Source organism: Streptomyces sp. NPDC004065 (genome assembly GCF_044903565.1).
In the GTDB taxonomy this organism is placed as follows: Bacteria; Actinomycetota; Actinomycetes; order Streptomycetales; family Streptomycetaceae; genus Streptomyces.
This window is the reverse complement of the sequence record NZ_JBJDQT010000009.1, coordinates 57,672-115,342: the sequence shown is the minus strand read 5'-3', so window position 1 is coordinate 115,342 and position 57,671 is coordinate 57,672. Positions and strand designations below refer to the sequence as shown.

The window sequence follows — 57,671 nt, the reverse complement described above, 5'->3', positions numbered from 1 at the left end:
GCGCGCGTCGGCGCCGGCGGCGGCGAGGTGGCGGCGGACGTCCGCGGGGGGCCGGTGCAGCACCTCCGCCCAGGCGCTCGCCACCAGGCGCTCGGCGGCGTCCCGCGGCTGCACGGAGGCCACCGGCGGCGACGGCGCGGCGGACCGGTCCACGGCGGGAGTGTCCGTGCCGCCTTCCGGAGCGAGTGCCTCAGTACGGCCGTCCGCTGCGGGAGCGGGCGTGCCGCCGTCCGGGGCCGGAGCGTCCGTGCCGCCGTCCCGAGCGGGCGCCGGCGCGAGGGCCGCGCCGGGCGGAGTGCCGTGCGCCGCGCCCTCCAGGCCGAGTTCCGCGCGGATGCTGTCGCCGATCTCGCGCAGGGCCGCCCCGCGCAGCATGAGGTCCGCGGGCAGCTCCACCCCGAAGTCCTGGAGCACGGCGTTGCGCATGCGCACGGCCATCAGGGAGTCGAGCCCGAGCGCGGGGAGCGGAACCGTGTCGTCGAGGTCCGGCACGGGGAAGCCCATGATCGCGGCGGTCCGTCTCAGCAGCCTCCGGTACACCTCCTCCCCGGCGCGTTCGCCGAGGCTCTCCAGCGCCGCCGGCCCGGGCCAGTCGTCGCGGGACGCGTCCTCGGCCCGCAGGCTCTCGGTGAAGAAGGGGATGTCGGACAGGCCGGGGTACGCCTCGAGGACGCGCCGGCTGTCGATGTGCACCACGCCCGTGTGCGTGCGGTTGTGGGCGATCAGGGTCTGCAGGGCGTCCAGCCCCTCGCCCACGGTGAGGGGTTCCAGCGCCGCGGCCGTACGGGCGGGAGCCGCGCCGGCGTCCCGCCAGGGCCCCCAGGCGATGGAGGTGGCGGGCCTGCCCTCGGCTCGGCGGCGGTGCGCGATCGCGTCCAGCCAGGCGTTGGCGGCCGCGTAGGCGGTCTGGCCCGGCGAGCCGAGCAGGGCGGCCGCGGAACTGTAGAACACCCACCAGTCGATGTCGTGGCCCTCGACGGCCGCCTCCAAACGGAGCGCGCCGACGACCTTGGGCCGCAGCACCGTCTCGAGGTCGGCGGGGTCCAGGTCGGTGATCATCCGGTCGTGCAGGACGCCGGCGCAGTGGGCGATCCCGCGCAGCGCGTGCCCCTCGGCGACCGCGGCCTCCACCAGGCGCGGGGCCACGTCCGGCGCGGCGATGTCCCCGCGTACCACGGCGACGGACGAACCGAGCGCGCGCAGACGGTCGATGGCCGCTTCCGCCTCCGGACCGGCCGGCCGCCGCCCGTTGAGGACCAGCCGGCCGGCTCCCCGCTCGGCCAGGCGGTGGGCCGTCGCCAGACCCAGCCCGGTGAGGCCGCCGGTGACGACGTAGGAGCCGTCACGGCGTACGAACGGCGCCTCGTACTGCTGCTCCGCCAGATCGGCGGGGCACAGCCGGGCGACCCGGCGGGTGCCCGCTCTCCACACGACCTCGTCCTCGGCGCTGTTGCCGAGGATCTCCTGCACCAGGTCCTGGACCTCGTCGAACTGGTCGTCGATGTCCACCAGGCAGGCGCGCAGGGCGGGTTCCTCGACGGCGAGCACGCGCACCAGGCCGCGCAGGCTCGCCAGCGCCGGTCTGCCGGACTCGCCCGGTACGGCGGCGACGGCCCGCCGGGTGACCAGCCACAGCCGCGGGCGGTGCGAGGCGTGCGGGCCGGCGGCGAGCTGCCGCGCGATCCGTACGGCGCTGCTCAGCGCGTCGGTTCCGGCGCCGGTCCGTGCGTCGGCCTGTGCGTCGGTGCTCGTGTGGGTCGGTGCGTCGGTGCTCGTGTGGGTCCATGCGTCGGCCTGTGCGTCGGTGCTCGTGTGGGTCCGGGCGTCGGGGGTGCCGGTGAGGAGCAGGACGACGGCGCGGGGGGCCGTCGGGCTGGACCCCTGCGGCCAGTCGTCGAGCAGCGGGTGCGGGGGCGGGGTGAGCGGCCGGACCGTGGTCCGCACGTTCTTCGCCTCCAGTGCCGCGGCCAGCGCTCCGGCCAGGGCGCCGTCGCCGCCGGCCGCCGGGTCGTCGACGAGGACGAGGGCGCTGTCGAGCGGGGCGGGGAGCGGGACGGGCGACTTCTGCCACTGGATGTCGTAGGCGAGCGCCTCCAGGGAGCGGGGGACCTCTTCGTGCCCGGCGGGGCGCAGGCGCAGACCCGCGGCGACGACGCGCGTCCCGTCCGCGCGCGCCACGATGTCCCAGCGCTCCGCGTGGTCCTGCGGGGAGGACGCACCGGACGCACCGGACGCACGGGCCCGCGCGCCCGCGCCCGCCTCCGCGTCCGGTGACGGTGACGGCGACGGCGACGGCGACGGCGACGGCGACGGGAAAGCCTCGATGGTGAACGGCGCGCCGAGGGCGGCGGGGTCGGGGGTGCGCAGGTGCAGGCGCTCGAGGACCGCGGGCGCGGCCTCCGCCCCGGTGGTTGCGTCCGTTCCGTCCTCCGGGGCCGCCTCACCGCCCCGGGCGGCGGTGCGCGCGCCGGAGGCGCCCGCCCGGAGCGGCGCGGACAGCATGGCGGCGAACAGCTCCTCGTACGCGTCCGCGGCGCGTTCCGCACCGCCGTCGCCCGCCCACTGGGTGACCACGGCGGGAGCGGGAGCGGGGGCCGCGTCCGGGCCGGGTGCGGTGCCGCGGTGGACGTGCGCCGACGCGTAGCAGGTCCAGGTCCCCGCCGTGGTGCGCGCGTGGACCGTGACGGTGGCGTGGGTGAGGTCGGGTTGCCAGGCGACCGTCACCGGTGTGGTGCTGGCCAGCGGCAGCCACCGGTGCACGACCAGGTTCTCCAGGGTCAGTTCGCCGGGGCCGTCCTGTTCGTGGACCTCCCGGGCCGCCGCGATCATGAGTGACGCCGCCGCGGGCAGCGTGAGGACCGGACGCCCGTGGAGCAGGCGCAGGGCGGCCCGGGCGCCGTCCGTGCCCAGGTCGGTCTGCCACAGGACGGCGCCCGTGCGCGGGTCGTCGGTGCGGCGCCCGAGCGGTGAGCGGCCCGCCGCCAGGTCGCCGGCCGCCGGGCCGCGCCGGGCGAACCAGTAACGCTCGTGCCGCCAGGGCGGGCTGGGCAGGGCGACCCGGTCTCCCGCGGGCCACAGCCGCTCCTCGTCCACCTCCGCTCCGGCGAGGTGCAGCCGTACGAGCGCGCCGCGCAGGTCGGCCGCCTCGTCGCCCCGCCGGTACAGGGTGGGCACCACCGCCGCGCGGCCGGCTCCGGCCGCCTGGAGGGTCTCGGTCAGCGGGACCAGCGCCACGGGGTGGGGCGCGATCTCCAGGAAGAGGCCGTGGCCGTCCGCCGCGGCGGCGGCGACCGCCTGCCGCAGCCGGACGGGGCGGCGCAGGTTGGCGCACCAGTAGGCCGCGTCGGCGTGGACGGGAGCACGCGGATCGTCGAGAACGGTGCTGTACCAGGGTGTGTGCGCGGGGTCGGCGCGCAGGCCGGCGAGGGCCTCGCGCAGCGCGGGGACGACCGGGTCGACCGCCGCCGAGTGCCCCGCCCCGCCGACGTCGAGCAGCCGGGCCATACGGCCCCGACCGGTCAGCTCGTCGACCAGTCGGCGCACCTGCGGTGCCGGTCCGGTGACGGTGCACCGCCGCGGCGAGGAGTGCACGGCGACCTCGACACCGGGAAAGCGCGGCAGCACCGACTCGCGGTCGCCGTCGGCCAGTTCGACGGCGGCCATGGCTCCCGCGCCCTCGTCGTCGAGGGCGGCGAGCCGGGCCGACCGTTCGAGGACGACCCGCAGACCGGCGGCGGCGTCCAGGGCGCCGGCGACGACGGCGGCGGCGACCTCCCCCACCGAGTGTCCGACGACGGCGGCGGGCCGCACGCCGTGGGCGAGGAGGGTGCGCGCCAGGGCGATCTGCAGCCCGAACAGCATCGGCTGGAGGTCCCCGACACCGTGGTCGGGCTCGGCCCGGGCGAGCATGTCCCGCAGGGACAGCCCGGTCCGCTCCCGGTAGACCGGGTCGAGTTCGCGCACCGCTTGGTCGAACAGCGGCTCGTCCCTCAGGAGCCCCAGTCCCATGCCCGGCCACTGGGAGCCGTGGCCGGAGAAGACGAGGACGGGGCGGCGGTCGCCGCCCGGCTCCGTGCCGGTCCCGTCGGCGTCGGCGGGTACGCAGCCGTGGGCGTCCTCCTGGCGGGCCAGGGCGCCGAGCAGCCGGACCGCCTCCTCGTGGGTGCGCGCCACGACGGCGGCGGCGACGGGGCCTCTGCGGTGGCGGGCCAGGGTGTGGGCGACGTCCCGGAGCGCCGGCGTGTCGCCGGCCGACAGCGCCCGGGCGAGGCCGGCCGCGACGTCGCCGATCCTGGCCCGCGACCGGGCCGAGACGACGAGCGCGTGCACGGGCGCGGGCGCGGGCGCGGAGGTGGGGGTGGGTACGGGGGTGGGCGCGGAGGTGGGGGTGGGTACGGGCGCGGGCGCGGAGGTGGGGGCGGGTACGGGGGTGGGCGCGGCCTGGCCGTCCTGCTCCCCGGTACGCCGCTCAGTGGCCCGCTCCCCGGCACGCGACTCGCCGTCCCGCTCCCCGGCACGCGGCTCGACGTCCCCTGCCCCGGTACGCCGCTCGGCGGCCGGTGCCTCCTGGAGGACGACGTGTGCGTTGGTGCCGCCGAAGCCGAAGGCGGAGACCCCGGCCCGGGCCGGTCCGGCGCCCCGATCGGGCCAGGCGACGGGCTCGCCGACGACACGCAGGCCGAGGGCGCCGAAGTCGATGTGCGGATTGGGCCGCCGGAAGTGCAGGGTGGCCGGGATACGGCGGTGGTGCAGCGCCAGCACCGTCTTGATGAGGCCGGTGATCCCCGCCGCGCCCTCCAGATGCCCCAGGTTGCTCTTCACCGAGCCGATGAACAGGGGCCGTTGGGCGGGCCGGCCGCGACCGAGCACGGCGCCCAGGGCCCCCGCCTCGATGGGGTCGCCCAGCAGGGTGCCGGTGCCGTGCGCCTCGACGTAGTCGATGTCCGCGGCGTCGGCGCGGGCGTCCTCCAGGGCGCTGCGCAGCAGGCGTTCCTGCGCCGCGGGGCTGGGCGCCATGAGGCCCGCCGAGCGGCCGTCGCTGTTGACCGCGGTGCCCGCCACCACGGCCAGGACCCGGTCCCCGTCGCGCAGGGCGTCGTCCAGCCGCTTGAGGACGACGACCCCGCAGCCCTCACCCCGTGCGATGCCGTCGGCGGCGGCGTCGAACGGCTTGCACCGGCCGTCCGCCGCCAGGGCGCCGGCCTGCTGGAAGGAGGCCGTGACCGTGGGCGACAGAAGGACGTTGACGCCCGCCGCGAGCGCGGTGCCGCATTCCCCGGCGCGCAGGCTCCGGCACGCCTGGTGCACCGCCACCAGGGACGAGGAACAGGCCGTGTCGACGGTCAGGCTCGGACCGTGCAGGTCGAACAGGTAGGACAGCCGGTTGGCGGCGATGCTCGCGGCGGCTCCGGTGCTGGTCCACGGGGTCAGCCGGCCGGGGTCGGAGGTGGTCAGGTGGCCGTACTCCGTGGAGCTGAGGCCGACGAACACCCCGGTGTCGCTGCCCTGGAGCCCGTACGCGGTGAGTCCGGCGTGGTCCAGGGCCTCGCAGCAGACCTCCAGCAGCAGGCGCTGCTGCGGGTCCATGACCTCCGCCTCGCGGGGTGTGATGCCGAAGTGGTCGGCGTCGAACGCCTCGACGTCGTCGAGGAAGGCGCCGTGCCGGGTGGTCCGCTCCATCAGCGCGGCGGCGCCGGGCACCGCGGCGAAGTCGCGCCAGCGCCGGGCGGGAACGGTGCCGACCAGGTCGCTGCCCGCGAGCAGGTGCTTCCAGAAGGCGTCGGGGCCGTTGACGCTGCCCGGCAGACGGCAGCCCAGGCCGATCACGGCGACGGGCTGGTGCGCGGGCGCGGGCGCGGGTTCGGCGGCGGGGTGGTGCGCGGGCGCGGGTCCGGTGATCCGCGCGGTGGTGCCGTGGCCGTCCGCGCCGCGGCGCGCCCGTTCGTCCCGCCCGTCCTCGCCGGCCTCCGGCGCGGCACCGGTGGTCGTGGCCAGCCGCTCCACGAGCGATCCCACGGTGGGGTTCTCCCACAGCAGGGTGGCCGGCAACGGCGTGCCCAGGAAACGCTCCAGGCGGCCGGCGATCCCCACGGCGACCCGGGACGTCAGCCCGTACTCCACCAGGGGCCGTGCGTCGTCCAGTTCCGCCGCGGGAACGCCGCAGGACTCGCAGACGAGCCGGCGCAGGAACGCGCGGAGCTCTGCTGCCGGGGCCGGGTGCGGCCCCGGCCGGGCGGGCGATCGCCTTCCTGGTTCCATCTCTCCCTCTCGCCAAGCCGTCACGTGCTGGGGATCGTTGCTCGGGGTCGTCCGCTCGGGCGGGGCCGGATCAGGGAGCCGGATCGCGGCGGTGGGGGCCTTCCGCGCCGCCCGGCGGCCGGGCGGCGTCGCCGCGCGGGAGGGCGCCGCGACGGGGCCGCGACGGCCGGCGGCCGCGCGGCCGGGCGCCCCGCGCCGGGGGCCCGGGCGGAGCGGCGCCGGGCGGGGCCGCCCGGGGCCGGGCCGGTGAACCGCGGCCCGGTCCCGGTCCGGGCGGGCGGGCGGGCGGGCGGCCCTACGCGTTCCCGTCCGCGGCCCACGCCCCCGACAGGTACCGGTCACGGCAGGCGCCGCGGGCCACCTTGCCGCTGGTGGTGCGCGGCACGCTGCCGGGCGCCGCCAGGACGAAGTCGTGCACGGCGACACCGTGCCGGGCGGAGACCGCGGAGCGCACCGCCCGGGCCGCCTCCTCGGCCAGCGGACGGCTCCAGGCCAGCTCCCGGCCGTGCTCGGCCACGACGACCAGCCGCTCGCCGTCGGCGGTGGCGAGGGAGAACGCGGCGATGTGGTGCGGGCGGACGGCCGGGTGGGCCGTCCGCACGGTCTCCTCGATGTCGTGCGGGTAGTGGTTCGTCCCGTCGATGATCACCAGGTCCTTCAGCCGGCCGGTGACGTAGAGCTGCTTGTCGTGCCACACGCCCAGGTCGCCGGTGCGCAGCCAGGGCGTGGCCTCGTCGTCGCCGTCGAGCACGGCGCGGAAGACGGCCTCGCTGCGCTCGCCCTGGTTCCAGTAGCCGCGGCCGATGTTGGGGCCGCGCAGCCAGATCTCGCCGATCGTCCCGTCCTCCTGGCGGCGGCCCGTGGCGGGGTCGACCACCGCGGCCTCCTGGCCCGTGGGCCGGCCGCAGGCGACCAGTTCGGTCACCGCCCGTTCGTCGGAGCTCTCCAGGGGGCGGGCCGTGCCCTCGCCCAGGGCCCGCCGGTCGAACGAGGTGACGGTGGGCTCCTCCCCGGCGGGCGAGGCGGACACGAAGACCGTCGCCTCGGCCAGCCCGTAGGAGGGGCGCATGGCGGTGCGCTTCATGCCGGCCGGAGCGAAGGCGGCCTGGAAGCGCTCGAGGGTGCCGGGTGCGACGGGTTCGCTGCCGTTGACCATGGCCGCGACCCGGTCCAGGGACAGTTCGGCGCGTTCCTCCGCGTCCACCCGCTGCACGCAGTAGTCGTAGGCGAAGTTCGGCGCGGCAGTGACCGCCCCGGGGTGGCGTGTCAGCAGGCGCAGCCAGCGCACGGGCTGCTGGATGAACGCCAGGGGGTCCATGAGGACGGACGGCAGGTGGCCGACGATCGGCAGGACGACGGCCAGCACCAGTCCCATGTCGTGGTAGAGCGGCAGCCATCCCACGGTGCGGTTGCGGCCCCGCCGGATGTCGTACGCCTCGAGCGCCTGCCGGGCGTTGCCGCACGCGTTGGCGTGGGTGATCACGACCCCGGACGGGACGCGGGTGGAGCCCGAGGTGTACTGCAGATAGGCCACGTCGTCCGGGTCGGGCTCGCCGGTGTCGTCGCCGTCCCCCACCGGCGTCCGCGCCAGCTCCCGCTCGGTGACGATCCGTGGGCCGGCCGGGCCGCCGCACGCCGCGCGGAACCGGGTGAGCGGCTCGCGCTGTTCCTCGACGGTCAGCAGGAACGCGGGTGAGGAGTCCCGCAGCACGGCCGCGAGTTTTTCGTCGTGTCCCGGCAGGGAGGGCGGAAACAGGGGAACGGCGATGGCGCCGGAACACGCGGCGGCGAGGAATCCGACGACGTATTCCAGACTCTGCGGAGCGGCGACGGCGACCCTTTCCCCCGCCGCGCCCGCACTCCGCAGGGCCCGGGCGGTCCGCCGTACCCGGTCGTCGAGCTGCTTCCAGGTGAGCGAACCCGCCGCGCCCGTCAGGTCGGTGCCGTGGTCGACGAAGGTGAAGGCGGTTTCGTCGGGGGTGAGTGCCGCGACTTGGGCGAGGTGGTGGCTGAGGGTATCCGTCACCGAGAAAGACACTGACTCACCGAACCTTCACTGTGACGCGCGGGGCGCGATGGGGTCCCGGGTAGAAGCAGCGGAACAACAGCGAAACACGGAGTCGCGTTTCTTCTCCGGTGACACGCCGACACACGCGGCGGGGGCGCTCACCGGGCGAGCCGGCCCGCCTATATTTCGCCCGTGAGGGTAATCCGGGCAATGCCCCCCGACCCGTGTTCCGCCGTCCAGGGGCCTGTGCCGCGGCAATACGCGGTATACCGGCGTGGACCGCAGCAATGAGCCGCCTGCGCACCGGGAGCATCATTATGGCGGTCATTCTCCCGACGTTTCTGACGGCTCTCGACAACAGTGTGGTGAATGTCGCCCTGCCGCAGATGCGCCGGGAACTCGGTTTGTCGGAGGCGGGACTGAAGTGGGTGGCGACGGCATATCCGCTGTCGCTCGCCGGCTGTCTGCTCTTCGCGGGCCGGCTGACCGACAGCAGGGGACGCCGCTGGTCCCTGCTGACCGGCCTCGCGGTGTTCACGGCGTCCTCCGCGGGCTGCGCGCTGTCGGGCACGGAGGCGGTGCTCGTCGGCTTCCGCGCCGTGCAGGGCGCCGGGGCGGCGTTCATCCTGCCGGCCTCGCTGGCGGTGATGGCCCACGACCTGCCGCGCGGCGCGCGCACGGCCGGCTTCGGCGCGACGACGGCGGCGCTGGCCGCGGCGCTGGCCTTCGGCCCGGTCCTCTCCGGTGTCGTGACGCAGCACGCGGGCTGGGAGTGGCTGTTCGTGCTCAACATCCCCCTGGGCGCGGCCGGTCTGGTTGTGGCCGCGGCCGCCCTGCCCGGCTCCGGGCCCGCCGCGCACCGCCCGCCCCCCGGCGTCCCGGCGCTGTCGCACGGGGTGATCGCGGTGACGTGCCTGTGTCTGACGGCCCTGGTCTACTGCCTGATCCAGGGGCCGGCGCACGGCTTCGGCCGGCCGTCCGTCCTCGTCGCGGGCGCCCTCGCCGTCGCCGGCCTGACGGCCGTGTGCTGCCGGCCAGCGCCGCGCCGCAGCCCGGCGCTGGCGGACCTGCTGCGCCGGCGTCCCTTCCTGGGCGGGCTGATCGCCCAGCTGCTGTGGGGGCTGGGGGTGACCGGCGTCTACTTCTACACCTCCCAGTTCCTGCAGAGCGGCCTGCGGCTGAGCCCCACGGCTGCGGGGCTGACGTTCACGCCGCTGGTGGCGGCGCTGTGCCTGACCGCCCCGTTCGTGACCGCCCTCGCCGGACGGTGGGGGGACGGCAGGATCGCCGCGCTGGGCCTGTCCCTGGTGGCCTGCGGTCTGCTCCTGGTCGCGCTCGGCAGTGTCCGCGGCCGGCTCCCGGACCTGCTGCCGGGGCTGGCCACGGTGGGCGCCGGATCCGCCCTGGCCCTGCCCGTGACGACACGCGCCCTGGAGTCCTCACCCGGCCATCTGTCCGGTTTCGCGGCCGGTCTGTTCAGCGCCTGCCGGGAACTGTCGGGGGTGTTCGGCGTCGTGCTGGTGGGCGCCGTCGTGACGTTCGCCCGGCGCGCCGCGCAGTCCTCCGGGGCGTCGGACGCCGAGGCGCTGCGGACGGGCTATCAGGCGGGCCTGTGCGTGGCGGCGGCGCTGGCCGGGGCGGGCGCACCGGTCGCCGCCTGGGCGCTGCGCCGCCGTCCGGGGGGTGACCGGCGGCCCGGCGGCCGGGACGCGGAGCCGCCGCCGGCCGGCGCCTCGCGGCCCCGGGCCGGCCTGCCGCGCGGGTTCATCCACTGAGGTCGTCGTCCGGTCCGGCGCCCCGCGGGTCCGGCTCCTCCCGCTCCGCCCTCGCCGGCCGTTCGGGCCGCGGCGGCCGTCTGGGCCGGCCCATGACCGGCCTGCCGGCCGGCCCGGCGCCCGCGCCCGCGCCCGCGCCATGCACGGCTCCCAGGAGCAGCGAGAACAGCCGTACGAAGCCCTCACCGCTCTCCCCGAAGGCGTCGGCGCGGGGCGCGTCCAGGATGAGCACGCCCACGGGCCGCTCCCCCACGTGCACGGGGGCGATGACGGACGACCGGTATCCGTCGCCCAGATTGATCATCGGATATCCGCTGGCGGAGAGCGTGTCGTCGATCCTGACGATGGTTCTGCGCCCGAGGGCCCACAGCAGGTCCCGGCCGTCCGGCTCGTCGGTGGCGTACTCGTCGGGGGCCTGGCTGACGTCGCCGTACTGTCCGCGCCGCCGAAGACGGCGTCCGCCGTCCTCGAGCGCGTAGTAGGCGCATCTGGTGCCGGGGCCGGCCTGCGTCGCGGCCATGGTGGTGATCCAGTCGATGGTCTGCACCGTGAGTTCCCCGGTGTCGTTCGGCTCGTGCGCGAGGCGCACCAGGTTCTCCACGATGGCGCAGAGGTTGTCGCTGAACGCCTCGATCTCCATGTCGGCGAGCCTGGCCTTGGAGCGCAGCCCCACATAGGCGGCCAGGCTGGAGCACGCGGCTCCCGCGACGACGAACGCGATCTGCACGGCGCCGGCCACATGGTTGACGACCGATCCGACGGCGAAGGCGGCGCCCGGGAACAGAGCGGCCGCCACGGTGAGCCATGTCCGCCGGCTCTTCCTCGTTCCGCCCATGGCCGCCCCTTGACTCACAAGTCCGAAGCACCAGTGGATGGGCAGCACACTGACCTCTGCCCCCAGTGACCCCGAATTGGGCGACCGCGCACAACCGGCACGGACGAACTTCCTCCGAACGGATTACACGCTCACCGGGAAAGTCATCTGATACGACAAGGCATTTCCCCTTTCCCCGGCAGACTCCCCGGGACGGAGGAAACCCGCCTCCCGGGCCGGCGGGCTGACACGCCGAATGGCCGGGACCCGCTGCCGGGTACCGGCCATTCTCCGCCGCGCGGACGGGCCTACGCGGCGGGCGCCGACGAGAACTCGGGGACCACGGCCGCCGCGGCGGACGTCAGGACTCCCCGCCGGGGATCGTGGCACCGCTGACACACGTGATCTGGCCGCCGGCGGCGGGGCAGCTCTGCGTGGAATGGTTGATGACGGTGACGTTCCCGCGCTTGTCGGTGGTGACCTGGTACTCGTTCACCTGCACGCAGCGCTGGTTGCCCTTGCCGTCGTCGGTGCACCGGCCGGCGTTGTCACCGGCGAAGGACTGGACGGCACCGGCCCCGATGAGAACGAAGCTCCCCAGGACACCCACTGCCGACGCGATCGTCTTCGGGTTGAACATCTGGCTTTTCCTTTACAGTCGGCCCCCGTCGCCGGAACTCGGACACCGGGTCGGGACTCGAGGGCTGCCTAGATCACTGCTGAGCGATCACTTGCCGACGGGAATGGCCTGTGTGCAGTTCACCGACGTGCGCTGGCTCTGGTCGTTGGTCTGCAGACCCAGGATGTTCACGGCGAGGTTGAGGCGGTCGATGTTGATCAGCCCCCAAGTCGTCCTGTTCGCCGAGCACGTCTGGTTCTGCTTGAGATCGGCCGCCTTGCCGTCACCGTCCACGGCATGGCCGACACCGGCGCCCAGGAAGCTGACGCCGCCGAGCATGGCCACGGCGACAGCCGCCTTCTGGTACTTCCGCATGATTTCTCCTTCTCGCGAGACACAGCTCGTAACGAGCCCGCTACCGACAGTCGCCCACTGTAGGGGACCTTCGCGACTTTCCAGGAGCGAAACACTCAAGGACGTAATTCTGTTAAAAGTGGTACAAATCAGCGCCCTTGACGGGAAGTCAAGGGCGCGGACCCGCCCGGCGCGCACGGCGCCGGAGCAGCAGGCAGGCCCTGGAACCCGGGCACCTCCGGCCCGGGTTCCAGGGCCTGCTCAGATCACCTGTTCAGTGATCAGTGACCGAGGGTCAGAAGCTGGGTGCAGGTCACCGACGTGCGCTCGCTGCGGTCGTTGAGCTGCAGGCCCGCGGTGTTGACCGGGGTGAAGATGTCGCTGGCCGTGCTCGAACCGGTGATGTTCGTCTCGTCCGCCGAGCAGGACTGGCTCTGCTTGTTGTCCAGCTTGAACGCCGCGTCGTCGTCGCCGTTGGCCTGGCTGACGCCCGCGCCGAGGAAGCCGACGCTACCGAGCATGGCCACGACAACTGCGGCCTTCTGGTACTTGCGCATTACCTCTCCGTTTCTTGTGTCGACACGATCCGTGATGGACCGGCCACTGACAGTCGCCAACTGTATGCGACCTTTGCACCCTTTGACGGGAGAAACGCGCGAGCAAAGATTTTCTGGACGAGGGCGGCATATGACACATCTCCGCTTACCGCGAGCGGGGAATCCGCTCGGTCACGTCCGGCATCGCTCGCCGGCCGGCTCGGACGCCGGGTTTCTCTCAGGACGAAGGGCGGGCCCCGGAGCCGGGAAAGCGGAGGCAACGGGGCTTCGGGCTCCGGAACCCGCCCGGGCCGGCCTCAGCCGGTCAGTGGCCGCCGATGCCGAAGAGCTGGGTGCAGGCGGCGGTGTGACGGTTGCTGTGGTCGTTGAACTGCTGCCCGGCGGCGGCGTTCACGGGGCTGAAGAGGTCGCTGCCCGTCACGGAGCCGATGATGTTGGTCTCGTCCGCCGAACAGTCCTGGAACTGCTTGTTGTCCAGCTTGAAGGGCCCCTCGCCGTCGCCGTGAGCCTGGCTGACGCCCGCGCCGAGGAAGCCCACGCTGCCGAGCATGGCCAGGACGACTGCGGCCTTCTGATACTTGCGCATTACCTCTCCGTTTCTCACTGACCGTCCGTGACACCTCTGTCACCGACAGCACTCAACGTAGAGGATCTTCCATCTCATATCCACACGAAACGCCCGATTTTGCATCTTTAACTTAAAAAGGATGGTGCGATGAGAGCGGTCCCTGACAGGGGACCCGGACAGGGACCTCCGGCGGGGGCTCCTGACGGCGGGTCACCCATCGGCCGGCACCCCGGGTCGAGGGGGCGGGCGCGAGGAGAAGTCACGCGGGCCGGGAGAAGTCGCGATCCGAGGGTGATCTGCGGACAAACGCCCGTAACTGGTGCGGGGTCTCCGCGTTGAGGGGAGAGTGCGGTCGCGCCTGATGCTGCCGCGCTTACCAAGTCAGTAAGGAGAACGTGATGTCTCTCATCGCGAAGGCGGGGATCGTTACTCTCGGCACGGGGGCCGTCGTACTGAGCGGTGCCGGACTCGCCGCGGCGGGAGCCGGCGCCGAGGGCGCGGCCCTCAACTCGCGCGGTCTGGCGTCCGGCAATGTGATCCAGGTGCCGGTCCACGCGCCGATCAACGTGTGCCACAACACCGTCAGGGTGGCGGGCCTGCTCAATCCGGCCGTCGGCAACGTCTGCAAGAAGAAGTAGGCCTACGGCGACCGCCTGCCGCCCAACCGGCATGAGAGCCCCGACGCCGCCCGGCGCCGGGGCTCTTTCCCTGAGGGGACCGCGGACCCTGACGGGGCCGCGGGGCGGGACCGCGCCGGCTCAGGCGTACCGGTAGATCCGGCCCACGTCCTCCAGCGCGTCGGGGGTCACGTCCCAGGGCGGCAGCTTCTGGTGCCGGGCGACGACCCGGCCGTGCTGCCGGTCTGCGGGACCCGGAGGCGTCGCGGGAAGGTAGCGGGCCCCGCGGTGGCGGCGCTGCCAGCGGTACCACTGCAGGTCGACGAAGGCGTGGTGCAGCCAGAAGACGGGGTCGTTGACGGAGGCGCCGCCGAGCATGTCCCCGCCCACCCAGCGGTGCACGCGGTTGTGGTTGTACCAGGAGGCGCTGCCCCGGCCGGTGCCCCAGCCCTCCAGCTTGTTGCGGAACCCCCGCGTGACCGTCGAGTCCCAGGGCGCGACGTCGTAGACGGGGTCCTTCAGCGCCCACTCCAGCTCGCTCTTCGTGGGCAGGTCCAGCGGATCGCGGGCACGGCCCAGGTCCCTGGTGAGGAAGTCCTCGTCGGTCACGCCGACCTTGATGGTCCAGTGTCCTTCCCGGTGTGCGAAGGGGCCGGTCGTCACCTGCCGGTCGGACGGGCGCCCGTTGCCGCCGAGGAGGTCCGCCGTCCAGGGCGCCGACGTCTTCGTACGGTCGCGGGTCCAGTCCCAGTACGGAACCGTGACGGAGGAGTCCGCGCGGCGCAGCGCGCGCTCGAACTCCAGCAGGAACCTGCGGTGCCAGGGCAGGAAGGACGGCGCCATGTGCGCGCTCCTGAGCCCTCTCTCGCCGTCGGAGGGGAAGTACGTGAGGTGCGTGCGCACCAACTCGTCGTACTCGCCACGCCGTTTGACCTCCAGCACCGCCTTGACGAACCGCCGCTTCTCGGTCCGGGTGAGCGTGCCGGCGTCCCTACGCACGTACGCCATGGCCATCCCCCGTCCGCGTGTGCGCCGCGCCCATGGCGCCCGGAACCGTCCCGCGCAGCGCGGTGCGCGGGCCGAGTTCGTCCACGGCGGCGCGGACGGCCTCGACCGGTGTCCGGTACGGCCGGTAGTGGTCGACCATGCTGAGCCAGGTGCCGTCGGCGCGGCGCATCAGATGCAGGGGGCGGCCGTCCACGGTGACCTCCCAGTGCCCCTCCCCCGCGGTGCGGCCGGCCGGCGTCCGGACGCCCCGGATGCGCCGGCCGCGGTAGGTCTCCTCGAACCCCGGGTGCCCCGCGGTGGCGCCGGCCTCCTGCGCCTCGTGCCCGGTTCGCGGGGCCGCGGCCACCGGCGCGAGGGGGGCGGCGAGCGCGCAGGCGGCCAGGCCGCGCACCGCGTTCCGCCGTGTCGTGCCCCGCGGGGCGGGCCGTGCGGGGTCCGGCGCCGTGTCCCCGGTGGGCGCGGGTGCCCGGCCCGCGATCGTGCTGAACATGGTTCGCTCCTCGTGCGGTTCGGTCCTCCACAGCCGTAACCGCCGAAGGCCGGGCGGGGTCACCGCCCGTCCCGAAAGGAGGAACGGCCCCCGGACTTCGCCGGGGGCCGCCTCCACTGGGTCCGCTCGCGGGTCTAGAGCCACAGGTTGCCGTGGACCGGCTTGGCCTGGTTCAGGGCGGACGCGGCGTCGTGCGTGGTGGGAACCAGCGACTGACGGCCGTTCACGCCGGCGAAGGGCAGCTTGGTGGTGATGCCGCCGCTGAGGTCGGTGGTCGCCAGGTCCTGGGTGCTCGGGACGGCGGGCGCGGGCGCGGCCGTCGCGCTCTGCGCCGCGGGGGCGGCCTGGGCCGCCGGCTGGGCCGCCGGCTGGGCGGCCGGTGCGCTCTGGGCCACCGGCTGTGCGGCCGGCGCGCTCTGCGCCACCGGAGCCGCGGGCGCGCTCTGGGCCACCGGAGCGGCGGCCGGAGCCGCGGCCGGCGCACTCTGCGCCACCGGAGCCGCGGCGGGCGCGCTCTGCGCGGCGGGGGCGGCGGGCGCCGCCTGGGGCGCCGGCTGCGGGGCCGGCGGGGTCTGCGTCACCGGAGCCGCGGGCGCCGGGGCGGCGACGGGAGCGGCGACCGGGGCGGCGGGGGCGGCGACCGGCGCGGCGGGGGCCGCCTGGGCCACCGGCTGCGCGGCGGGCGCACTCTGCGCCACCGGAGCCGCGGGCGCGCTCTGCGCCACCGGAGCGGCGGCCGGAGCGGCCTGGGCGTCGGGCGCGCTCGGAGCCGCCGGCGTGCTCGGAGCGGCGGCGTCCTGGGCGAACGCGGGCGCGCCGACGCCGACGGCGATCAGGGATCCGGCAAGGGCGGCGGCAGCCTTCAGGGACTTCATCGTGTTCCTTTCTGCGGCAACGCGGGTTGCCGGAGGGGACTGTGTCGCCGTGCCTAACGAGCCCTGACCGGAGCGGAAACCGGAGACGCCGAAGATTGCAAGTCCTCATATGAGATCAGTCGCGGTGCCGGGCGCGGACCGGCACCACGACCGGCGGGCGGGAGCCCTGCGGTACGACCGTCACGAGGCCGGTGTCGGCTCCGGCGCGGGCAGCGTCTCGGCGGGAAGCGGAATCTCGGGAAGGGGGGTGTCGGGGAGGGTGACCACCTGCTCCGACGACACCGCGGTCGACGCGGAGTCCGAGGCCGGATCCGAAGCCGGATCCGTCGCGGACTCCGAGGGGGTCACCGCCGGAAGCACCCCGCCGAGCAGCGTGGTGGTCAGGAGGTCGATCATGTCGTTGATCAGGACGGTGACCGAGGAGACCTCTCCGGTGGTGCCGGCGGTGCCCGAGGAGATCTGCGCGGCGGCGTCGGCGGTGGCCGAGGAGACCTGTGCGGCGGCGTCGGCGGTGATCGCCTGCACCAGTTCGTCCACGGCCTTCCCCAGGGCCTCCAGCGCGTCGTCCGTCGGGTCGGCGGCGAGTCGCCCGAGCGCCCCGGCAGCGGCGGCGCCCCGGCCGGCGGCGGGCGGCAGCACGCCCTTCGCGCGAGCGGTGGCGGGCAGCCGGGACAGGGCGCGCTTGGCGTCGTCGCCCAGCTTCCTGGCCTCGGCGGCGGGCAGGTGCCCCCGGTCCGCCTCGAGCACGGCGGTCAGCAGCCGGGTGACCGGGGTGACCTCCTTGCGGTGGGCGCCGAGTTCCCTGACCTTCGCGAGCAGCGCGTCCGCTCCCGGGAGCCGGGTGTCGGGCCTGGCCGCGTGCGTGCGCGCGGCAGCCGGGCCGGCGGCCGCGGCCGCGGCCGCGGGTCCGGTGATCCCGACCAGGAGGGCGGCGCACGCGGCGCCGGACGCGATGCGCCTTGCCGGCAGAGCAGGCATGGAGGACCCCTTTCGCTGAGTGTCGATCTTGGATCCACCGTGGGAGCGCCCGGGTCCGCCTGCAACCGGCCGGCCGTCCGCCGCCGCGCCGGCCTTCCCCCACTCGCCGGGTCCTGCCTGGTCAGGCGGTGCCCTCCGGCCGGCGGCGCACCGGCCCCGATCGGCGGTACGCCACCGCCCGCCGCCGGCGCCGGGACACGGGGAGAACGCCGCCGTGGACCGGGTCCACGGGAGCCGGCGCACCCGCACGGCCCAGTCCCCGGTCTTGCCTCAACGCGTCGCCCCGCACGGGGGTTGTGCGCCGATGGTGTGATTTTGCGAAGCCGACCGGCTTCACGATTCCGACACACTTGTCCGGTTTGATTACACCTGACCTCTTCGCGGTTAGCGTGCGGACCTCCCGACGCAGCCGCCGGGCGGGCACATCGCACTCTGCCGCTGCTGCCACAGCCACCCGTTCCGAAAGGGCAACGACGGTCATGCCCCAACCCCTGGGCCCGCTACTTCGCCGTGCGACGGTGGGCGTTCTCGCCCTTGCCGCGATGTGGGCACCCGGACACTCCCCGGCCGCCGCGACGGCCGCCCCCTCCGCGCTCTCCGCGCCCTCCGCGCCGGAGGCGCACAGGATCGCGTTCACCCAGCGATACCGCGCACACCAGCACGGCGGCATCGTACGGGCCGCCAACACCTCCATCAGCTGCCGGCCCGACTCCTCGTGTTCCGGGGCGCAGACGGGCGGGCAGGGCGTCAACGGCGACTTCGACATGTTCTACGTCGACGTCGACGACGACCCCAACACCTACAACTCCTCCCGGGCCGAGCTGCGCCTGCCCGCGGGCTCGCGGGTGACGTACGCGCGCCTGTACTGGGGCGGCAACCTCCGGGTGGGCGAGCAGAAGCCGCCGGAGGACAGCCGGCGGGTGCTCCTCGCCGAGCCCGGCGGGCAGTACAAGGAACTCCTCGCCGACACCGTCGTCGGTCACCGCGTGGCGGGCGGCGCCGAGGCCTTCCAGGCGTCCGCGGACGTCACGCGGATGGTGCGCGACAGCGTGCCCGGCCTCTACACCGTGGCGCAGGTCAACGTCGCCAGCGGCAGGTCCCAGGCCGGCGCCTGGGGCGGCTGGACGCTGGTGGTGGCGTACGAGAACCCGGCCGAGCCGGTGCGGGACCTGGCGGTCTGGGACGGCTTCCAGCGGCTCGACTCCGGTACGACGCACAGGATCCGGATGCGCGGACTCGACTTCGGCGCCGGCGCCGGGGGGTACGCGGGCCTGGTGGCGTACAACGGCGACCGCGGCACCACGGGCGACTCGCTCACCCTGACGGCCGGCCGCAGCGGGGCCCTGCGCCTCACCGGCCCCGCGGACCCCGCCGACGACATCCTGAACTCCACCATCAGCGGTCCCGGGGACAACTCCCCCGCGCGCATCCCGGCGTACGCCAACACCCTCGGCTACGACTCCGACGTGTTCGGTCTCCAGGGCGGGCTGCCGCGCGCCGGCGACCAGGTGACCTTCCGGCTCCGCTCCGAGCGGGACACGGCGTGGGCGGGCGTTCTCTTCGCCGCCGTCGACGCCCGGAAGTGAGCGCGTCACCAACCGTTCCGGGCCCTTTCGCGAGCAAGGAAGACGTGCGCATGCACTTGTCACCTCCGCTGCCCCGGCCGCGGATCCTGCACCTCACCCAGCCGGTGGACGGCGGGGTCGCGCGGGTCGTGGCGGATCTGGTCCAGGCCCAGCTGGCGGGCGGCATGGAGGTCGCCGTGGCCTGTCCGGACAGTCCCCTCGCCGCGTCCCTGCGGGCGCTCGGCGCGGACGTACGGCGCTGGGAGGCCACCCGGTCCCCGGGTCCGGGACTTGCCGCTGAGGTACGCCGACTCGCCCGGATCGTACGGGAGTTGGCACCCGGCCTGGTGCACGCGCACAGCGCGAAGGCGGGTCTGGCCGGGCGGCTCGCCGTGCGCGGACGGATCCCGACCGTGTTCCAGCCGCACGCCTGGTCCTTCGAGGCGGTCGGCGGGCTCACCGCGGACCTCGCGCTCCGGTGGGAGCGGCGGGGAGCGCGCTGGACCGCGCGGACGGTGTGCGTCAGCGAGGCGGAGCGCGCCACCGGCGTGCGCGCCGGGATCGACGGCCGGTGGGCCGTGATCCCCAACGGCATCGACCTCGAGCACTTCCGTCCGGCCGAGGGCGGCGGCGCGGTCCGGTCCGGGCTCGCGCCGCTCGCCGGCGTCGCTCCGGACGCGCCGCTCGCGGTGTGCGTGGGCCGGCTGTGCCGGCAGAAGGGGCAGGACGTCCTGCTGCGCGCGTGGGAGACGGTCGTACGCAGGGTGCCCGGCGCCCGTCTCGTGCTGGTCGGCGACGGACCCGACCACGACCGGCTGCGCGAAGTCGCCCCGGAGAGCGTGGTGTTCGCGGGTGCCGTCGCCGACACGCGTCCCTGGTACCGGGCCGCCGACGTGGTGGTCCTGCCCTCCCGCTGGGAGGGCATGGCGCTGGCCCCGCTGGAGGCGATGGCCTGCGGGGCGCCCGTGATCGTCACGGATGTCGACGGGGCGCGCGAGAGCCTGCCGTCCTCCATGACCTCCCGCTGCCTGGTCCCGCCGGAGAGTCCCGCGGTGCTGGCCGGGGCCGTCTCGGAGCTGCTGCTGGATCCGGCGCTGCGCGCCTCGCTCGGCGACCGGGCCCGCCGCCATGTGCGGTCCGCCCACGACGTACGGCACACCGCCGCGGCGGTCGCGGCGGTGTACCGCGAACTGCTCCCCCCGCGCCCCCGGTCGCACCCGGCCGTCCCGGCCGCGTCCACCGCACTCCCGGCCACCGCACTCCCGGCCACCGCACTCCCGGCCGCCGGACCCCCGGCCGCCGGACCCCCGGCCGCCGGACCCCCGGCCGCCGGACTCCCGGCCGCGGGACTTCCGACCGCCGGGCTCCCGACAGCCGGGCGGCCACCGGCCCGGCCCACCACGCCGCGACGGCCCGCCGCCGAACGCTCCGAGGCCGGACGCACCGGCACGGAAGGCGCGGGCACGGAAGGCGCCGAGGCCGGCCACACCGGCCCCGGTCACGGCGCGGCCGGCCACCCCCGCACCGGCCACCCCGAGGCCCGACCCACCGGCCCCCAGGACACCCGAGCCGAACCCAGGACCGGACACACCGAAGCCGGACACACCCGCACCGGCCACGGCGACACCCGTGGCCGTGCCCGTACCGGTGACGGCGAGGCACATCGGACAACAGCACAGCGCGTGGAGCCCACCGAGCACAGGGAGTAGAACCACTCGTGACCGCCGAACATACCGTCCCCGCCCCGGGCGTGGAGCCACGGGACCCCCAGTCCTCACCGGTCTCGGTGATGCCGCCGCGCGGCGCCGCCACCGGTTTCCGGATTCCCGCCGCGCGCCCCGCGGCGCGGCCCGCCTCACCGGTGCCGCTGCTGATCGCCGACGGCGCCGCCGCCCTGCTCGGCGCGTCGGCGCTCACCGCCTCCGAGCGCCACCCGCTGCTCATCGCCCTGCTGATCACCGCGTCGCTGCTGCTGCGCACGCGCGACACCCGGCCCCCGGTGCCCACGCTGCTGGAGGAACTGCCCTCCGTCTGGTGCCGTGCCGCCGTGGCCTGGCTGGCGCTCGCGGCGGTCGCGGCGGCGTACCGGCCCGAACAGGCGCTGTCGGCGGGCACCCTGCTGACCGGGCTGGCCGTGCAGGCGGCCGCCGGGTGCCTGCTGCGCGGCGCCGTGCACGGAAGGCGCCGCGCCGCGCTGTTGCGCAACCCGCACGCCGCCCTGCTGGTCGGCCCGGCGCCGGCCGCGCGCCGGGTGGCCGCCGCGCTGCTGCGTCACCCGCGCTGCGGGGTACGGCCGGTGGGGATCGTGGCCGCCCGGACGGACGGCGCCGACGACCTGCCGGTGCTGACCACCGCCGAGGAGGTCAAGCGCGCCGTCATCCAGAACGGGGTGCGGGCGGTGCTGGCCGTCGGCTCCGCCGCCCGCGCCGAACAGCAGCCGATGCTCCAGGAGTTGGCGGAGGCCGGCTGCGTGATGTGGGAGATCGACGCCGACTCCCCCTCGTACGCGGCCAAGGAGCGGCTGGCCGGGTTCTCCTGCCGGCGCCTGGACATGTCGCGGGTGCGGCGCGAGACCGTGGGCAAGCGCGTCCTGGACGTCGTGGTGTCGGGGGCGCTGCTGCTGGTGGCCGCCCCGGTGCTGCTGACGTGCGCCCTGGTGCTGCGGCTCAGCGACGGACCGGGCGTGGTGTTCCGGCAGGAACGCATCGGCAGGAACGGCAAGCCGTTCACGCTGCTGAAGTTCCGCACCCACCGCCCGGTCGACGAGCACGAGTCGGCGACCCGGTGGAGCGTGGCCGACGAGAACCGGATGCGCCCCTTCTGCCGCATGCTGCGGCGCACTTCGCTGGACGAGCTGCTGCAGCTGTGGAACGTGCTCCGCGGCGACATGAGCCTGGTCGGCCCGCGGCCCGAACGCCCCTACTTCGTCACCCAGTTCAGTCAGACCTACGCCGGTTACGCGGCCCGCCACCGGATGCGCACCGGCCTGACCGGCCTCGCCCAGATCCACGGGCTGCGCGGCGACACCTCGATCGAGGACCGCAGCCGCTTCGACAACGCCTACATCGACAACTGGTCGCTGTGGCAGGACGTCTGCATCCTGCTGCGCACCGCCGCCGCGCTGGTACGTCCGACGGGGAGCTGACCGACGTGAGCCTCGCCCTCGCACCGCTCCCGCGCGGGGCCGCCCGACTCGCGCCGGTGCTGCCGGCGGTGGCCGTGATCGCCCTGCTGGCCCTGCCGGTGACGCCGGGCGGCGCGGAACCCGCGGACGTGGTCTCCGCGCTGATGGTGGTCCTCTGCGCGATCCGCCTGCTGCGCGACCGGCGGCGCCCGCTGTCGCCGGCGGCGGCCGTGGTGCTGGGCCTGCCGGTCGCCGGGCTGGCGCTCGCCGCCATGGGGGCGTACTCGACGGCGGCGGGGCTGACCGGGCTCGGCCGCTATCTGCAGGTCTTCGTGCTGGTCCCGGCGGCCGTGCTGCTGCTGGTGCGCGACCGGGCCGGATTCCGGCTGCTCGCCTGGTCGTTCGTGGGCCTGGCGCTGTGGCAGGGCGCGCTCGGCGTGCACCAGTACCTGACCCGGACCGGCGCCTCCTACCAGGGCGAGGAGATCCGGGCGGTCGGCACCTTCGGGGCGCAGGACGTGATGGGCATGGCCGAGGCGGTCTCGCTCGGCCTGGTGTGCGCGGTCGGCATCGCGCTGGGCCGGGTCCCGGTGCGGCAGCGGGTGGCCGCCGCCGGCTGCGCGCTCGTCCTTCTGGTGCCGCTCGCGGTCTCCTTCAGCCGGGGCGCGTGGATCGCCACCGCCCTGACCTGCGCCGTGCAGCTGGTGCTGGCCGGGCTGCGCCGCGCGCTGAAGGTGGCCGCGGCGGTGACCGCGGCGGCGGTGATCCTGGTGGGCGGGTTCGGGGTCGGCACCGCGATGCTGCAGGAGCGGATCGACAGCATCGCGCAGGTCACCGACGCGCCCGACCAGTCCGTCGTCGACCGGTACACGCTGTGGGCGTCCGCCGTCGGCATGTGGCGCACGCACCCGGTGACCGGTGTGGGGCTGAAGGGCTTCCCCGAGTACCGCGACGGACACGCCACGCTGGCCCTGTCGTCGGGCGCCGAGGTCGCGGGCGCGGGCGCGGCGTACCGCAGGCAGCCGCTGCTGTCGCCGCACAACATGTACTTGCTGGTACTGAGCGAGCAGGGCCTGGCCGGGCTGCTCGGGCTCGCCGGGAGCTGGCTGGCCCTGCTGGTGTGCGGGCTGCGCAGGCTGCTGCGCGTGCGCGGCCGGGGGCCGGTCCCGGACTGCGGTCTCGTCGCGTGCGGGCTGCTGGTGTGGCTGCTGACCGACTTCGCGTACGGCGACATCGGCGGCCCCTCGACGGTGCTGACGGCGATGGGCCTGGGCCTGGCCGCCTGGTGGGCGCTGGCCGGCGGGGAACGGCGGCCGGGCGCCGCGCCCCGGGACGGGGCGCCGGCGCGTGCCGAGGAGGCCGTGGCGCGATGACCGTGCAGCCCAAGCCGACATCCGGCGCCGCCACCGGCGCCGCGCCCGCCGTCCCCGCCGCGCGCACCCCCGGGGCGGACGCCCCCGCCGCCGAGGCGACCTCGGTCTCCCGGAGGTTCCTGGCCCGGGCCACCTTCGTCACGGCGGCCCTGTCCATCGCCGGCTCCCTGCTCGGCCTGGTCCGCGACCAGTCGCTGGCGCGGCTGTTCGGCGCCGGGAGCGACACGGACGCCTTCCTGGTGGCGTGGACCGTGCCGGAGTTCGCCGCCACGCTGCTGATCGAGGACGGGCTGGCGCTCGTGCTGGTGCCCGCGTTCAGCGTGGCGCTGGCCCGCCGGGCCCGGGGCGCCCAGGGGGACCCGGTGCGGGCCCTGGTCGCCTCCACCCTGCCCCGGCTGTGCCTCGCCTTCGCCGCGGTCGCCGCGCTCATCGCCGGTCTGGCCCCCTACCTGGTCCGGGCGCTGGCACCCGGCCTGCCCGATCCGGGGCTCGCCGCCGACTGCACCCGGCTGACGGCGACCTGTGTGCTGGCCTTCGGGCTCGCCGGGTACTGCAGCGCGGCCCTGCGGGCGCACCGGCGCTTCTTCGCCCCCGCGGCGATCTACGTCGTCTACAACGCCGGCATCGTCGCCGCGATGTTCCTGCTGGGGCCCGGCTGGGGCGTACGGTCCGCGGCGGCCGGCGTCGCGGCCGGCGGCTGCCTGATGATCGCGGTGCAACTGCCGTCCATGTGGCGGGAGCTGGCCGCGCGCGGACGGGCGTCACGGCCGGCCGCCGTCCCCGTGGTCGGGGACGAGGACGAGGACCTGGCGGACGGCGGCGCCGAGGCGCGGCCGGTGCAGTTCGCCCTGGTCGCCGCCGTCCTGCTGTTCGCCCTGTGCCGTCAGTCGCAGGTCCTGGTCGAGCGCTTCCTCGCCTCCACGCTGCCCTCGGGGGCCATCTCGCACCTGAACTACGCGCAGAAGGTCGCCCAGATCCCGATGACGCTGTCGCTGATGCTGTGCACCGTCACCTTCCCGGTGGTGGCGCGGGCGCTCGCGGACGGCGACACCGAGCGGGCCCGCGGCCGGGTGGAGCGGGACCTGGTGCTGGCCTCCTGCGTGGTGCTGCTCGGCATGTGCGCGGTCGTCGCCTGCGCCCCGCAGATGATCGAACTGTTCTTCCAGCGCGGCGCGTTCACCGCGAGCGACACCGCGGCGACCGCGGACGTGATGCGGGTGTACGCCCTCGGGCTGCTGGGCCAGACCCTGGTGGGCGCCCTGATCCGCTCGTACTTCTCCGGCGGCCGGCCGAGCTGGTACCCGTTCGGCGCGATGACCGCGGGCATCACCGTCACCTCCTGGACCGGCGCCGCCACCGTGGGCATGTGGGGCGTCGCGGGGATCGCCGCCGCCAACGCCCTGGGCATCACCGTGACCGCCGGGCTGCTGCTGGCCGGCCTGCGCGCGTCCGGCGACGGCACGCCCCGACCCGGCGCGCCCGGCGTGTCGATCCGGGTGCGCAAGGTGCTGGCCGAGCTGAGCCGGCCGGTGCGGGCCGCGGTGGCCGCCACCGTCGCCGGGGCGTTCGTCGCGAGCCGCCCCGACTCCCCCGTGACCGGCCTGGTGGCCGGCTGCCTGACGGTGACCGCCGTCTTCGTCCCGCTCACCTGGGCCCTGGGCGACCAGGGCCTCGCGTCCGCCCTGCGCTCCCTGCGCACCCTCACACGAAGGCTCACACATGGCCGCTTCCGTTGATTCCCGTCCCGCCGCCGGGCGCCCCGTCGCGCGCCCGGGCCCCGTCCCGTGGGTGGCGATGTACCACTCGGTCGGCGACTGCACCGACGACCCGTACCGCGTCACGGTGACACCCGAGCGGCTGGACCGGCAGCTGGCGTGGCTGCGCCGGCGGGGGCTGCGGGGCGTGTCGGTGGGCGCGCTGCTCGCCGCCCGGGCCCGGGGCGAGGGGCGCGGCCTGGTCGGGCTCACCTTCGACGACGGGTACGCCGACTTCGTCACCGGCGCGCTGCCGCTGCTGCGCCGCTGGGGGTGCGGCGCCACGCTGTTCGTCCTGCCCGGGCGGCTCGGCGGCGACAACGCCTGGGACCCGCTGGGCCCGCGCAAGCCGCTGCTGACCGCGGACGGCATCCGGCGCGCCGCCGCCGAGGGCGTGGAGATCGGCTCGCACGGGCTGACCCACGTCGACCTCACCCGCGCCGACGACCGCGCCCTGAAGACCGAGGTGACCGAGAGCCGCGCCCTGCTCCAGGAGCTGACCGGCGCCCCGGTCGGCGGCTTCTGCTACCCCTACGGCACGGTCGACGCCCGCGCCGTGGAGGCCGTGCGGGCGGCCGGGTACGCCTACGCCTGCGCCATCGACCCCGGCCCGCTGACCGGTCCGTACGCCCTGCCGCGGGTGCACGTCGGCCAGAACGACACCGCCTGGCGGCTGCGGCTGAAGCACGGGCTGCACCGGCTGCGGCGGCGCCCGGTGGAGGGACTGTGAGAAGGGACGCGGCATCACCGATGAGGGCCTTGCACATCATCACCGGCCTCGGCGTGGGCGGGGCCGAGCAGCAGCTGCGCCTGCTGCTGCGTCATCTGCCCGTCGACTGCGACGTGGTGACGCTCACCAATCCGGGCGCGGTCGCCGAGGGCCTGGCCGCCGACGGGGTGCGGGTGACGCATCTGGGCATGGCCGGCAACCGCGACCTGGCCGCGCTGCCGCGCCTGGTCCGGCTGATCCGCGGCGGCGGCTACGACCTGGTGCACACCCATCTGTACCGGGCCTGTGTGTACGGCAGGATCGCGGCCCGCCTGGCCGGGGTCCGCGCGGTCGTCGCCACCGAGCACTCCCTGGGCGACTCGCAGATGGAGGGGCGCAGCCTGACGGCGGGCGTGCGCGGGCTGTATCTCGCCAGCGAGCGGCTGGGCTCGGCGACGGTCGCCGTCTCCGCCGCGGTGGCCGACCGGCTCAAGCGCTGGGGCGTGCCCGCGCCGCGCATCGAGGTCGTCCCCAACGGCATCGACCTGGAGCGCTTCCGCTTCGACGCGGAGCGGCGCGAGCGCACCCGCCGCCGCCTCGGGCTGCCCGAGGGGGCCTGGGTGGTCGGCGGCGTCGGCCGGCTCACCCGGGGCAAGCGGTTCGACGTCCTGATCCACGCGCTCACCCGGCTGCCCGAGGACCACTGGCTGCTCCTGGTGGGCGGTGGCCCGCAGGAGCAGGTGCTGCGCCGCACCGCCCGCGAGGCCGGGGTGGCCGGCCGGGTGCTGTTCACCGGGGAGCGGCCCTACGTCCCCGACGGCTCGCACGGTGTGGACCTGCCCTCGCTGGTCGCGGCGATGGATCTGCTGGCGTCCCCGTCCGCAGAGGAGGCCTTCGGCCTGGCCGCCGTGGAGGCGCTGGCGTCGGGCCTGCCGGTGCTCTACGCGTCCTGCCCGGCGCTCGAGGACCTGCCGCGGCGGGAGACCGCGGGCGCGCGCCGGGTGCAGGGCGGCCCGGAGGCGTACGCCCGCGCGATCGCCGAGGTCCGGGCGGCGGGCCCGCGGCCGCGCACGGTGCCGGAGGGCGCACGCCGTTACAGCATCACCCGCAGCGCGGACCGGCTCATGGACGTGTACGCGGCAGCGGTCTCCGGCCCGTCGTCACCCCTTTCACCCCTGTCACCCCCGTCACCCCTGGGAGCAACCCCGTCATGACCGACACCCCGGCCCGTAAGTTCCGCCTGTCCCTGGCCCCGGTGAGGAGGCTGCCGTCCTGGTCCCTGCTCGTGGCCGGCGTCCTCGTCGGCGGGGGGCTCGGCGGCGCGTACGGGATGCTGACCCCGCCGGCCTACACGGCCACCAGTTTCGTCGTCGCCGTACCGGCCGCGAAGTCCGACCCCGGTCCCGCGCTCGGCTTCGCGCAGGCGTACGGCCGGGTCGCCACCCAGCCCGCCGTGCTGGCGGAGGCCCAGCAGCGGGCCGGTGTGCCGGTGCGCACACTGCAGCGGAGCGTGCGGGCGGCGACCTCGCCGGACGCCCCGATGGTCGCGGTGTCGGCCACCTCCACGCGCCCGCGTCTGGCCGCCGACATGGCCAACGCGGTCTCCCGGGCGCTGGCCCGGCAGGCCAACGCGGCCAAGGGCAGCACGCATGTGCAGCTCGTGCAGTTCGCCAAGGCGGTCCGGCCCACCGAGCCGACGTCCGCGTCCTCGCGGGTGACGGCCCTGGTGGGCGGCAGCGCGGGCGGGCTGCTGTGCGGTCTGGCGCTGCTGGTGCGCCCGCGGCGGCCCGGCCGGGAGGACGAGGCCGCGCCCGCCGCCTCGGTGCCCGGCCCGGCCGCCGCCGCCGAGGCCCAGCCCAAGCGGTGACGCGGGCGCGGGCGGCGAGGGCGGGGACGGGGACGGGGACGGGGACGGGGGGCGGCGGGAACGACGGCAGGCGCGGTGGCGGCGATGGATACGGGCACGACGGCAGGCGCGGTGGCGGCGGCCGGGGCGGTGACCGGCCGGCCGGGACCGGCGGCCGGCGCGGTGGCCGGCGGGCCGGGGCCGGGTCAGTCGTCGTCCGGCCACCAGTCGAGGCGGACGCAGACCTTCCCGCCGAGCCAGTGCTCCACCCAGTGGCCGAGGTTCAGCGGTGTGCAGTCGTCGGGCAGCGGCGGCGCGGTGACCGCGGCGGGCTGCGTGGCGGGGGTGGGCGCGGGCGAGGCGGGCGGGGCCGGATCGTCGATGCGGCCGAACAGGAAGGACCGGTAGACGTGCGAGGACCTGGGGTTGGCCCGGCACTGCCACACACCGTGCGGGCAGTAGTCGGTCAGCGTGTTGTAGAGCGGCTTGTGCTCGTCCATCCAGGCCAGCATGCGCCGCATGTACTCGGCGTTGTCGCCGTTGCGGAACAGTCCCCACTCCGGGTACGAGATCGGCTTTCCGTGGGCCCTGGCGAAGTCCACGTGGGCCTGCAGCCCGTACGGCTCCTTGATCTGCTCGTCGAAGGTGATGCCGGCCGGCTGGTCGTAGGAGTCCATGCCGATGATGTCGACGGTGGCGTCGCCCGGGTAGCACTGCGTCCACGGGACGGCGTCCCGGCCGCGGCTCGGCGCGAAGTCGAACCGGAACCGCTGGCCCGGCACCGCGCGCATGGTGGTGACGATCCGGTTCCAGTACGCCCTCCAGGCCGCCGGGTCCGGCCCGCAGCGGTGGGTGTAGGTGACGCCGTTCATCTCCCAGCCGAGGACCAGCACCGTGTCCGGGACTCTCAGGGCGACCAGCCGCTCGGCGAGGGCACGGAAGTGGTGGTCGAACTCCCCGGCCGCGCCGCGCCGCAGCAGCCGCCGCACCTCGTCGTCGGAGACGCCCTCCTCGTTGCGCTCCTGCAGGGGGACGTTGAGCACGAACAGCCGGTCGTTCTTCGCGTTGCGCCAGCGCGCCCACGCCTCGAGGAAGTGGGCGCCGCCCTCGATGTCGCTCCAGTGGTTGCCGGGCAGATAGGTGTGGCCGACGCGCAGTTCGGCGCCGCCGAGCCAGTGGCTGAGCAGGGGCATGCGGGCCACGCCGAGGGCGTCGGAGCTGAGGAACGCGCCGAACGCCGGAACGTTGCCCAGCACCGGCGGTGCGGGCGGCGAGGGCACCGACGGCAGCACAGGAATCCCGGGGGCCGGCGGAACGGGCGGCACGGGAGGGACCGTGGGCGTGGCCACGGGGGCGGGACGGATGTCGGGGGCGGCGGGGGCGGCCGGTCCGGGAACGGCCGGGGCCGCGCTCGGGACGGGGACGGGGACCCGGCCGGGGACCGGGGCCGCGGTCACGGCCGGGGCCGCGGGCGGCTTCGGGGCCGGGGCCGGGGCCGTGGCGGGGCCCGTGACAGCGGCCGGGGCGGCGGCCGGGACCGGGGGCGGCGTCGGGGCGGGCACCGGGTGCGGCGGGCCGGCGACGCGCCGGACCTCCACCCCCACTGCCGGGCCGGACGCCAGGGCGGCGGCCGCGACGACCGCCGCCGCGCCCACGGCCAGCCGGCGGATCCGCACCCGCCTGTGCTGTGGGGCCATGCCTGATCCTTTCCTGAGTGTTTGTCCGGCCTTACGGCTTTTATTGTTCCGGTTGATGGATGATTGCTCCTGATTGTCCTTATTGACGGTCCGTCATATGAAGTGAGGCACACAAAAGTCGGCGGCGCCAGCGCCATTGGGGCTTTCGAGTGCCGTGCTCGCCCGTGCGGGTGAGCCGATCCGGAGATTCCGAGGAGAGAGAGATTTCGTGTCGTTGCTCGACACCCGTGTCCCCGCCGTAGTGGTGCGGACCGACCGGAACCCCTTCCACCACGGCACGCTGGGCGCCGTACGCACCCTCGGCCGGGCGGGGGTGGAGGTGCATCTCGTCGCCGACTGCGCGGGAAGCCCCGTCCGGCGGTCGCGTTATGTGCGCCGGATGCACCCCCCGCCACCGCCGGGCGCGTCCCCGGACGACATCCTGCTCGCGCTGCGCCGCGTCGCCGAGCGGATCGGGCGGCCGGCCGTACTGGTCCCGATGGACGACGCGTGCGCGATCGCCGCGGCGCGGGGGCGGGAGGCGCTCGCGCCGTCCTACCTCCTGCCGCGGCTGCCGGGCACGCTCGCCGAACGCGTCGCGGACAAGGCCGAACTGGCCGCCGTGTGCGCGTCGGCGGGCGTGGCGCACCCGGTGACGCTGGTCCCCGACAGCCCGTCGGAGGCCGCCGACGCCACACGCCGGCTCGGGCTGCCGGTGGTGGCCAAGTGGAGCCGGCCCTGGCTGCTGCCCGCGGGCGGCGACCTGCGCAGCACCGTGCTGGTGCGCTCGGAGCGGCAGGCCCGGGAGCTGTACCTGCGCACCGGTGAGGCCGGCAGCCGGCTGCTGCTGCAGGCCTTTCTGCCGCCGGGGCCGGACCGGGACTGGTTCTTCCACGGCTACGCGGACCGGTCCGGCGCCGTGCGCGCGGGCGGGCCGGGCCGCAAGCACCTGGCCTGGCCGCGCGGGGCCGGCCTGACCGCGGTGGGCCGCTGGACGCCCAACCCCGAGGTGCGGGCCCAGGCCGAACGGCTCGTCGCGGAGCTGGGCTACCGCGGGGTCCTCGACCTCGACTTCCGGCGCTGCGGCAGCACCGGCCGCTACCACCTGCTCGACTTCAACCCGCGGCCGGGCGCCCAGTTCCGGCTGTTCGAGGACGGCGCGGGACTGGACGTCGTACGCGCCCTGCACCTGGACCTGACGGGCCGTCCACTGCCGCAGGGCGCCCCGGCGGCCGGGCGGACCTTCGTGGTGGAGAACTACGCGCCGCTCGCCGCGCTGCGCGCCGGTCCGGGCGGGCGCGAGCTGGCCTGGTACGCGCGGGACGACCGCGCCCCCGGCCGGGAGATGTGGGCCCTGTGGTCGCGCCACGCGTCCCGCCGGCTGCGCGACCGGCTGCGCGACCGGCTGCGCCCGGCGCCCGCGGCACCGGCGCGGGGCCTGATCCCCGGGGCGACCTCACCCGCTGTGACCGACGACGAGAAAGCGAGCAGTCGATGATGTACGACCTCCTGGTGGTGGGGGCGGGCCCGTACGGCCTGTCCATCGCCTCCCACGCCGCGGACGCCGGGCTGAGCCTGCGCGTGTTCGGCCGGCCCATGGCGTCCTGGCGGGACCACATGCCCCGGGGCATGTTCCTCAAGTCCGAGCCGTGGGCGTCCAACCTGTCCGACCCGCGCGGGCGCTGGCGCCTGGACGCCTACTGCGCCGAGCAGGGCCTGACGGCGCGTCACGCGCACCCGATCCCGGTGGAGGCGTTCGCCTCGTACGGCCTGTGGTTCGCGCGCAACGCCGTGCCGGAGGTGGACGAGCGCACGGTGTCCCGGGTGACGCACGGCCCCGGGGGCTTCACGGTCGTCACCGAGGACGGGGAGGCGCTGCGCGCGCGGACGGTGGCGCTGGCCGTCGGCGTGATGCCGTTCGTCGAGGTGCCGCCGGTACTGCGCGGGCTGCACCCGGCGCTGGTGACGCACAGCAGCCACCACGGCGACCTCGACCGGTTCCGCGGCAGGGACGTGACGGTGATCGGCGGCGGCCAGGCGGCCCTGGAGACGGCGGCGCTGCTCGCCGAACAGGGCACCCGGGTGCGGGTGCTGGCGCGGGCGGACCGGGTGCGGTGGAACGACGTGCCGCCGCCGTGGGAGCGGCCGTGGTGGCAGTCGGCGCGCTCCCCGCACAGCGGTCTCGGCCCCGGCTGGCGCAACTGGTTCTACTCCGAGCGCCCCGATCTGTTCCGGCGGCTGCCCGAGCGGACGCGGTCGCGCATCGCGGCCACGGCGCTCGGGCCCGCGGGCGCCTGGTGGGTGCGGGACCGGGTGGAGGGCGCGGTGGAACTGCTGCCGGGCCACGAGGTCGCCGCGGCCTGCGCGGTGTCCGGCGGCGTACGGCTGGACGTGGTCGGCCGCGGGGTCCCCGTGCGCACCCTGGAGACGGAACACGTCATCGCCGCCACCGGCTTCCGGGCCCGGTGCGACCGGATGGAGCTGCTCTCCGCCGAACTGCGCGCGTCGCTGGCCGTACTGCCCGACGGCTCGCCCATGGTCGGGCGCGGCTTCGAGTCCTCGCAGCCCGGACTGTTCCTGGCGGGCCTGGTGACCGCCGCCGGGTTCGGCCCGGCGATGCGCTTCGTGCACGGCGCGACCTACACGGCGCCGGCCCTGGTCCGGGGGGTGCGCCGTCGGCTCAGGTCCACCCCGGCGGGCGGCACGATCCCCGTGCCCGGAAGCGCCGGCCGCTACGCGTCCCCGTCCCCGGTGACCCGCTGACCCCCACCGGCCCCGGCCACGGACGACCGGCAGACGGCTCGCACACGGACAACCGCCCGCGTGCGGGCCACCACCGTCACGACACGAAACCGGCAGCGGGCCGCACGCCGGCATCGGAGCCCTTACCGGCGTGGAGCCGCACGCCGGCATCGAGGCCCCTACCAGCGTCGGGACGCACGCGAGGAGCAGGTGCGGCCACACCAGTGTGGTCTGACGGACGGATCCGGCCCGACGGACGGATCCGACGCCCGGCCGACCGGACGGGGCGGTGCGACCCGACGGGGCAGCGGAGCCGGGCGCAGGTGCTGCGGGGGCGCGGGGGCGCGAGAGCGCAAAGGCGCGGGGGCGCGGGGGCGCTAGGCGCGGGGGCGCGGGGGCGCGACGGTCTGCCGGTCGCGGCCGGGCGCCGGTGACCGGCCGGGAACGGCGACCGGCCGGGAACGACGACCGAGCAGCCGACCCGCAACCAGCCGACGCCGACAGCGGTGCGGAGCCGGCCGCGGTGAGCGCGGGCGGGCGGCCGGGCCGCGGTGGATCAGCCCCGCGGCGGGTCGGCGCATGTGCGCCGTGCCGCGTGCGGGCGGGGTACGGCAGCCTGGTCGCGTCCCTTGCCGTCGAGCGCCGCAGGCGGGGGCGGAGGCGACGGGCCGGCGTATGACGGGTTGGCGTCGGCGGCTGCGCGGGACCGGCCGGAGTCGGCATCGGCAGTCGGCCGGGCGGTGGGTCGGCCCGGCGGCGGGGCCGGGGCGTGCGCACCGTGCGATGTGTGCGGGTGCGCTCGGCCGACCGGGCGGGCGGGCGGTGGGTCGGCCCGGCCTGTGGGGCCGGGCGCGTGCGCACCGTGCGGCGGGCGTGTGTGCCGCGGGCCGGGCGGGCGGTGCCGGCCCGTGCGATGGCGACCGTCGGCCCGGACGGTGTGCGCCGTAGGGTCGTGTGAGGGTGGTGCGGAAGCGGCCGGGCCGCCGGGAGCGGGAGCTCCCGGCGGCCCGGTGGGGAAGTGCTCCGGCGCCCGCGGAAGGCGCACCCCGACGGTCGGGGAGGGTGCGCCCGGCGGGCGGTCGCCGCGCCGGGGCCGGGCCGGGTGTGTCCGCGGTCCGCCTCGAGGGCCGGGCCCGGCCCGGCCGGGGCGGGTGCCGCGGGGCACCCGGGGCGGTCAGCGCCGGGCGGCGGCCCGGCCGCGGCGGTACAGCAGGATGCCGCCCGCGATCAGCGCCGCGCCGGCGGTCGAGGCCGCCACCATGGTCTTCTCGCCGGTCTCGGCCAGCTGCGGCGGCCCGGCGGGCTCTTCGTGGCCGGCCGGAGTCGGCTTCGGGGCCGTGCTCCGCGGCGGCTCCGGCGCCGGACGCGGCGACTCGGTGGTCCGCGTGGGCGGCGGGGTGGGGCTGTCGCTGGGAGCGGGGCTCGCGCAGTCGTCGGCGTCCCGGGCGCCGCTCACGCTCGACGCTGCGGTGCCCTCGTCGTCGGTGCCGTAGCCGGAACCGCCGGAGGAGTCGGTGGACGAGTCGCCGGACGAGTCCGCGGGCTCGCACGCGTCATGGGCGCAGCTGTGGCCGAACGACCTGTTCAGCACCGCACCGGCGCTGACCGTGTTGCCGCACAGGTCCACCGGCGCGTGCACGGGCGCCTGCAGGACGTTGCCGGACGCGATGCCGTCGGAGTCACTGGTCACCCCCGTGGCGTCCGAGTCGGCGAGGGCGGAGCCGCAGGACAAGGAGAGAACGCCCGTCGCGGCGGCCGCCGCCGCGAGCACTCCCCTGCTCAGAGTCTGTCGCAATGTGCTGTCTTCCTGCTTGAAGAACTGGGAAAGCCGACCCCGGACCGCGCATCGACGTCCGAGGCCGGCCACGACACACCCGGAACTGGTGCGTTGGGCGGTCGGGCGTTCCTGCACTCGCTGCCGATCGCCGGGTCAAGCGCGATGATGAAGTTGACCGATCCGCGATCACGTTGATCGGGTTCTTGTAGGCCGCATGTCCTACTCCTTCATCAACCCGGCACCCCGGATTTGGTTGCGGAGGTTCACCCGGTTGGCCCGCCCCGCGCCCGGCGGCGCCCCTACGACACCACGTCCTTGCGGGCGAACCCGCGGAAGGCCAGCGCGAACAGGACGAGGGCGTAGGCGACGGACACGGAGGCGCCCTGGATCATCCCGGCCCACTCGGGCCGCGGCTGCACCGCGTCCGCCCAGGCGAACTGCCAGTGCGCGGGCAGGAAGTCCCGCCAGTGCCCGAGGGCGGTGACCGCGTCCAGCACATTGCCCACGATGGTCAGCCCGACCGCGCCGCCGACCGCGCCCAGCGGCGCGTCCGTCCGCGTGGACAGCCAGAAGGCCAGGCCCGCGGTGACCAGCTGGGAGACGAAGAGGTACGCCACCACGACCGCCAGCCGCTGGGCGGCGGTGGCCGGGTCCAGCGCGCCGCCGGTGGGGATCCGCAGCGGACCCCAGCCGTAGGCCGCGGTGCCGGCGGCCAGCGCCACCACCGGCAGCAGCACCATCGCGGCCAGGCTCAGCGACAGCCCGACGGCCAGCTTGGACCACAGCAGCCGGGCCCGGGGCACCGGCGCGGCGAGCAGATAGCGCAGCGAGGACCAGCTCGCCTCCGAGGCGACCGTGTCGCCGCAGAACAGCGCGACCGGGACGACCAGCAGGAAGCCGGCCGAGACGAACAGGTTCACCGCGGCGAAGTTGGCGCCGGAGGCGGTGGCCGTGTCCATCAGGGTCACCCGGTCGTTCCGGCCGCCGGGCTCGCCGCCGATGGCGAAGGCGACGAGCAGCACGAAGGGCAGGGCGGCCAGGACGCCGCCCATGACCAGGGTGCGGCGCCGCTTGAGCTGGCGCACCAGCTCCACCCGCAGGGGCAGGGTGCGCCCGGCCCGGTAGCCGGAGGCGGTCTCGACGGGCTCGGCGGGCGGGGCGGTCGCGCTCACGCGGAACCTCCGATCAGGGTCAGGAAGGCGTCCTCCAGGCGGCGGTGCGGGCCGACGGAGGCGACGGGCACCTCCAGGCGCACCAGCTCGGCGACCAGGCGGTGCGCGGTGCCGCCGGGTTCCAGCCGGACCAGCAGGCCGTCCTCGGTACGTACCGCGGAGGCGACGCCGGGCAGCGCGGCCACCTTCTCCACGACGGGCTCCTCCACGAGCGCGGCGGTGCCGACCAGCAGGGTGTCCCCGGAGCCGACGATCTCGCCGACCGGGCCGGCCTGCACCAGACGCCCCCGGTCCATCACGACCAGATGCGTGCAGGTCTGCTCCACCTCGGCCAGCAGATGGCTGGAGACGATCACCGTGCGGCCGGCGGCCGCGTAGCGGATCATCACCTCGCGCATCTCGCGGATCTGGGGCGGGTCCAGGCCGTTGGTCGGCTCGTCCAGGATGAGCAGGTCGGGCAGGCCGAGCATGGCCTGCGCGATGGCCAGGCGCTGGCGCATGCCCTGGGAGTAGGTGCGCACCGCGCGGCCGAGCGCCTCGCCGAGGCCGGCGATCTCCAGGGCCTCCTCCAGGTGGGCGTCCCCGGCCGGGCGGCCGGTGGCCCGCCAGTACAGCTCCAGGTTCTCCCGGCCGGTCAGGTGCGGCAGGAAGCCCGCGCCCTCGACGAAGGCGCCGACCCGGGAGAGCACGGACGCGCCGGGCCGCACGGCGTGGCCGAAGACGCGGATCTCGCCCTCGTCCGGCCGGATGAGGCCCATCAGCATGCGCAGGGTGGTGGTCTTGCCGGCGCCGTTGGGCCCGAGCAGGCCGAGCACCTGGCCCTGCTCGACGCGGAAGGACAGCTCGCGCACCGCGTACCGGTCGGCGGACTTCGCGTACCGCTTGCTCAGGCCGGTGATCCGCAGCGGGACCCCGGCGAGCGCCGGGTCGGGCGCGGGAGCGAGGGTGCGGCGGCGGGCGGTCAGCAGCAGGGCGAGGGCGGTCGCGGCGCCCGCGGCCGGCAGCCACCACACCCAGGCGGGCAGCGGGGCCGCCGCGGTGGTCACTCCTGGCGCCGTCGGCACCGTCAGCCCGCTTCTCAGCGAAACGGTGTACGTCGCGGGGGCGGCCGGGGAGGCGTAGCCGAGGTCGGTGGAGGCGAGGACCAGGCGCAGCCGGTGGCCCTTCTGCACCTCGTGGTCCACGGCCGGGAGGATGAGGGTGACGTCCTTGCCGTGCCGGGCGTCGGTCACGCGCACCGGGTCCACCAGCTGGGCGGGCAGTACCGGCCGCGCGCCGCCGGGTGCGACGTCGTACACCTTCGCGAAGAGCACCGCGTCGGCGCCGGTCGACGTCACACGCACGGTGACGGTGGGCGATCCGGTGACGCGCAGGTCGCGGGCGAGGGGCGCCGAGTCGAACCGCGCGTACTGGCCGGGGAAGTCCAGCGCCGCGCCGACGCCGAGGGCGGAAAGCCGGGCCAGCCCGCCGCCCGTGCCGCCGAGGCCGGGCAGGGAGGAGACGGCGGGCGGGGCGGCGCCCGGCGGGTTCTCGAAGCGCTGCCCGGGTCCGCGGAGCGCGATGGTGCGCCGGCCGCCGCCCAGTCCCGGGTACGTGCCGGCGCTCGCGCCGCGCAGCAGGGCCGCGCCGTCGGTGGAGTCGACGCCTCCGGTGCGGGTGACGCGGAAGGCGGGGCCGGTGCCGGCGTCCTCGTCGTCCTTCAGGTACCGGTCGAACCAGGCCCGCACGCGGGCCTGGACGCGCGCGGTCTCCGGGTCGCCGCCGTCGTGTCCGCCCGCGATCCAGTCCACGGCCACGGGGGCGCCGTTCGCCCGGATCGCCTGGGCGGCGGCGTCGGCCTGGCCGAGCGGGAACAGCGAGTCGGTCTGTCCCTGCACCAGCAGCGTGGGCACCTTGATCCGGCCGGCGACGGCGGACGGCGAGCGCGCCTCGAGCAGGGCGCGCGCCCGCGCGTCCGGCCGGCCGGACTCGGCGACCCGCCGGTACATCCGGCACAGCTCGGGCTCGAACCGCGCGCAGCCGCCGCCGGAGCCGAAGAAGACGCCCGCCCACAGCTTCTTGAAGACGCCGTTGGGGAAGAGGGCGTCCGCGAGGTTCCAGTAGGTGATCGCCGGGGCGATGGCGTCCACCCGGCGGTCGTACCCGGCTGCGAGCAGGGAGATCGCGCCGCCGTAGGAGGCGCCGGCCACGCCCACGCGCGGGTCGCCGGGGCGGTCGAGCCGGACCTGGGGCTGTCCGGCCAGCCAGTCGATCAGCCTGGAGACGTCGGCCACCTCGCCCGCGGGGTCGTTCAGCCCGATGTTCCCCGTGGACCGGCCGAAGCCGCGCGCCGACCAGGTCAGGACCGCGTATCCGGCGCGGGCGAGGTCCTCCGCCTGGCCGCGGACGTCGTCCTTGCTGCCGCCGAAGCCGTGCCCCAGCAGGACGGCGGGGTGGCGGCCGGGGCCGGCCGGGGTGAAGTACGAGGTGTCGACACGCACCCCGCGGCCCATGGTCATGATCCGGTCGGTCCGGTGCACCCGCGGCGGGTCGTCGGAGGCGACCGCCGTCCAGGTGCCGGCGCCGGCGAGCACCGCGACGGCGGCCCCGGCGGCGATCCACCGCCGGGGCCCGCGCAGCAGTCCCCGCAGTCCCGGCAGGGCCGGCAGTCGAAGATCCATGCCCTCCACGGTACGGGCCGCGGCCGTCGGCCGGTGCAGCCTGTGGACGGAGCCGCGGGCCCTCCCCCGGCAGTAGGGCGCCCCTTCGGTCTACCGCGATCGCGGTAGACCGAAGGGGCGCCCGGGACGCGGACCGGTGCTCAGGCCCGCGCGTCCTCGGGGAGCGAGACCAGCCAGCGGGTGTCGCGGCGCGGGCGCAGGTAGAGCGCCCAGTACAGGGTGGCGACGGCGGTGATGCCGCCGGTCCACAGCAGGTAGACGACCTCCTGCTGGGTCAGGATGTAGGTCAGCACCACGATCAGCAGGATCGGCATGGCCGGCCACAGCGGCATGCGCCAGGCGGGGGTGTGCTTGTGGTGGCCGCGGCGGGCGAGCAGGGCGGCGATCGCGACCAGGAGGTACATGCCGGTCACGGACACGCCGGTCACGCCGTACAGGGTGTCCAGGTTGACGAAGCAGAGCACCGCGCCGGGCACGCCCACCACGAGGGTGGCGACCCAGGGGGAGCCGAAGCGGCCGAGCTTGGAGAAGACGTTGTTGACCGGCTCGGGCCATGCCTTGTCGCGGGCGGAGGCGAACAGGACGCGGGAGTTCTGGATGACCATGACGATGCCCGCGTTGATGATCGCGAGGGCCACGCAGAGGCTGACGAAGGTGCCGACCGCCGAGTTGGACCAGGCGGTCACCATCGAGCTGAGGTCGCCGCCGGTCAGTTCCTTGACGTCGGAGGCGCCCATGGTGATGGCGGCGACCGGCACGAGGATGATCACGGAGGAGATGGCGAGGGTGGCGAGCACGGTGCGGGCGACGTTGCGGCGCGGGTGCTCCAGTTCCTCGGAGAGGTAGACGGCGGTCGAGAAGCCCTGGGTGGCGAAGAGGGCGATGGCGAGCCCGGAGATGACGAGCATGGCGGTCACCGGGTCGGTGTGCCCGTCCGAGCCGGCCACCTGCATGGAGACCAGGCTGCCCACGCCGCGCTGGCTGTGCGCGAAGCCCAGCAGGGCGACCACGCCGGCCGCGATGACCTCCAGCACCAGGAAGATGCCGGTGATCCAGGCGTTGGCGCGCAGGTCGAGCAGACCGGCGAGGGTGGCGAGCAGCATCACCCCGGCGCCGGTCATCGACGGGTCGAGGTGGACCACGGGCGCCAGGTAGTCCGCCGTGCCCATGGCGATCACGGGCGGCACGATCACGACGACCAGCAGGGACAGTACGAAGACCAGCCAGCCCGCGAGCCGTCCGGCCATCGTGGAGACCATGGCGTACTCGCCGCCCGCGCTGGGGATGAGGGTGCCCAGTTCGGAGTAGCAGAACGCCACGGCGATACAGAGCAGGGAGCCGATGGCGATGGTCAGGGCGGTGGCGGTGCCCAGGGAGCCGAACAGGTCGGGGACGACCACGAACAGCGTGGAGGCGGGCGTCACGCACGAGAGGGTGAGGAGTGTGCCGCCGACCACCCCGATGGAGCGCTTGAGCGCCCTGGGACTGTCCGATGCCTCGGTGGGGGAGCCGGGCGCCTTGAAGGGGGCGTCGTCGACAGGGCGGAGCGTGTCGGTCATGCGGCGATTCCGATCGACTTGTGCTGAGGGTTGCGGGTCGGGAGCGTTATCGCCTCCGGCGGCTTTGGTTTCGTATGGTCACTCGTCCGCTCCCGGCGCGAGCATGGAACCCCGACGAAAACCACCGCGTCAATGGCCGTTTGCCTACGGAATCCGCACTGGGCACATCGACCGGCCGACCTCGCATTCATAGGAGATCACCAGGAGCTTCCGCATTCCCCAAGCCTTGATGATGCATGACCTTGCTTTCAAAGGTGCTATCGATCTCTCGCCTCCGACACCCGTTTCCTCCCCTCCAAACGGTAATCGCAGCATGGGTCGCAAAAAAATGTCAGGCCGTCCGAATATCGGACGGCCTGACGTGGAGCGGATGTCACTCTCAGTGGTTGCGCGGGAACCCGAGGTCGACGCCCGCGGGGGTCTCGGACGGGTCGGGCCAGCGGGAGGTGATCACCTTGCCGCGGGTGTAGAAGTGCGTGCCGTCGTTGCCGTAGATGTGGTGGTCGCCGAAGAGCGAGTCCTTCCAGCCACCGAAGGAGTGGTAGCCCACCGGGACCGGAATGGGGACGTTCACGCCGACCATGCCGGCCTCGACCTCCAGCTGGAAGCGGCGGGCGGCGCCGCCGTCCCGGGTGAAGATCGCGGTGCCGTTGCCGAACGGCGAGGCGTTGATCAGCGCCACGCCCTCCTCGTAGGTGTCCACGCGCAGCACGCACAGCACCGGGCCGAAGATCTCGTCCTGGTAGGCCCTGGCGCTGGTGGGCACCTTGTCGAGGAGCGAGATGCCGATCCAGTGGCCGTCCTCGAAGCCGTCCACCGTGTGACCGGTGCCGTCCAGCACGACCTCGGCGCCCTCGGAGGCGGCGTTGTGCACGTACGAGGCCACCTTGTCGCGGTGCGCCCTGGTGATCAGCGGGCCCATCTCCGAGGCGGGGTCGCTGCCCGGGCCGATCTTGATCTTCTCGGCGCGCTCGCGGATCTTGTCCACCAGCTCGTCGGCGATCGAGCCGACCGCGACGACGGCCGAGATCGCCATGCAGCGCTCGCCGGCGGAGCCGTAGGCGGCCGAGACGGCGGCGTCGGCCGCCGCGTCCAGGTCGGCGTCCGGCAGCACCAGCATGTGGTTCTTGGCGCCGCCGAGGGCCTGCACCCGCTTGCCGTTGGCGGAGGCGGTGGCGTGGATGTGGCGGGCGATCGGAGTGGAGCCGACGAAGGACACCGCCTTGACGTCCGGGTGCTCCAGCAGCCGGTCCACGGCCACCTTGTCGCCGTGCACCACGTTGAAGACGCCGTCGGGCAGCCCGGCCTCGGCCAGCAGCTCGGCGATCCGGACGGACGCCGAGGGGTCCTTCTCGCTGGGCTTCAGCACGAAGGTGTTGCCGCAGGCGATGGCGATCGGGAACATCCACATCGGGACCATCGCCGGGAAGTTGAACGGCGTGATGCCCGCGACCACGCCCAGCGGCTGCCGGATCGAGGCCACGTCCACCCGCGAGGCGACCTCGGTGGACAGCTCGCCCTTCAGCTGCACGTTGATGCCGCAGGCCAGGTCCACGATCTCCAGACCGCGCGCCACCTCGCCGAGGGCGTCGGAGTGCACCTTGCCGTGCTCGGCGGTGATCAGCTCGGCGATCTCGTCGCGGTGGGCGTCGAGCAGGGCGCGGAACCGGAACAGGATCGCGGTCCGCTGGGCCAGCGACGACCGGCTCCAGCTCGCATAGGCGTCCTTGGCGGCGGCCACCGCCGCGTCCACCTCCTCGACGGAGGCGAACGCCACCTTCGTCGTGACCTCGCCGGTCGCCGGGTCGGTCACCGGCCCGTACGTCCCCGAGGCGCCTTCGACGGTCTTCCCGCCGATCCAGTGGTTGACGATCTTCGTCATGCCCGGTTACTCCTTCACAGATGGCGGCGTCGGGTGGAGACGTGCCGTTCGTACAGCTCATGCGCCGTGACAGCCGACGGTCGGGTCGCGGTCTCGGCCACGAGTACATCCCACCAGTCCCGTGTCCGGGGCGCGCCCGACACTGTGTCTGCGGTTTCGGTCCTCACGTAGACACATGTGGGAGTGTCCCCGTGCGGGGGCCCGGCGCGGTTCCGGGCGTGGGCGGGAACCTCCGGCGCGGGGCCGTAGCGGGCGGGGAGTCGACGCTCGCTCTTCGCTCCTGCCAGGGCGAAGCGGCCTCCCGCGCCGGAGGCGATCGGTGACCGGGCGGCGCACGAGCGCATCGCTCCCGGCGGGAAGGGCGTGCGAGGGGCGGGCTTCTTCGCCGGCGGGACGCCCGTGCCCGGCGGACGCGGGCCGGCGGCTGTCCTCCGCTCCGTGGTGCTCAGGTCGTACGCCATCGGCTTCCCCTCACATCGGCCCACCCCGGTTCTAGTGCCGGGCGGGGAAGCCTGTCAATGTTTTGTCCGGACATTCGGACGAGTTGTCGAAATGGGGCCTCCCGGCGCTCGCCATGCGTCGGCCCTGTCACAAAGGCAACTTCTGTGTCACGCATGTCGCGGATGGGCGGGCGCCCCGTCACACCCGGTCGACAGGCGCTTGCCGCTGCCCGCCGGGCGTCGTTGTCCCAGCGCAGGCTTTGTGATCGCCAGCGCCGCACCCGGCTCCCCCGACGGCTCCCCGGCCGCCGCCGCGGTGCGCGCGGGGAGGTGCAGTTCATGACCGACCGACGGCTCTGGTCGTACAAAGAGATCGCGGCGCACATCCGGGTCCAGCCGGACACCGTGCGGTCCTATCGCAAGCACGGGCTGCTGCCGCCGCCCGACCACGTGGAGGGCGGCAAGCCCTACTGGTACGCCGACACCGTGCGCGCCTGGGTCGCCTCCCGGCCCGGCAACCGCGGCCGCAGAGGCGACTGAGCGACTGACCCCCGGCGACGGGCGGTGGACCCCGGGGCCCGAGGACCCCGGCTGACGGCGTGCCCCACCTGTGCGTGGGGCACCGTCATGTCCGCGTCCGCCCCGCCGGACCGCGCCCGCGCGGACCGTACCCCGGCAGCCCCGTGCGCTGCCGGCCGAGGTCCACGCGTCCGGCATCCACGTGCCCGTGTGTCCGGTGTCCGCGTGCCCGCGTGCCCGTGTGTCCGGTGTCCGCGTGTCCGCGTGTCCGATGTCCGCGCGTCCGGCGGTGTCCTGCCCGCCGGTCCGGCCGCCCGGTCAGCTCCAGGGCTCGACGACCGTGACCCCGGCTCCCGGCGCGGTTCCCATCGCGGCCAGCGCCCCGGGGACGGCGGTCAGCGGAATCGTGGCGGTCACCAGCAGATCCGGGCGCAGCACCCCGGCCCGTACCAGCCGCAGCATCGCGGGATAGGTGTGCGCCGCCATCCCGTGACTGCCGAGGATCTCCAGCTCCAGCGCGATCGCGCGGGCCATGGGCACCGGGGTGGTGCCCGCCGGGGAGGGCAGCAGGCCGACCTGGACGTGGCGGCCCCGGCGGCGCAGGCCGTTCACCGAGGCGGCGCAGGTGGCGGGCGAGCCCAGCGCGTCGAGGGAGAGATGGGCGCCGCCGCCGGTCAGCTCACGGACCCGCTCCGCGGTGTCCGCGGTGCCGGCCGCGTCCACGCACTCGGCCGCGCCGTACCGGCGGGCCAGGTCCAGGGCCTTCGGCGAGACGTCCACCGCCACGACCCGCGCACCCGAGGCCGCCGCGATCATCACCGCCGACAGTCCCACGCCCCCGCAGCCGTGCACGGCGACCCACTCGCCGGGGGCGGCCCGGCCCTGCTGCACCACCGCGCGGAACGCCGTGGCGAACCGGCAGCCCAGCGAGGCGGCCGTGGCGAAGGACATGTCCTCGGGCACGGCGACGAGGTTCACGTCGGCGTGGTCGAGCGCCACGTACTCGGCGAAGGAGCCCCAGTGGGTGAACCCGGGCTGGGTCTGCCGCTCGCACACCTGCTGGTCGCCCGCCGCGCAGGCGGGGCAGGTGCCGCAGGCGCAGACGAAGGGCACGGTCACCCGGTCGCCGGGGCTCCATCGGGTCACCCGCGGGCCCACCTCCTCGATCACGCCGGCCAGTTCGTGGCCGGGCACGTGCGGCAGGGTGATGTCCGGGTCGTGGCCCTGCCATCCGTGCCAGTCGCTGCGGCACAGGCCGGTCGCCTCCACCCGCACCACCACCCCGTGCTCCGCCGGACGCGGGTCCGCCACCTCCCGCACCTCGGCCGGCTCCCCGTACCGCTCGAACACCACAGCCCGCATCCGTCGTCCCCGCCTTTCCGAAAGATCACCCTCCGGTACGCACGCTAGGCCCTGTCCGGCCGGTGCACCCAGCCCCCGTACCCGGCGCCTTCCTCAGCGGGGTGCTCCGGACCGGCCCGGCTCCGACCGCTCCCCGGTCGCGGCCTCCCGCTTCTCCGGCTCGCGGGACCCCTCCGCCCCGGCGGGTCCCGCGGGACCGGTCGCGGGGCCTTCGCCCTCGCTCAGCCCGAACCGGGCGTGGAAGCGGCGCAGCGGGGCCGGCGCCCACCAGGTCGCCCGGCCGGTGAGGCGCATGACCGCGGGGACCAGAAGGCTGCGGACGATCATCGCGTCCATCAGCACGGCCAGCGCGATGCCGAGCCCGAGCATCTTGGTGTTGGTCACCCGGGACGTTCCGATCGCCACCATCACCACGGCGAGGATGACCGCAGCCGCCGTGATCAGCCCGCCCGTGCGCTGGAGTCCGTGCCGCACCGCGCCCCGGTGGTCGCCGCCGGTGTCGTACTCCTCCTTGATGCGGGAGAGCAGGAAGACGCCGTAGTCCATGGAGAGGCCGAAGGCCACGCAGAACATCAGCACCGGCAGCGTGGTCTCTATGGAGCCGGGGCTGGTGAAGCCGAGCAGGCCGGACAGGTGGCCGTCCTGGAAGACCCACACCACCGCGCCGAACATGGCGGTCAGGCTGAGCGCGTTGAGCACCACCGCCTGGAGCGGTATGACCACGCTGCCGGTGAGCAGGAAGACCAGCAGCAGGGTGACGACCGCGATGAAGACGACCGCCAGTGGCAGGCGCTCGGCTATCGCGTGCTTGGAGTCGACCAGCACGGCGGCCGTGCCGGTCACCTTGGTGGCGAAGGGCGCGTCGGTGGAGCGCAGCTCGCCCACCAGGTGCTGGGCGGCGTCGTCCACGGCCTCCCCCTTGGGCAGGACCGTGAAGTACGCCGAGTCGCCGTGCACCAGCGGCCCCTCGACGCGCAGCACCTGCGGCAGCGCGGCGATCCGCTCCTTGTACGCGGCGTACTGCGCGGCGGTGGCGCGGCCCTCGGCCAGCACCTCCAGTCCGCCGCCGGGGCTGCCCGGGAAGCCCTCGCGGATGTGCTGCTGCACCACGTGGGACTGGGCGGTGGACGGCAGTTGCCGGTCGTCCGCGGTGCCGAACTTCACGCCCAGGAAGGGCAGGCCGAGCAGCACCAGGACGGCCGTGGTGGCCAGGGCGAAGAACGGCGCGCGGCGCATGACCAGGGTCGCCGTGCGGTCCCAGGCGGTGCCCGTCTCCCCCTCGGAGCGGGGCGGCCGGCCGCGCCGGAACAGCCGGCGCAGGTCCAGGGAGTTCACCCGGTGGCCGAGCAGCACCAGGGCGGCCGGGAGCAGGATCAGGGCCGCGGCCGCCGCGAGCAGGACGACGGCGATGCCGGCGTAGGCGAAGGACCGCAGGAAGTACTGCGGGAAGAGCAGCATCGCCGCGAGCGACACGGCGACCGTCAGGGCGGAGAAGAGGACCGTGCGGCCGGCCGTGCGCAGCGTGGTGGCGACGGCGGCCGTCGGGTCCGCGCCTGCGGACAGCTCCTCGCGGAAGCGGCGGACGATGAAGAGGGCGTAGTCGATGGCGAGGCCGAGTCCCAGGGCCGTGGTGAGGTTCAGGGCGAAGACGGAGACGTCGGTGAACTCGGTCAGGGCGCGCAGCACCGCGTTGGTGCCCAGGATCGCCACGATGCCGATGCCCAGCGGCAGCAGGGCGGCGACCGCGCTGCCGAAGACCATCACCAGCAGCACCAGGGTGACCGGCAGGGCGATCACCTCGGCCCGGGTCAGGTCCTCCTTGATGATCGTCTGCATCTCGTGGCGCACGGCGACGGGTCCGCCCACCGTCACCTTCACCGGGCCGTGCGTCCCCCGGAACGAGGGCGCCACGCGGTCCAGGGTCCGGCCCATCGCCGTCTCGTCGCCGGTGAGACGGGCGGCGATCAGCGCCTCGTGGCCGTCCCGGGCCCGTAGCGCCGGAGTGCGGGACTGCCAGTACGACCCGACGCCCGTGACGCCCTTCTCCCGGGCCAGACGCGCGGCGAGCCGGCGCGCCTCGGCGGCGACGGCCGGGTCGTCGACCGTGTCGCGCCCGGAGTCCACCAGGAGCAGCAGATTGGGCTGGGATGCGGGGAACGCGTGCTCCAGCGCTCTGGTCGCGTAGGTCGACTCGGCGGCCGGGTCCTCCCAGCCGCCGCTGCCGAGCCGGTCCGCGACTCCGCCGCCCGCCAGCACGGCCAGCACGGTGAGCACGAGGGCCGCGAGCAGCGACAGCCGGGGCCGGGCGGTCACGAAGCGGGTCCACCCGCCCACGCGCACCGCCGCCGGCCCGCCCCGCTCCCCGTCGTCGCCCCCGTCCCGGCCCGGGCCTCGCCGGCCGCCCCGTCCCCCGCCTTCGTCCGCGCCGTCGGTGCGCACATCGTCCCTGGTCATTACGCGGTGTCCCCTTCACCATGACCCCTGCGCCCGCGCATGACGGGCGGCGGGGGTCCGTCCTTGCCTAGACTGGCAAACACGAGTAGTCGCTCGCGTTCCCCAAGAATGCGAGCGACCGCTCGCGTTTGTCAATCGCCCGCGGAGAGCTGGGGATCACTCGTGCCCGACAAGACCGACAACCAGGGGAAGGAAGCGGCCGCCGCCGACCGGCCGCGCCGCCGGCAGGCCCGCGGCGAGCGGCGGATCGCCCAGCTGCTCCAGGCCGCCGCCGCCGTCTTCTGCACCACCGGCTACACCGCCGCCAGCACCAACGCGATCGCCCGCGAGGCCGGCGTGTCACCGGGCACGCTGTACCAGTTCTTCCCGAACAAGGAGGCCATCGCGATCGAGCTGGGCGACCGGCTGGTGCACGAGATGCGCGAGACCTACGGCGAGGCGCTGGCGCCGGTCGGGCCCGGCACACCGCTGGAGGAGGCCGTGGCGGCCGCCGTCGACCGGTTCATCGACTTCAACTGCCGCCATCCGGTGTTCTTCGCGCTGATGCACGGCCCCGACGTCCCCGGCCGGATCGCCGAGGAGCACGACGCCCTGCACGCGACCCTGCTCTCCCGCGTCGAGTCGCTGCTGTCCTCGTTCATGCCCCACGCCCCGCGCGCCGACGTCCGGCGGACCGCCGACGTGTGCCTGAGCGTGTACAAGGCGGCCCTGGAACTGGTGCTGGCGCACGAGGGCGCCGAGCGCGACGCCTACGTCCGGGAGCTGAAGGACGTCCTGGTCCGCTATCTGCGCCCGCTGACCGAGACGCACGCCGTCGCACCGGCCGCCACCCCGGCCACGGGACCCGGCGCGGAACCGGCCGCCACCCCGGCCACGGGACCCGGCGCGGAACCGGCCGCCACCCCGGCCGCCACCCCGGGGACCACCTCGTTGAGAAATACCCCCTAGGGGTATACTGTGAGTGAGGTGACCCCCTTGGGTCGCCTCAGCCCCACACGCCTCAGCGAGGAGAACGACATGAGCGCCCAGACCGGCACCCCCGACACCGTCACCACGGTCTACAAGGTGAGCGGGATGAGCTGCGGGCACTGCGAGGGTTCCGTCTCCGCCGAGATCTCCGCGATCGCCGGCGTGGACTCGGTGAAGGCCGTGGCCTCCACCGGCGAGGTCACCGTGGTCTCCGCCGCCCCGCTCGACGACGAGGCCGTGCGCGCCGCCGTGGACGAGGCCGGCTTCGAGCTCGTCGGCCGCCTCTGACCCGCGGGCCCGCGGCACGTCCCCACACCCTGCGGTATGCCCGCAGTACGCGCGCACACCCCGCGGCACGTCCCCCCACACCCCGCGGTACGCCCCCACGGCACGTCCCCCCACGCGACTGTCGACACCGGGCCGTATCGGCCGGCTGATACCGGTTCTGTACGGCTCGGTCCGTTCACTGGAGTACGGACATGACCAGCACCACCAGCGCGGCCCCCCGGGGCGGCGCGCGGCCGGACGCCGAGGCGTCCGAGGTCGAACTGCTCATCGGGGGCATGACCTGCGCCTCCTGCGCCGCCCGCGTGGAGCGCAAGCTCAACCGGATGGAGGGCGTCACCGCGACGGTGAACTTCGCGACGGAGAAGGCGCGGGTGACCTACCCCCCGGGGGTACAGGTCGCCGACCTGATCGCCACGGTGGTGAAGACCGGGTACACGGCCGAGGAGCCGCCGCCCCCGGCACCCGGCCCCGAGCCGGGGCGGACCGCCGGGGCGGACCGGGACGCCGACCCCGAGCTGAGCGCCCTGCGCGAGCGCCTGATCGTTTCGGCGCTGCTGGCCGTCCCGGTCGTCCTGCTCTCCATGATCCCGCCGCTGCAGTTCGACAACTGGCAGTGGCTCGCCCTGACCCTCGCCGCCCCGGTGGTCGTCTGGGGCGGCCTGCCCTTCCACCGGGCGGCCGTCACCAACGCCCGGCACGGCGCCGCCACCATGGACACGCTGGTCTCGGTCGGCACCCTGGCCGCCTTCGGCTGGTCGCTGTGGGCGCTCTTCCTCGGGGACGCGGGCATGCCCGGCATGCGCGACGAGTTCCGCCTCACCGTCTCCCGGATGGACGCGGCCTCGACGATCTATCTGGAGGTGGCCTCCGGAGTCGTCGCGTTCATCCTGCTCGGCCGCTATCTGGAGGCCCGTTCCAAGCGGCGGGCGGGCGCGGCGCTGCGGGCGCTGCTGGAGCTGGGCGCCAAGGACGTCTCCGTGCTGCGGGACGGCCGCGAGGTGCGCGTTCCGGTGGCCGCGCTGGCCGTCGGCGACCGGTTCGTCGTACGGCCGGGCGAGAAGATCGCCACCGACGGCACGGTCGTCGAGGGCGCCTCGGCGGTCGACGCCTCGATGCTCACCGGCGAGTCCGTGCCGGTGGACGTGGGCGTGGGCGACGCGGTCACGGGCGCCACGGTCAACGCGGGCGGCCGGCTGGTCGTCGAGGCCACCCGGGTCGGCGCGGACACCCAGCTGGCGCGGATGGCCCGGCTGGTGGAGGACGCGCAGAACGGCAAGGCCCAGGTGCAGCGGCTGGCGGACCGGATCTCCGCCGTCTTCGTCCCCGTCGTGCTGCTCATAGCGCTCGGCACCCTGCTCACCTGGCTGTTCGCCGGCGGCGACGTCACCGCCTCCTTCACCGCGGCGGTCGCGGTGCTGATCATCGCCTGCCCGTGCGCGCTGGGCCTGGCCACGCCGACCGCGCTGATGGTCGGCACCGGCCGGGGCGCCCAGCTCGGCATCCTCATCAAGGGCCCCGAGGTGCTGGAGTCCACCCGCCGGGTGGACACCGTCGTCCTGGACAAGACCGGCACCGTCACCACGGGGCGGATGACCCTCCAGGAGGTCCACGCCGCCGAGGGCACCGACGAGAAGGAGCTGCTGCGGCTCGCGGGCGCGCTGGAGCACGCCTCCGAGCACCCCGTCGCCCGGGCGATCGCGGCCGGGGCGGAGGAGCGCGTGGGACCGCTGCCCGCGGCCGAGCACTTCGAGAACGTTCCCGGACGGGGGGTGCGCGGACGCGTGGAGGGCCACGAGGTGAGCGTGGGCCGCCTCTTCGAGGAGCTGCCCGAGGAGGTGGACCGGGCCCGTCGCACGGCCGAGGCCGAGGGCCGTACGGCGGTCGTGGTGGGCTGGGACGGCCTGGCACGCGGTGTCGTCGCCGTCGCGGACGCGGTCAAGGAGACCAGCGCACAGGCGGTGCGGGAGCTGCGGGCGCTGGGTCTGCGGCCGGTGCTGCTGACCGGCGACAACCGGGCGGTCGCCCAGGCCGTGGCCGGGGCGGTCGGCATCGACTCCGGCGACGTGCTCGCCGAGGTGCTGCCGGAGGACAAGGTGGAGGCCGTGCGGCGGCTGCAGGCCGAGGGGCGCACCGTGGCCATGGTCGGCGACGGGGTCAACGACGCCGCCGCGCTCGCCGCCGCCGACCTGGGGCTGGCGATGGGCACCGGGACGGACGCCGCGATCGAGGCCGGCGACCTCACGCTGGTCCGCGGCGACCTGCGGGTGGCGGCGGACGCCATCCGGCTGTCCCGGCGGACGCTGGCCACCATCAAGGGCAACCTGGTGTGGGCCTTCGGCTACAACGTCGCCGCGCTTCCGCTGGCCGCCGCCGGTCTGCTCAACCCGATGATCGCGGGAGCGGCGATGGCCTTCTCCTCCGTGTTCGTGGTGACGAACAGCCTCCGCCTGCGCACGTTCCGCTGACCCCGCCCGCCGCCGGAACCCGGACAAGCGGAAGTAAGAGTCCCTCTAGAGACGGCAGCGCGACTCCCATAAGCTCTTCACAAGGCTCGCGCATCATCCTTACGCTTGGGTCCCAGTCGCCATACCTGGGCTCTTGTGCGACGTGCGGACCTGCGCAAGCGCAAGAGACGCAGATCACAGTGATGTGAAGGTAACCATCGAAGGGGTTCGAAGGTCTAAGTTGGCGATGTCAGGAAGCGTCTTGGGGGGCGCGGACTGACGTCCGGGGATGTCTTGGGGGACTTTCCCGGAGATGCGTTGCCGGGGCACGTACAGCGGGAAGCTTTGAGCGGCCCTCCCGTACGTGCGCTGTCCCGGCAGATCGCACAGCGGTACGGCAGTACGGCGGTACCGCGTGGCACAGGAGAGGCGCGACGGGTTCTGCTCGTTGTGCTCACAGCGATTCAGGCGCTGGTTCTCACAGGCGCCCGGCCGGATCCCGTGGGGGGAATCCGCACCGGGACATGGGAAGGCGCCCTGGTCGTCGGCCCGTGGGGGGACCGGCGTACCGGGGCGCCTTCCGCTTCGCCGTGGGCCGCGGGGCTCAGCGCTCCTCGACGGGAACGAAGTCGCGCTCGACCACGCCGGTGTAGATCTGGCGCGGGCGGCCGATGCGGGAACCCGGCTCCTTGATCATCTCGTGCCACTGGGCGATCCAGCCCGGCAGCCGGCCCAGCGCGAACAGGACCGTGAACATCTCGGTCGGGAAGCCCATGGCCCGGTAGATCAGACCGGTGTAGAAGTCCACGTTGGGGTACAGCTTGCGCTCGACGAAGTAGTCGTCGGACAGCGCGTGCTCCTCCAGCTTCAGGGCGATGTCGAGGAGCTCGTCCTCCTTGCCCAGCGCGGAGAGCACATCGTGCGCGGCGGCCTTGATGATCTTGGCGCGCGGGTCGAAGTTCTTGTAGACCCGGTGGCCGAAGCCCATCAGGCGGACGCCGTCCTCCTTGTTCTTCACCTTGCGGATGAAGGTGTCGACGTCGGCGCCGGAGTCGCGGATGCCCTCGAGCATCTCCAGCACCGACTGGTTGGCGCCGCCGTGCAGCGGGCCCCACAGGGCGCTGATGCCGGCCGAGATCGAGGCGAACATGTTGGCCTGCGAGGAGCCGACCAGGCGCACCGTGGAGGTCGAGCAGTTCTGCTCGTGGTCCGCGTGCAGGATCAGCAGCTTGTCCAGCGCGGAGACGACCACCGGGTCCAGCTCGAACTCCTGGGCGGGCACCGAGAAGGTCATGCGCAGGAAGTTCTCGACGTAGCCGAGGTCGTTGCGCGGGTAGACGAACGGGTGGCCGATGGACTTCTTGTACGCGTACGCGGCGATCGTCGGAAGCTTGGCGAGCAGCCGGATGGTGGAGAGGTTGCGCTGCTTCTCGTCGAACGGGTTGTGGCTGTCCTGGTAGAAGGTGGACAGCGCCGAGACGACCGAGGACAGCATGGCCATCGGGTGCGCGTCGCGCGGGAAGCCCCGGTAGAAGTTCTTGACGTCCTCGTGCAGCAGGGTGTGCTGCGTGATCTCGTTCTTGAAGGTGGTGAGCTCGTCGACGGTCGGCAGCTCACCGTTGATCAGCAGGTAGGCCACCTCCAGGAAGGTGGAGCGCTCGGCCAGCTGCTCGATGGGGTAGCCGCGGTACCGGAGGATCCCCTGCTCACCGTCGAGATAGGTGATGGCGGATTTGTAGGCGGCGGTGTTGCCGTAGCCGCTGTCCAGAGTCACCAGACCGGTCTGGGCGCGGAGCTTCCCGATGTCGAAGCCCTTGTCGCCGACGGTGCTGTCGATCACCGGGTAGGTGTACTCGCTGCCGTCGTACCGCAGTACTACAGAGTTGTCGCTCACGTCTTCCCTCACCGACGTAGTGCCTCATCTTCGAGGTGCCCTGACTGTCTCTACCATCCCCCATTTGGCTCAGGAGAGTGCACTCGGGGTCGACCATTGGGCCTATTGGCGGCACTCAGTGCCGCCAACCTGCTCATCCTGCCCCCTGGACCGGGTCACGGGAAGAGCTGTGTGACCTTTACGACTCGTTTGATCGATCATTTTTTGTGACGGTCCGTCAGAAGTCCGGTTCCGGTCCCGCGAGGGGTGTCTTCCGGCCACCGTCCGCGCCCGCGCCCGGTCCGCCGCGGAGCCGGAAGCCGAGCGCCGTGCAGCGCCGTCCGGCCGACACCGTGCGCACCGCCTGGCCGATCGCCCGGCGCGAACCGACCAGGACCACCAGCTTCTTCGCCCTGGTCACCGCCGTGTACAGCAGGTTCCGCTGGAGCATCATCCAGGCGCCCGTGGTGACCGGGATCACCACCGCGGGATATTCACTTCCCTGCGAGCGGTGAATGGTCACCGCGTAGGCGTGGGCCAGTTCGTCCAGTTCGTCGAACTCGTAGCCGACCTCCTCGTCCTCGTCCGTCAGCACCGTCAGGCGCTGGTCGACCGGGTCGAGCGAGGTGACCACGCCCACGGTGCCGTTGAAGACGCCGTTCTCGCCCTTCTCGTAATTGTTGCGAATCTGGGTGACCTTGTCGCCGACCCGGAAAACGCGGCCGCCGAACCGCTTCTCCGGCAGATCGGGGCGGCCCGGGGTGATGGCCTGCTGGAGCAGGCCGTTCAGCGTGCCGGCGCCGGCCGGGCCGCGGTGCATGGGCGCCAGCACCTGCACGTCCCGCCGCGGGTCGAGCCCGAACCGGGCCGGGATCCGCCGCGCCGCCACGTCCACGGTGAGCCGGCCGGCCTCCTCGGTGTCGTCCTCGACGAACAGGAAGAAGTCCTTCATCCCGTCCGTGACCGGGGGCCGCCCCGCGTTGATCCGGTGCGCGTTGGTGACCACGCCGGACTGCTGGGCCTGGCGGAACACGCGGGTGAGGCGGACGGCGGGGACCGGGCCGCCCTCGGCGAGCAGATCCCTGAGGACCTCGCCGGCGCCGACGCTGGGCAGCTGGTCCACGTCGCCGACGAAGAGCAGATGGGCGCCCGGGGGCACCGCCTTGACCAGCTTGTTGGCCAGCAGCAGGTCCAGCATGGAGGCCTCGTCCACGACCACCAGGTCGGCGTCCAGCGGACGGTCCCGGTCGTAGGCGGCGTCGCCGCCCGGCTTGAGCTCCAGCAGCCGGTGGACCGTGGAGGCCTCGGCGCCGGTCAGCTCGGCCAGCCGCTTGGCGGCCCGGCCGGTGGGCGCGGCCAGCACCACCTTGGCCCGCTTGGCCCGCGCGAGTTCCACGACCGAGCGCACCGTGAAGGACTTGCCGCAGCCGGGCCCTCCGGTGAGCACCGCCACCTTCTCGGTGAGCGCCAGCCGCACGGCCGCCTCCTGCTCGGGGGCGAGCTCGGCCCCCGTACGGTCCTTCAGCCAGCTGAGCGCCTTGTCCCAGGCCACGTCACGGAAGGCGGGCATCCGGTCGGCGTCCGTGCGCAGCAGGCGCAGCAGCTGGGCGGACAGGGAGAGTTCGGCGCGGTGGAAGGGGACCAGGTAGACCGCGGTGACGTCCTCCGGCCCGCCGTCCGGCCCGGGCACCTTCTCCCGCACCACCCCCGGGTCCCCACCGTCCTCGGCCGGCTCGGCGAGCTCGGCCAGGCATTCGATGACGAGCCCGGTGTCCACCTGGAGGAGCTTGACGGCGTCCGCGATCAGCCGCTCCTCGGGCAGGAAGCAGTGGCCCTGGTCGGCGGACTGCGACAGCGCGTACTGCAGGCCCGCCTTGACCCGCTCGGGGCTGTCGTGCGGTATGCCCACGGACTGGGCGATCCGGTCGGCGGTGAGGAAGCCGATGCCCCACACGTCGGCGGCCAGGCGGTAGGGCTGGTTCTTCACCACGGAGATCGACGCGTCGCCGTACTTCTTGTAGATGCGCACCGCGATCGACGTGGACACCTCCACCGTCTGGAGGAAGAGCATGACCTCCTTGATCGCCTTCTGCTCCTCCCAGGCGTCGGCGATCTTCCTGGTGCGCTTGGGGCCGAGGCCGGGGACCTCGATCAGCCGCTTGGGCTCCTCCTCGATGATCCTGAGGGTGTCGGTCCCGAAGTGCTGGGTGATGCGGTCGGCGAAGACCGGGCCGATGCCCTTGACCAGGCCCGAACCGAGGTAGCGGCGGATGCCCTGGACGGTGGCGGGGAGCACCGTCGTGTAGTTCTCCACCAGGAACTGGCGGCCGTACTGCGGGTGGGAGCCCCAGCGGCCCTCCATGCGCAGGGACTCGCCGACCTGGGCGCCGAGCAGCGCGCCCACCACCGTGAGCAGATCGCCGCCGCCCCGGCCGGTGTCGACCCGGGCCACCGTGTAGCCGTTCTCCTCGTTGGCGTAGGTGATGCGCTCCAGGACTCCTTCGAGCACGACGAGCCGCCGCTGCCCGTCTCCCGGCTGCCGCGCCTCGCCCGCCGGGGAAGGGCTTCCCGCCTCATTGGACATGATCCGACGCTACCGCCCCGGTACGACAGCGCACGGCGGCCTGTGGACAACGGCGCCCTGTGGAGACGGCACCCTGTGGACAACGACGCCCACAACGGCGGTGTGCGGCATGATCGGAGCGTCCACGGCAGCCGGCCCGGCCTGTCCGTCCGCCCTGTCGGCCCTGTCCGCCCTGTCCGCCCGCACGGGGAGGTTCTGCTCATGTACGACTACGACCTGCTGGTCGTGGGTTCGGCCAACGCCGACCTGGTGGTCGGTGTCGAGCGGCGTCCGGGGGCCGGGGAGACGGTGCTGGGCTCCGACCTGGCCGTCCACCCCGGCGGCAAGGGCGCCAACCAGGCGGTCGCGGCCGCGCGGCTCGGCGCCCGTACCGCCCTGCTGGCCCGGGTCGGCGACGACGCGCACGGCCGGCTGCTGCTGGACTCGCTGCGGGCCGCCGGGGTCGACACGGCGGGCGTGGCGGTGGGCGGGGCGCCGACCGGGGTCGCGCTGATCACGGTGGACCCCTCGGGCGACAACAGCATCGTGGTCTCGCCCGGCGCCAACGCCCGGCTCACCCCGCACGACGTGCGGGCCGCGGCCGGCCTGCTGCGGGCCTCCCGGGTGGTGTCGGCGCAGCTGGAGATCCCGCTGGAGACGGTGACCGAGGTGGTGCGGTGCCTGCCCCCGGGCAGCCGCTTCGTGCTCAACCCCTCGCCGCCGCGCCCACTGCCCGAGCAGATCCTCGCGGCGTGCGACCCACTGATCGTCAACGAGCACGAGGCGAGGGTCCTCCTCGCCGGCACCGACGCCGATGCGGGTCCGGGCGCGGGTGCGGGTCCAGGGCCGGGTGCGGGTGCCGGTGCGGGGGACACTCCCGAGGACTGGGCGCGGGCGCTGCTCGCCCGCGGGCCGCGCTCGGTGGTCGTCACCCTGGGGGCCGAGGGCGCGCTGGTGGCGTCGGACGAGGGGATCGTCCGGGTGCCGTCGGTTCGGGTGGACGCGGTGGACACGACCGGCGCGGGCGACGCGTTCGCCGCCGCGCTGGCCTCCCGCCTGGGCGCGGGCGCGACGCCGGCGGCGGCCGCCGCCTACGCGGCACGCGTCGGCGCACTGGCGGTCACCCGCCGCGGCGCGCAGGACTCCTTCCCCACCTCGGCGGAGGTCGAGGCGATGTGACACCCGGCCGGTGCGGCGGGGTGCGTCCCTGCCCCGCCGGTCCGGCCGGGCACTGCCGCCTCCGCCGGTCCGTGTCCGGAAAGAATCTTGGTCCGGCCGTGCAACCTTCCCCGCACCCCGCATGTCGTACCTGGCGTCGGAATTCCCGGAAGGGGATCTGGGGGGATCGCGGGGTTCCGGCGCAGGAGGGGGCCAGGAGGGGAAACCCGAGGGGGCCCGGTCGCAGCACCGGGCTCCCTCGTATTGGCGTACGGGCCTGAGCGGCTCCCACACTCCCGCCTCCGCGCCGTCTCCGTACCGCACCGCACCGGCTTCGCACCGCCACCGCACCGGCTTCGCCGTCGCCTCGCGCGCCGTACGCCCGCACGGGCTCGCGCCACAGTCCCGCACTCCGCACGCCCAGGCCAAAAGCGCGTCCGTACCGTGTTGTTCGAGGGGGCGAACAACAGGGCCCGGTGGCCGTATGGTCTGCACGACACCGCCGGCCGGTGGCGTTCCGGCGGCCCGCGGCGTCCACGTACGGCGAAACGCGCGACCGGAGGACGACGACATGACGGTGACCCTGGCGGACGTGGCGGCCCGCGCCCAGGTCTCGCCCGCGACGGTGTCGCGCGTGCTGAACGGCAACTATCCGGTGGCCGCCGCCACCCGGGAGCGGGTGCTGAAGGCGGTCGACGAGCTGGACTACGTCCTCAACGGTCCCGCCAGCGCCCTCGCGGCGGCCACCTCCGACCTCGTCGGCATCCTGGTCAACGACATCGCCGACCCCTTCTTCGGCATCCTGGCGGGCGCCATCCAGTCGGAGATCGGCGGCCCCGGGGGACGGGCGGGCGGCGAGCGGCTGGCGGTGGTCTGCAACACCGGCGGCTCCCCCGACCGGGAGCTGACCTATCTGACGCTGCTGCAACGCCAGCGGGCCGCGGCGGTGGTGCTGACCGGCGGGGCCGTGGCGGAGGCGGAGCACGCGGCGGCGGTCGCCTCGAAGCTGCGCAAGCTGGTGGAGGCCGGGACGCGGGTGGTGCTGTGCGGGCGCCCGCCGGTGCCGGACACCGGGGCGGTCGCGCTCGCCTTCGACAACCGCGGCGGCGCCCGGCAGCTGACCGAGCATCTGATCGGACTGGGTCACCGCCGGCTGGGCTGCATCGCCGGCCCGGAAGAACGCACCACCACCCGGCACCGGCTCGAGGGGCACCGCGAGGCGCTGGCGGCGGCGGGGATCGAGGACGATCCGCGCCGGACGGTGCACGGCCGCTACGACCGCCGCTCGGGCTACGAGGCCACGCTGGAGCTGCTGCGCCGGGACTCCGCGCTGACCGCCGTCGTCGCCGCGAACGACTCCGTCGCGCTCGGCGCGTGCGCGGCCCTGCGGGAGTCCGGGCTGCGCGTCCCGGAGGACGTGTCGGTGGCCGGCTTCGACGACCTGCCCTTCAGCATCGACGCGGTGCCCTCGCTGACGACGGTGCGGCTGCCGCTGGCGGAGGCGGGGGCGCGGGCGGGCCGCATCGCCATGGGACGCGAGGAGCCGCCGCCCGGAGGGATCGCGACGGTGCGGGGCGAGCTGATGGTGCGGGGGTCCTCGGGGGTGCCCCGGGGATAGTGCTGGGACCGGGCGGGCCCGGCGGCCAGCGCCCGCCGGGCCCGCACCGGGCCGCGCCAGGCCGGGCAGCACCGCGCCAGGCCGCGCCGGCCCGGCGCGCCAGGCCGCGCCGCGCCGGGCCAACGCCAGGGCGAGAGCCCTCGCCGGGCCGAGCCCGGGCGCCTCGGGCCGGCGCGCGGGCCGCCCGGACCCGGGCAGCCCCTGGCCGGGCGGGGTCCCGCCGACGGCGCGCACGGACAGGCCCCGGGCGGGCACCCGCCGAAGAAGCGCGCACAGCCGGTGACCAGGCCAGCTTTCCCCAAGTACGCCCACACAGGCCAGGAGCCGGGCGGCATCCCGCCGGCAGCGCCCACACAGGCCAGCGGCCGGGCGGGGTCTCACCGACGGCGCGCACGGACAGGCCCCGGGCGGGGTCCCGCCGGAGAAGCGCGCACAGCCGGTGACCAGGCCGGCTTTCCCCAAGTACGCCCACACAGGCCCGGAGCCGGCGGCATCCCGCCGGCAGCGCCCACACAGGCCAGCGGCCGGGCGGGGTCCCGCCGACGGCGCGCACGGACAGGCCCCGGGCGGGCACCCGCCGAAGAAGGGCGCATAAGCCGGTGACCAGGCCGGCGATCCCCAAGTACGCACACACAGGCCAGGAGCCGGGCGGCATCCCGCCGACGGCGCGCACGGACAGGCCCCGGGCGGGCACCCGCCGGAGGAGCGCGCACAAGCCGGTGACCAGGCCGGCTATCCCCCCAAGGACGCCCAGACAGGCCCGGAGCCGGGCGGACCCCGGCAGCCAGTGGCCGGCGGACCCCCGCCAACGACGCCCACACGGGCCGGCGGCCGGGCGAACCCCCGCCCACGGCGCGTGGACGGGCCGGGCCGTCGGGGATAGCTTGGGAGGCGGATATCTCTGACTGAGTCAACCATCCGCGGGGGCCCTCATGACCGTCCAGGACATCCGTGCGTTCAACCGCTTCTACACCAACGTCATCGGCGCCCTCGACTACGGCCGCCGGCTGTACGCCCCCTACACGCTCACCGAGGCGCGGGTGCTGTACGAGCTCGCGCACCCCGCCGGGGCCGACGCGGCCGATCTGAGGGCGCGGCTGTCGCTGGACGCCGGCTACCTGAGCCGGATCCTCAACCGGTTCGAGCAGGACGGGCTCGTCGAGCGGGCGCCGTCCGCGAAGGACCCGCGCCGGCGCCGCGTCACGCTCACCGCGCGGGGGCGC

39 protein-coding genes and 1 pseudogene (2 of these 40 cut by a window edge) are annotated in these 57,671 nt (G+C 74.8%); 19 read left to right on the top strand and 21 right to left on the bottom strand.

All coding sequences use genetic code 11. The features are described from left to right. Together ACI2LW_RS13060 and ACI2LW_RS13055 are read right to left on the bottom strand one after the other, a co-directional pair. Window positions 1–6,258, bottom strand: the 5' portion of a protein-coding gene (locus tag ACI2LW_RS13060) for an SDR family NAD(P)-dependent oxidoreductase (protein ID WP_404731258.1). It extends 963 nt beyond the left edge of the window; only the first 6,258 of its 7,221 coding nucleotides appear in the window; it begins with the start codon at window positions 6,256–6,258; its stop codon lies off the left edge, out of view. A 295-nt stretch (window positions 6,259–6,553) separates the two neighbouring features. Further along, window positions 6,554–8,284, bottom strand: a complete 1,731-nt coding sequence (locus tag ACI2LW_RS13055) for a fatty acyl-AMP ligase (RefSeq protein WP_404731257.1) — start codon at window positions 8,282–8,284, stop codon at window positions 6,554–6,556. A gap of 299 nt (window positions 8,285–8,583) precedes the next feature. On the opposite strand from ACI2LW_RS13055, the gene ACI2LW_RS13050 reads away from it, so the two are divergent. Continuing rightward, window positions 8,584–10,041, top strand: a complete 1,458-nt coding sequence (locus ACI2LW_RS13050) for an MFS transporter (RefSeq protein ID WP_404731256.1) — start codon at window positions 8,584–8,586, stop codon at window positions 10,039–10,041. Here ACI2LW_RS13050 and ACI2LW_RS13045 read toward each other — a convergent pair. The 5 genes from ACI2LW_RS13045 to ACI2LW_RS13025 all read right to left on the bottom strand — a co-directional run bounded on the left by ACI2LW_RS13045 (window position 10,031) and on the right by ACI2LW_RS13025 (window position 12,971). Next, window positions 10,031–10,876, bottom strand: coding sequence for a GAF domain-containing protein (locus ACI2LW_RS13045; protein WP_404731255.1), 846 nt, complete (start codon window positions 10,874–10,876; stop codon window positions 10,031–10,033). The two genes, ACI2LW_RS13050 and ACI2LW_RS13045, sit on opposite strands and share 11 nt — an antisense overlap. Before the next feature lie 340 nt (window positions 10,877–11,216). Next, window positions 11,217–11,495, bottom strand: a complete 279-nt coding sequence (locus ACI2LW_RS13040) for a hypothetical protein (protein ID WP_404731254.1) — start codon at window positions 11,493–11,495, stop codon at window positions 11,217–11,219. Between the two features lie 87 nt (window positions 11,496–11,582). Further along, a complete protein-coding gene (locus ACI2LW_RS13035) occupies window positions 11,583–11,849 on the bottom strand; it encodes a hypothetical protein (protein WP_404731253.1) in 267 nt (88 codons plus the stop codon). 260 nt (window positions 11,850–12,109) lie between these two features. Beyond that, the gene (locus ACI2LW_RS13030) at window positions 12,110–12,385 is read right to left on the bottom strand and encodes a hypothetical protein (protein ID WP_404731252.1); all 276 of its coding nucleotides are present in this window, start codon (window positions 12,383–12,385) and stop codon (window positions 12,110–12,112) included. Between the two features lie 304 nt (window positions 12,386–12,689). After that, a complete protein-coding gene (locus tag ACI2LW_RS13025; RefSeq protein WP_404731251.1) occupies window positions 12,690–12,971 on the bottom strand; it encodes a hypothetical protein in 282 nt (93 codons plus the stop codon). A gap of 380 nt (window positions 12,972–13,351) precedes the next feature. Here ACI2LW_RS13025 and ACI2LW_RS13020 point away from each other — a divergent pair, with 380 nt between their 5' ends. Then, window positions 13,352–13,591 (top strand): chaplin, encoded by a 240-nt coding sequence (locus ACI2LW_RS13020; protein WP_404731250.1) that lies wholly within the window; start codon window positions 13,352–13,354, stop codon window positions 13,589–13,591. 120 nt (window positions 13,592–13,711) lie between these two features. Here ACI2LW_RS13020 and ACI2LW_RS13015 read toward each other — a convergent pair whose 3' ends face one another. The 4 genes from ACI2LW_RS13015 to ACI2LW_RS13000 all read right to left on the bottom strand — a co-directional run bounded on the left by ACI2LW_RS13015 (window position 13,712) and on the right by ACI2LW_RS13000 (window position 16,921). Then, window positions 13,712–14,578: a tyrosinase family protein gene (locus ACI2LW_RS13015; protein ID WP_404731249.1), complete on the bottom strand. Its 867-nt coding sequence runs from the start codon at window positions 14,576–14,578 to the stop codon at window positions 13,712–13,714. Beyond that, window positions 14,562–15,068: a tyrosinase family oxidase copper chaperone gene (locus tag ACI2LW_RS13010; protein WP_404731248.1), complete on the bottom strand. Its 507-nt coding sequence runs from the start codon at window positions 15,066–15,068 to the stop codon at window positions 14,562–14,564. Before ACI2LW_RS13010 ends, ACI2LW_RS13015 begins: the two co-directional genes overlap by 17 nt. Before the next feature lie 134 nt (window positions 15,069–15,202). Further along, the gene (locus tag ACI2LW_RS13005; protein ID WP_404731329.1) at window positions 15,203–15,943 is read right to left on the bottom strand and encodes a hypothetical protein; all 741 of its coding nucleotides are present in this window, start codon (window positions 15,941–15,943) and stop codon (window positions 15,203–15,205) included. Between the two features lie 180 nt (window positions 15,944–16,123). Then, on the bottom strand, window positions 16,124–16,921 hold the full coding sequence (locus ACI2LW_RS13000) for a hypothetical protein (RefSeq protein WP_404731247.1): 798 nt from the start codon (window positions 16,919–16,921) through the stop codon (window positions 16,124–16,126). Window positions 16,922–17,400: 479 nt separating this feature from the next. Here ACI2LW_RS13000 and ACI2LW_RS12995 point away from each other — a divergent pair, with 479 nt between their 5' ends. From ACI2LW_RS12995 to ACI2LW_RS12960, 8 genes and pseudogenes are all read left to right on the top strand, one after another. Next, on the top strand, window positions 17,401–18,507 hold the full coding sequence (locus tag ACI2LW_RS12995) for a DUF3344 domain-containing protein (protein ID WP_404731246.1): 1,107 nt from the start codon (window positions 17,401–17,403) through the stop codon (window positions 18,505–18,507). A gap of 50 nt (window positions 18,508–18,557) precedes the next feature. Continuing rightward, window positions 18,558–19,709: pseudogene (locus tag ACI2LW_RS12990) on the top strand (glycosyltransferase); the annotation flags it as partial. A 494-nt stretch (window positions 19,710–20,203) separates the two neighbouring features. After that, window positions 20,204–21,631, top strand: coding sequence for an exopolysaccharide biosynthesis polyprenyl glycosylphosphotransferase (locus tag ACI2LW_RS12985; protein WP_404731245.1), 1,428 nt, complete (start codon window positions 20,204–20,206; stop codon window positions 21,629–21,631). Window positions 21,632–21,636: 5 nt separating this feature from the next. Further along, window positions 21,637–22,983 (top strand): O-antigen ligase family protein, encoded by a 1,347-nt coding sequence (locus ACI2LW_RS12980; protein ID WP_404731244.1) that lies wholly within the window; start codon window positions 21,637–21,639, stop codon window positions 22,981–22,983. Further along, window positions 22,980–24,719, top strand: a complete 1,740-nt coding sequence (gene murJ, locus ACI2LW_RS12975) for a murein biosynthesis integral membrane protein MurJ (RefSeq protein ID WP_404731243.1) — start codon at window positions 22,980–22,982, stop codon at window positions 24,717–24,719. Before ACI2LW_RS12980 ends, murJ begins: the two co-directional genes overlap by 4 nt. Further along, window positions 24,703–25,467 carry a polysaccharide deacetylase family protein gene (locus tag ACI2LW_RS12970; protein WP_404731242.1) on the top strand — a complete coding sequence of 255 codons (765 nt, stop codon included), beginning with the start codon at window positions 24,703–24,705 and terminating at the stop codon, window positions 25,465–25,467. Before murJ ends, ACI2LW_RS12970 begins: the two co-directional genes overlap by 17 nt. A gap of 20 nt (window positions 25,468–25,487) precedes the next feature. Beyond that, window positions 25,488–26,660 carry a glycosyltransferase gene (locus ACI2LW_RS12965; protein ID WP_404731241.1) on the top strand — a complete coding sequence of 391 codons (1,173 nt, stop codon included), beginning with the start codon at window positions 25,488–25,490 and terminating at the stop codon, window positions 26,658–26,660. Then, a complete protein-coding gene (locus tag ACI2LW_RS12960) occupies window positions 26,657–27,313 on the top strand; it encodes a lipopolysaccharide biosynthesis protein (RefSeq protein WP_404731240.1) in 657 nt (218 codons plus the stop codon). Before ACI2LW_RS12965 ends, ACI2LW_RS12960 begins: the two co-directional genes overlap by 4 nt. A 185-nt stretch (window positions 27,314–27,498) precedes the next feature. Here the strand turns inward: ACI2LW_RS12960 and ACI2LW_RS12955 are convergent, their stop codons facing one another. After that, window positions 27,499–28,989: a glycoside hydrolase family 26 protein gene (locus tag ACI2LW_RS12955; RefSeq protein WP_404731239.1), complete on the bottom strand. Its 1,491-nt coding sequence runs from the start codon at window positions 28,987–28,989 to the stop codon at window positions 27,499–27,501. Window positions 28,990–29,197: 208 nt separating this feature from the next. On the opposite strand from ACI2LW_RS12955, the gene ACI2LW_RS12950 reads away from it, so the two are divergent. Then, a complete protein-coding gene (locus tag ACI2LW_RS12950; RefSeq protein ID WP_404731238.1) occupies window positions 29,198–30,466 on the top strand; it encodes an ATP-grasp domain-containing protein in 1,269 nt (422 codons plus the stop codon). After that, complete coding sequence (locus tag ACI2LW_RS12945; RefSeq protein WP_404731325.1) at window positions 30,466–31,731, top strand: NAD(P)-binding domain-containing protein; 1,266 nt, start codon at window positions 30,466–30,468, stop codon at window positions 31,729–31,731. Before ACI2LW_RS12950 ends, ACI2LW_RS12945 begins: the two co-directional genes overlap by 1 nt. 1,153 nt (window positions 31,732–32,884) lie before the next feature. On the opposite strand, the gene ACI2LW_RS12940 is transcribed toward ACI2LW_RS12945, so the two are convergent. The 5 genes from ACI2LW_RS12940 to mmsA all read right to left on the bottom strand — a co-directional run bounded on the left by ACI2LW_RS12940 (window position 32,885) and on the right by mmsA (window position 40,760). Then, on the bottom strand, window positions 32,885–33,505 hold the full coding sequence (locus tag ACI2LW_RS12940) for a chaplin (protein WP_404731237.1): 621 nt from the start codon (window positions 33,503–33,505) through the stop codon (window positions 32,885–32,887). Between the two features lie 281 nt (window positions 33,506–33,786). After that, a complete protein-coding gene (locus ACI2LW_RS12935; RefSeq protein WP_404731236.1) occupies window positions 33,787–34,659 on the bottom strand; it encodes an ABC transporter permease in 873 nt (290 codons plus the stop codon). After that, window positions 34,656–37,319: an alpha/beta fold hydrolase gene (locus ACI2LW_RS12930; RefSeq protein ID WP_404731235.1), complete on the bottom strand. Its 2,664-nt coding sequence runs from the start codon at window positions 37,317–37,319 to the stop codon at window positions 34,656–34,658. The genes ACI2LW_RS12935 and ACI2LW_RS12930 overlap by 4 nt, the downstream gene beginning before the upstream one ends. Before the next feature lie 140 nt (window positions 37,320–37,459). After that, the gene (locus tag ACI2LW_RS12925) at window positions 37,460–38,878 is read right to left on the bottom strand and encodes an APC family permease (protein ID WP_404731234.1); all 1,419 of its coding nucleotides are present in this window, start codon (window positions 38,876–38,878) and stop codon (window positions 37,460–37,462) included. Window positions 38,879–39,257: 379 nt separating this feature from the next. Then, the gene (gene mmsA, locus ACI2LW_RS12920; protein ID WP_404731233.1) at window positions 39,258–40,760 is read right to left on the bottom strand and encodes a CoA-acylating methylmalonate-semialdehyde dehydrogenase; all 1,503 of its coding nucleotides are present in this window, start codon (window positions 40,758–40,760) and stop codon (window positions 39,258–39,260) included. A 779-nt stretch (window positions 40,761–41,539) separates the two neighbouring features. On the opposite strand from mmsA, the gene ACI2LW_RS12915 reads away from it, so the two are divergent. Next, window positions 41,540–41,740, top strand: a complete 201-nt coding sequence (locus ACI2LW_RS12915; protein ID WP_100826341.1) for a MerR family transcriptional regulator — start codon at window positions 41,540–41,542, stop codon at window positions 41,738–41,740. Between the two features lie 297 nt (window positions 41,741–42,037). Here ACI2LW_RS12915 and ACI2LW_RS12910 read toward each other — a convergent pair whose 3' ends face one another. Next, on the bottom strand, window positions 42,038–43,081 hold the full coding sequence (locus ACI2LW_RS12910) for a zinc-dependent alcohol dehydrogenase family protein (RefSeq protein ID WP_404731232.1): 1,044 nt from the start codon (window positions 43,079–43,081) through the stop codon (window positions 42,038–42,040). A 93-nt stretch (window positions 43,082–43,174) separates the two neighbouring features. Beyond that, window positions 43,175–45,535, bottom strand: a complete 2,361-nt coding sequence (locus ACI2LW_RS12905) for an MMPL family transporter (RefSeq protein WP_404731231.1) — start codon at window positions 45,533–45,535, stop codon at window positions 43,175–43,177. A gap of 162 nt (window positions 45,536–45,697) precedes the next feature. On the opposite strand from ACI2LW_RS12905, the gene ACI2LW_RS12900 reads away from it, so the two are divergent. From ACI2LW_RS12900 to ACI2LW_RS12890, 3 genes are all read left to right on the top strand, one after another. Then, window positions 45,698–46,483: a TetR/AcrR family transcriptional regulator gene (locus ACI2LW_RS12900; protein ID WP_404731230.1), complete on the top strand. Its 786-nt coding sequence runs from the start codon at window positions 45,698–45,700 to the stop codon at window positions 46,481–46,483. 69 nt (window positions 46,484–46,552) lie between these two features. Beyond that, the gene (locus ACI2LW_RS12895; protein WP_404731229.1) at window positions 46,553–46,792 is read left to right on the top strand and encodes a heavy-metal-associated domain-containing protein; all 240 of its coding nucleotides are present in this window, start codon (window positions 46,553–46,555) and stop codon (window positions 46,790–46,792) included. Between the two features lie 191 nt (window positions 46,793–46,983). Next, window positions 46,984–49,257, top strand: a complete 2,274-nt coding sequence (locus ACI2LW_RS12890) for a heavy metal translocating P-type ATPase (protein ID WP_404731228.1) — start codon at window positions 46,984–46,986, stop codon at window positions 49,255–49,257. Between the two features lie 583 nt (window positions 49,258–49,840). Here ACI2LW_RS12890 and ACI2LW_RS12885 read toward each other — a convergent pair. After that, window positions 49,841–51,130 carry a citrate synthase gene (locus ACI2LW_RS12885; RefSeq protein WP_404731227.1) on the bottom strand — a complete coding sequence of 430 codons (1,290 nt, stop codon included), beginning with the start codon at window positions 51,128–51,130 and terminating at the stop codon, window positions 49,841–49,843. Between the two features lie 217 nt (window positions 51,131–51,347). Continuing rightward, a complete protein-coding gene (locus ACI2LW_RS12880) occupies window positions 51,348–53,693 on the bottom strand; it encodes an ATP-dependent RecD-like DNA helicase (protein WP_404731226.1) in 2,346 nt (781 codons plus the stop codon). A 201-nt stretch (window positions 53,694–53,894) separates the two neighbouring features. Here ACI2LW_RS12880 and ACI2LW_RS12875 point away from each other — a divergent pair, with 201 nt between their 5' ends. From ACI2LW_RS12875 to ACI2LW_RS12865, 3 genes are all read left to right on the top strand, one after another. Beyond that, the gene (locus ACI2LW_RS12875; protein WP_404731225.1) at window positions 53,895–54,851 is read left to right on the top strand and encodes a ribokinase; all 957 of its coding nucleotides are present in this window, start codon (window positions 53,895–53,897) and stop codon (window positions 54,849–54,851) included. A gap of 550 nt (window positions 54,852–55,401) precedes the next feature. Further along, window positions 55,402–56,448, top strand: coding sequence for a LacI family DNA-binding transcriptional regulator (locus ACI2LW_RS12870; protein WP_404731224.1), 1,047 nt, complete (start codon window positions 55,402–55,404; stop codon window positions 56,446–56,448). Window positions 56,449–57,380: 932 nt separating this feature from the next. Next, window positions 57,381–57,671, top strand: partial view of a GNAT family N-acetyltransferase gene (locus ACI2LW_RS12865; protein WP_404731223.1) — the 5' portion only. It continues 693 nt past the right edge of the window; 291 of the gene's 984 nt are visible here — the first part of the coding sequence; the start codon lies at window positions 57,381–57,383; its stop codon lies beyond the right edge, outside the window.

Bases quoted from the DNA above. Each gene is read 5' to 3' on its own strand.
- ACI2LW_RS13025 (WP_404731251.1), bottom strand. From the start codon at position 12,971: ATGCGCAAGTATCAGAAGGCCGCAGTCGTCCTGGCCATGCTCGGCAGC.
- ACI2LW_RS13045 (WP_404731255.1), bottom strand. From the start codon at position 10,876: ATGGGCGGAACGAGGAAGAGCCGGCGGACATGGCTCACCGTGGCGGCC.
- ACI2LW_RS13020 (WP_404731250.1), top strand. From the start codon at position 13,352: ATGTCTCTCATCGCGAAGGCGGGGATCGTTACTCTCGGCACGGGGGCC.
- ACI2LW_RS12965 (WP_404731241.1), top strand. From the start codon at position 25,488: ATGAGGGCCTTGCACATCATCACCGGCCTCGGCGTGGGCGGGGCCGAG.
- ACI2LW_RS12970 (WP_404731242.1), top strand. From the start codon at position 24,703: ATGGCCGCTTCCGTTGATTCCCGTCCCGCCGCCGGGCGCCCCGTCGCG.
- ACI2LW_RS12925 (WP_404731234.1), bottom strand. From the start codon at position 38,878: ATGACCGACACGCTCCGCCCTGTCGACGACGCCCCCTTCAAGGCGCCC.
- ACI2LW_RS12955 (WP_404731239.1), bottom strand. From the start codon at position 28,989: ATGGCCCCACAGCACAGGCGGGTGCGGATCCGCCGGCTGGCCGTGGGC.
- mmsA (WP_404731233.1), bottom strand. From the start codon at position 40,760: ATGACGAAGATCGTCAACCACTGGATCGGCGGGAAGACCGTCGAAGGC.
- ACI2LW_RS12930 (WP_404731235.1), bottom strand. From the start codon at position 37,319: ATGGATCTTCGACTGCCGGCCCTGCCGGGACTGCGGGGACTGCTGCGC.
- ACI2LW_RS13035 (WP_404731253.1), bottom strand. From the start codon at position 11,849: ATGCGGAAGTACCAGAAGGCGGCTGTCGCCGTGGCCATGCTCGGCGGC.
- ACI2LW_RS12945 (WP_404731325.1), top strand. From the start codon at position 30,466: ATGTACGACCTCCTGGTGGTGGGGGCGGGCCCGTACGGCCTGTCCATC.
- ACI2LW_RS12910 (WP_404731232.1), bottom strand. From the start codon at position 43,081: ATGCGGGCTGTGGTGTTCGAGCGGTACGGGGAGCCGGCCGAGGTGCGG.
- ACI2LW_RS13000 (WP_404731247.1), bottom strand. From the start codon at position 16,921: ATGCCTGCTCTGCCGGCAAGGCGCATCGCGTCCGGCGCCGCGTGCGCC.
- ACI2LW_RS13050 (WP_404731256.1), top strand. From the start codon at position 8,584: ATGGCGGTCATTCTCCCGACGTTTCTGACGGCTCTCGACAACAGTGTG.
- ACI2LW_RS13030 (WP_404731252.1), bottom strand. From the start codon at position 12,385: ATGCGCAAGTACCAGAAGGCCGCAGTTGTCGTGGCCATGCTCGGTAGC.
- ACI2LW_RS13005 (WP_404731329.1), bottom strand. From the start codon at position 15,943: ATGAAGTCCCTGAAGGCTGCCGCCGCCCTTGCCGGATCCCTGATCGCC.
- ACI2LW_RS12875 (WP_404731225.1), top strand. From the start codon at position 53,895: ATGTACGACTACGACCTGCTGGTCGTGGGTTCGGCCAACGCCGACCTG.
- ACI2LW_RS12995 (WP_404731246.1), top strand. From the start codon at position 17,401: ATGCCCCAACCCCTGGGCCCGCTACTTCGCCGTGCGACGGTGGGCGTT.
- ACI2LW_RS12905 (WP_404731231.1), bottom strand. From the start codon at position 45,535: ATGACCAGGGACGATGTGCGCACCGACGGCGCGGACGAAGGCGGGGGA.
- ACI2LW_RS12895 (WP_404731229.1), top strand. From the start codon at position 46,553: ATGAGCGCCCAGACCGGCACCCCCGACACCGTCACCACGGTCTACAAG.
- ACI2LW_RS13010 (WP_404731248.1), bottom strand. From the start codon at position 15,068: ATGTTCAGCACGATCGCGGGCCGGGCACCCGCGCCCACCGGGGACACG.
- ACI2LW_RS12890 (WP_404731228.1), top strand. From the start codon at position 46,984: ATGACCAGCACCACCAGCGCGGCCCCCCGGGGCGGCGCGCGGCCGGAC.
- ACI2LW_RS12960 (WP_404731240.1), top strand. From the start codon at position 26,657: ATGACCGACACCCCGGCCCGTAAGTTCCGCCTGTCCCTGGCCCCGGTG.
- ACI2LW_RS12915 (WP_100826341.1), top strand. From the start codon at position 41,540: ATGACCGACCGACGGCTCTGGTCGTACAAAGAGATCGCGGCGCACATC.
- ACI2LW_RS12880 (WP_404731226.1), bottom strand. From the start codon at position 53,693: ATGTCCAATGAGGCGGGAAGCCCTTCCCCGGCGGGCGAGGCGCGGCAG.
- murJ (WP_404731243.1), top strand. From the start codon at position 22,980: ATGACCGTGCAGCCCAAGCCGACATCCGGCGCCGCCACCGGCGCCGCG.
- ACI2LW_RS12870 (WP_404731224.1), top strand. From the start codon at position 55,402: ATGACGGTGACCCTGGCGGACGTGGCGGCCCGCGCCCAGGTCTCGCCC.
- ACI2LW_RS13040 (WP_404731254.1), bottom strand. From the start codon at position 11,495: ATGTTCAACCCGAAGACGATCGCGTCGGCAGTGGGTGTCCTGGGGAGC.
- ACI2LW_RS13015 (WP_404731249.1), bottom strand. From the start codon at position 14,578: ATGGCGTACGTGCGTAGGGACGCCGGCACGCTCACCCGGACCGAGAAG.